General features: G+C 70.4%; 47 protein-coding genes and 2 pseudogenes (2 of these 49 running past the window's edge). 17 read left to right on the forward strand and 32 right to left on the reverse strand.

The features are described from left to right. Positions 1-339 carry the beginning of a Gfo/Idh/MocA family protein gene (locus OM076_RS12020; RefSeq protein WP_270040146.1) on the reverse strand. It extends 672 nt beyond the left edge of the window, so only the first 339 of its 1,011 coding nucleotides appear in the window; the start codon lies at positions 337-339; its stop codon lies beyond the left edge, outside the window. Next, positions 336-1,064: a sugar phosphate isomerase/epimerase family protein gene (locus tag OM076_RS12025; protein WP_270040148.1), complete on the reverse strand. Its 729-nt coding sequence runs from the start codon at positions 1,062-1,064 to the stop codon at positions 336-338. The genes OM076_RS12020 and OM076_RS12025 overlap by 4 nt, the downstream gene beginning before the upstream one ends. 33 nt (positions 1,065-1,097) lie before the next feature. Here OM076_RS12025 and OM076_RS12030 point away from each other — a divergent pair. Next, positions 1,098-1,400 (forward strand): annotated as a pseudogene (locus tag OM076_RS12030) (ferritin family protein); the annotation flags it as partial. A 77-nt stretch (positions 1,401-1,477) separates the two neighbouring features. After that, positions 1,478-2,284 carry a family 1 encapsulin nanocompartment shell protein gene (locus OM076_RS12035; RefSeq protein WP_270040152.1) on the forward strand — a complete coding sequence of 269 codons (807 nt, stop codon included), beginning with the start codon at positions 1,478-1,480 and terminating at the stop codon, positions 2,282-2,284. On the opposite strand, the gene OM076_RS12040 is transcribed toward OM076_RS12035, so the two are convergent. Then, entirely contained in the window at positions 2,212-2,991 is a 780-nt protein-coding gene (locus OM076_RS12040; protein ID WP_270040154.1) for a Rossmann-fold NAD(P)-binding domain-containing protein, read from the reverse strand. The two genes, OM076_RS12035 and OM076_RS12040, sit on opposite strands and share 73 nt — an antisense overlap. Before the next feature lie 70 nt (positions 2,992-3,061). Here OM076_RS12040 and OM076_RS12045 point away from each other — a divergent pair, with 70 nt between their 5' ends. After that, the gene (locus tag OM076_RS12045) at positions 3,062-4,021 is read left to right on the forward strand and encodes an AraC family transcriptional regulator (protein ID WP_270040156.1); all 960 of its coding nucleotides are present in this window, start codon (positions 3,062-3,064) and stop codon (positions 4,019-4,021) included. On the opposite strand, the pseudogene OM076_RS12050 reads toward OM076_RS12045, so the two are convergent. Then, positions 3,981-5,054, reverse strand: a pseudogene (locus tag OM076_RS12050) (SLC13 family permease). The gene OM076_RS12045 and the pseudogene OM076_RS12050 sit on opposite strands and share 41 nt — an antisense overlap. 13 nt (positions 5,055-5,067) lie before the next feature. Continuing rightward, the gene (locus OM076_RS12060) at positions 5,068-7,875 is read right to left on the reverse strand and encodes an FAD-binding and (Fe-S)-binding domain-containing protein (protein WP_270040160.1); all 2,808 of its coding nucleotides are present in this window, start codon (positions 7,873-7,875) and stop codon (positions 5,068-5,070) included. A gap of 36 nt (positions 7,876-7,911) precedes the next feature. Between OM076_RS12060 and OM076_RS12065 the strand changes: the two genes are divergently transcribed. From OM076_RS12065 to OM076_RS12080, 4 genes are all read left to right on the forward strand, one after another. Continuing rightward, positions 7,912-9,048: a pyridoxal-phosphate-dependent aminotransferase family protein gene (locus tag OM076_RS12065; protein WP_372518027.1), complete on the forward strand. Its 1,137-nt coding sequence runs from the start codon at positions 7,912-7,914 to the stop codon at positions 9,046-9,048. Continuing rightward, positions 9,045-10,172: a CaiB/BaiF CoA transferase family protein gene (locus OM076_RS12070; protein ID WP_270040162.1), complete on the forward strand. Its 1,128-nt coding sequence runs from the start codon at positions 9,045-9,047 to the stop codon at positions 10,170-10,172. Before OM076_RS12065 ends, OM076_RS12070 begins: the two co-directional genes overlap by 4 nt. Beyond that, positions 10,165-10,902 (forward strand): enoyl-CoA hydratase/isomerase family protein, encoded by a 738-nt coding sequence (locus OM076_RS12075; protein WP_270040163.1) that lies wholly within the window; start codon positions 10,165-10,167, stop codon positions 10,900-10,902. Before OM076_RS12070 ends, OM076_RS12075 begins: the two co-directional genes overlap by 8 nt. A 73-nt stretch (positions 10,903-10,975) precedes the next feature. Next, a complete protein-coding gene (locus tag OM076_RS12080; RefSeq protein WP_270040164.1) occupies positions 10,976-12,817 on the forward strand; it encodes a hypothetical protein in 1,842 nt (613 codons plus the stop codon). 77 nt (positions 12,818-12,894) lie between these two features. Here the strand turns inward: OM076_RS12080 and OM076_RS12085 are convergent, their stop codons facing one another. After that, the gene (locus OM076_RS12085) at positions 12,895-16,470 is read right to left on the reverse strand and encodes a M14 family metallopeptidase (RefSeq protein ID WP_270040165.1); all 3,576 of its coding nucleotides are present in this window, start codon (positions 16,468-16,470) and stop codon (positions 12,895-12,897) included. Positions 16,471-16,589: 119 nt separating this feature from the next. On the opposite strand from OM076_RS12085, the gene OM076_RS12090 reads away from it, so the two are divergent. The 3 genes from OM076_RS12090 to OM076_RS12100 are packed head-to-tail and all read left to right on the forward strand — an operon-like array spanning position 16,590 to position 19,297. Then, positions 16,590-17,069, forward strand: a complete 480-nt coding sequence (locus tag OM076_RS12090; RefSeq protein ID WP_270040167.1) for a VOC family protein — start codon at positions 16,590-16,592, stop codon at positions 17,067-17,069. A 48-nt stretch (positions 17,070-17,117) separates the two neighbouring features. After that, complete coding sequence (locus OM076_RS12095; RefSeq protein ID WP_270040168.1) at positions 17,118-18,629, forward strand: class I adenylate-forming enzyme family protein; 1,512 nt, start codon at positions 17,118-17,120, stop codon at positions 18,627-18,629. A gap of 23 nt (positions 18,630-18,652) precedes the next feature. Continuing rightward, complete coding sequence (locus tag OM076_RS12100; RefSeq protein WP_270040169.1) at positions 18,653-19,297, forward strand: TetR/AcrR family transcriptional regulator; 645 nt, start codon at positions 18,653-18,655, stop codon at positions 19,295-19,297. On the opposite strand, the gene OM076_RS12105 is transcribed toward OM076_RS12100, so the two are convergent. Next, positions 19,273-21,489, reverse strand: a complete 2,217-nt coding sequence (locus OM076_RS12105; protein WP_270040170.1) for a putative bifunctional diguanylate cyclase/phosphodiesterase — start codon at positions 21,487-21,489, stop codon at positions 19,273-19,275. The two genes, OM076_RS12100 and OM076_RS12105, sit on opposite strands and share 25 nt — an antisense overlap. An 83-nt stretch (positions 21,490-21,572) precedes the next feature. On the opposite strand from OM076_RS12105, the gene OM076_RS12110 reads away from it, so the two are divergent. Then, a complete protein-coding gene (locus OM076_RS12110) occupies positions 21,573-22,106 on the forward strand; it encodes a hypothetical protein (protein ID WP_270040172.1) in 534 nt (177 codons plus the stop codon). A 13-nt stretch (positions 22,107-22,119) separates the two neighbouring features. On the opposite strand, the gene OM076_RS12115 is transcribed toward OM076_RS12110, so the two are convergent. The 13 genes from OM076_RS12115 to OM076_RS12175 form a co-directional block, all read right to left on the reverse strand. Next, positions 22,120-22,959, reverse strand: a complete 840-nt coding sequence (locus OM076_RS12115) for a peptidoglycan-binding protein (protein WP_270040174.1) — start codon at positions 22,957-22,959, stop codon at positions 22,120-22,122. A gap of 202 nt (positions 22,960-23,161) precedes the next feature. Continuing rightward, positions 23,162-24,421, reverse strand: coding sequence for a cytochrome P450 (locus OM076_RS12120; RefSeq protein WP_270040175.1), 1,260 nt, complete (start codon positions 24,419-24,421; stop codon positions 23,162-23,164). Between the two features lie 65 nt (positions 24,422-24,486). Then, a complete protein-coding gene (locus OM076_RS12125) occupies positions 24,487-25,686 on the reverse strand; it encodes an amidase (protein WP_270040176.1) in 1,200 nt (399 codons plus the stop codon). A gap of 25 nt (positions 25,687-25,711) precedes the next feature. After that, positions 25,712-27,358: a chaperonin GroEL gene (groL, locus tag OM076_RS12130; protein ID WP_270040177.1), complete on the reverse strand. Its 1,647-nt coding sequence runs from the start codon at positions 27,356-27,358 to the stop codon at positions 25,712-25,714. Positions 27,359-27,382: 24 nt separating this feature from the next. Beyond that, positions 27,383-28,411 carry an NAD(P)-dependent alcohol dehydrogenase gene (locus tag OM076_RS12135; protein WP_270040178.1) on the reverse strand — a complete coding sequence of 343 codons (1,029 nt, stop codon included), beginning with the start codon at positions 28,409-28,411 and terminating at the stop codon, positions 27,383-27,385. Continuing rightward, positions 28,408-29,070, reverse strand: coding sequence for an iron-sulfur cluster assembly protein (locus tag OM076_RS12140; RefSeq protein ID WP_270040179.1), 663 nt, complete (start codon positions 29,068-29,070; stop codon positions 28,408-28,410). Before OM076_RS12140 ends, OM076_RS12135 begins: the two co-directional genes overlap by 4 nt. Further along, positions 29,067-30,116 carry an amidohydrolase family protein gene (locus tag OM076_RS12145; protein WP_270040180.1) on the reverse strand — a complete coding sequence of 350 codons (1,050 nt, stop codon included), beginning with the start codon at positions 30,114-30,116 and terminating at the stop codon, positions 29,067-29,069. Before OM076_RS12145 ends, OM076_RS12140 begins: the two co-directional genes overlap by 4 nt. A 10-nt stretch (positions 30,117-30,126) precedes the next feature. Further along, positions 30,127-30,471 carry a propane 2-monooxygenase effector subunit MimD gene (mimD, locus tag OM076_RS12150; RefSeq protein WP_270040181.1) on the reverse strand — a complete coding sequence of 115 codons (345 nt, stop codon included), beginning with the start codon at positions 30,469-30,471 and terminating at the stop codon, positions 30,127-30,129. Beyond that, positions 30,468-31,568 (reverse strand): aromatic/alkene monooxygenase hydroxylase subunit beta, encoded by a 1,101-nt coding sequence (locus OM076_RS12155; protein ID WP_270040182.1) that lies wholly within the window; start codon positions 31,566-31,568, stop codon positions 30,468-30,470. Before OM076_RS12155 ends, mimD begins: the two co-directional genes overlap by 4 nt. 8 nt (positions 31,569-31,576) lie before the next feature. Beyond that, the gene (locus tag OM076_RS12160; protein ID WP_270040183.1) at positions 31,577-32,584 is read right to left on the reverse strand and encodes an NADH:ubiquinone reductase (Na(+)-transporting) subunit F; all 1,008 of its coding nucleotides are present in this window, start codon (positions 32,582-32,584) and stop codon (positions 31,577-31,579) included. A 15-nt stretch (positions 32,585-32,599) separates the two neighbouring features. Then, positions 32,600-34,249, reverse strand: a complete 1,650-nt coding sequence (locus tag OM076_RS12165; RefSeq protein ID WP_270040184.1) for a ferritin family protein — start codon at positions 34,247-34,249, stop codon at positions 32,600-32,602. 5 nt (positions 34,250-34,254) lie between these two features. Next, complete coding sequence (locus OM076_RS12170; RefSeq protein WP_270040185.1) at positions 34,255-35,091, reverse strand: IclR family transcriptional regulator; 837 nt, start codon at positions 35,089-35,091, stop codon at positions 34,255-34,257. A 63-nt stretch (positions 35,092-35,154) separates the two neighbouring features. Then, positions 35,155-36,669: a GAF domain-containing protein gene (locus tag OM076_RS12175; RefSeq protein WP_270040186.1), complete on the reverse strand. Its 1,515-nt coding sequence runs from the start codon at positions 36,667-36,669 to the stop codon at positions 35,155-35,157. Between the two features lie 82 nt (positions 36,670-36,751). Between OM076_RS12175 and OM076_RS12180 the strand changes: the two genes are divergently transcribed. Both OM076_RS12180 and OM076_RS12185 read left to right on the forward strand, forming a co-directional pair. Then, entirely contained in the window at positions 36,752-38,197 is a 1,446-nt protein-coding gene (locus OM076_RS12180; protein WP_272597912.1) for an aldehyde dehydrogenase, read from the forward strand. Between the two features lie 60 nt (positions 38,198-38,257). Then, complete coding sequence (locus tag OM076_RS12185) at positions 38,258-39,964, forward strand: FG-GAP-like repeat-containing protein (protein ID WP_270040188.1); 1,707 nt, start codon at positions 38,258-38,260, stop codon at positions 39,962-39,964. On the opposite strand, the gene OM076_RS12190 is transcribed toward OM076_RS12185, so the two are convergent. From OM076_RS12190 to OM076_RS12205, 4 genes are read right to left on the reverse strand one after another with little or no spacing between them, the layout of a single operon-like run. Continuing rightward, on the reverse strand, positions 39,961-40,692 hold the full coding sequence (locus OM076_RS12190) for a hypothetical protein (protein WP_270040189.1): 732 nt from the start codon (positions 40,690-40,692) through the stop codon (positions 39,961-39,963). The two genes, OM076_RS12185 and OM076_RS12190, sit on opposite strands and share 4 nt — an antisense overlap. 34 nt (positions 40,693-40,726) lie before the next feature. Further along, positions 40,727-42,331 carry an MDR family MFS transporter gene (locus OM076_RS12195; RefSeq protein ID WP_270040191.1) on the reverse strand — a complete coding sequence of 535 codons (1,605 nt, stop codon included), beginning with the start codon at positions 42,329-42,331 and terminating at the stop codon, positions 40,727-40,729. Next, positions 42,328-42,909 carry a TetR/AcrR family transcriptional regulator gene (locus OM076_RS12200; RefSeq protein WP_270040192.1) on the reverse strand — a complete coding sequence of 194 codons (582 nt, stop codon included), beginning with the start codon at positions 42,907-42,909 and terminating at the stop codon, positions 42,328-42,330. The genes OM076_RS12195 and OM076_RS12200 overlap by 4 nt, the downstream gene beginning before the upstream one ends. A 46-nt stretch (positions 42,910-42,955) precedes the next feature. After that, a complete protein-coding gene (locus OM076_RS12205; RefSeq protein WP_270040194.1) occupies positions 42,956-43,597 on the reverse strand; it encodes a dihydrofolate reductase family protein in 642 nt (213 codons plus the stop codon). 40 nt (positions 43,598-43,637) lie between these two features. Here OM076_RS12205 and OM076_RS12210 point away from each other — a divergent pair, with 40 nt between their 5' ends. Beyond that, positions 43,638-44,714 carry an AGE family epimerase/isomerase gene (locus tag OM076_RS12210; protein ID WP_270040195.1) on the forward strand — a complete coding sequence of 359 codons (1,077 nt, stop codon included), beginning with the start codon at positions 43,638-43,640 and terminating at the stop codon, positions 44,712-44,714. Here OM076_RS12210 and OM076_RS12215 read toward each other — a convergent pair. Further along, the gene (locus OM076_RS12215; RefSeq protein ID WP_270040196.1) at positions 44,665-45,561 is read right to left on the reverse strand and encodes a DMT family protein; all 897 of its coding nucleotides are present in this window, start codon (positions 45,559-45,561) and stop codon (positions 44,665-44,667) included. The two genes, OM076_RS12210 and OM076_RS12215, sit on opposite strands and share 50 nt — an antisense overlap. An 11-nt stretch (positions 45,562-45,572) precedes the next feature. Continuing rightward, positions 45,573-45,818, reverse strand: coding sequence for a hypothetical protein (locus OM076_RS12220; RefSeq protein WP_270040197.1), 246 nt, complete (start codon positions 45,816-45,818; stop codon positions 45,573-45,575). 18 nt (positions 45,819-45,836) lie between these two features. Here OM076_RS12220 and OM076_RS12225 point away from each other — a divergent pair, with 18 nt between their 5' ends. Beyond that, positions 45,837-48,665 (forward strand): glycoside hydrolase family 2 TIM barrel-domain containing protein, encoded by a 2,829-nt coding sequence (locus tag OM076_RS12225; RefSeq protein ID WP_270040198.1) that lies wholly within the window; start codon positions 45,837-45,839, stop codon positions 48,663-48,665. Here OM076_RS12225 and OM076_RS12230 read toward each other — a convergent pair. Together OM076_RS12230 and OM076_RS12235 are read right to left on the reverse strand one after the other, a co-directional pair. Then, the gene (locus OM076_RS12230; RefSeq protein WP_270040200.1) at positions 48,662-49,297 is read right to left on the reverse strand and encodes a zinc metalloprotease; all 636 of its coding nucleotides are present in this window, start codon (positions 49,295-49,297) and stop codon (positions 48,662-48,664) included. The two genes, OM076_RS12225 and OM076_RS12230, sit on opposite strands and share 4 nt — an antisense overlap. Before the next feature lie 121 nt (positions 49,298-49,418). Continuing rightward, positions 49,419-51,599, reverse strand: coding sequence for an ArnT family glycosyltransferase (locus OM076_RS12235; protein ID WP_270040202.1), 2,181 nt, complete (start codon positions 51,597-51,599; stop codon positions 49,419-49,421). Between the two features lie 303 nt (positions 51,600-51,902). Here OM076_RS12235 and OM076_RS12240 point away from each other — a divergent pair, with 303 nt between their 5' ends. After that, the gene (locus tag OM076_RS12240) at positions 51,903-52,604 is read left to right on the forward strand and encodes a peptidylprolyl isomerase (protein ID WP_270040204.1); all 702 of its coding nucleotides are present in this window, start codon (positions 51,903-51,905) and stop codon (positions 52,602-52,604) included. Here the strand turns inward: OM076_RS12240 and OM076_RS12245 are convergent. The 4 genes from OM076_RS12245 to OM076_RS12260 all read right to left on the reverse strand — a co-directional run bounded on the left by OM076_RS12245 (position 52,601) and on the right by OM076_RS12260 (position 56,939). Next, positions 52,601-53,233 carry a hypothetical protein gene (locus tag OM076_RS12245; protein WP_270040206.1) on the reverse strand — a complete coding sequence of 211 codons (633 nt, stop codon included), beginning with the start codon at positions 53,231-53,233 and terminating at the stop codon, positions 52,601-52,603. The two genes, OM076_RS12240 and OM076_RS12245, sit on opposite strands and share 4 nt — an antisense overlap. A 64-nt stretch (positions 53,234-53,297) precedes the next feature. After that, the gene (locus OM076_RS12250; protein ID WP_270040207.1) at positions 53,298-55,145 is read right to left on the reverse strand and encodes a hypothetical protein; all 1,848 of its coding nucleotides are present in this window, start codon (positions 55,143-55,145) and stop codon (positions 53,298-53,300) included. Positions 55,146-55,309: 164 nt separating this feature from the next. Beyond that, positions 55,310-56,248 carry a WD40/YVTN/BNR-like repeat-containing protein gene (locus OM076_RS12255; RefSeq protein WP_270040209.1) on the reverse strand — a complete coding sequence of 313 codons (939 nt, stop codon included), beginning with the start codon at positions 56,246-56,248 and terminating at the stop codon, positions 55,310-55,312. Beyond that, complete coding sequence (locus OM076_RS12260) at positions 56,238-56,939, reverse strand: ThuA domain-containing protein (protein WP_270040210.1); 702 nt, start codon at positions 56,937-56,939, stop codon at positions 56,238-56,240. The genes OM076_RS12255 and OM076_RS12260 overlap by 11 nt, the downstream gene beginning before the upstream one ends. Positions 56,940-57,079: 140 nt before the next feature. On the opposite strand from OM076_RS12260, the gene OM076_RS12265 reads away from it, so the two are divergent. Then, a protein-coding gene (locus tag OM076_RS12265) for an inositol-3-phosphate synthase (protein WP_270040212.1) crosses the window boundary here: on the forward strand, positions 57,080-57,671 show its 5' portion. The gene runs 572 nt beyond the window's last position; the window shows 592 of its 1,164 coding nt (coding positions 1-592); it begins with the start codon at positions 57,080-57,082; its stop codon lies beyond the right edge, outside the window.

The following is a 57,671-nucleotide window of genomic DNA, read 5'->3' on the forward strand; positions in this document are numbered from 1 at the left end:
GGCGGCCGCCGCGGACTGCAGCACCCAGCGCGCGTCGTCGACGCTCGTCGCCAGCGGCTTCTCGGTGTAGATGTGCTTGCCGGCACCGATCGCCGCCAGCGCCACGTCAGCGTGGAAGTCCGGCGGCGTGAGGCAGAGCACGACCTGCACGTCGCGGTGGGCGAGCAGCTCGTCCATCGTGCACGCGTCGATCGCCCGCTCGTGCGCGGTCTCGCGCGCCCGCTCGGCGTCGACGTCCGTGCAGGCGACGATCCGCACGCCGTCCAGGCGCGGCGCGTTGTCGAGGTAGATCCCGCTGATCTTGCCGCAGCCGACCAGCCCGACGCCGAGGTCGCTCATACGACCGCCTGCAGGGTCGCGAGGGAGCGGCGCGAGTCCTCGACGGGGTCGTCGGAGGGCGTGTCGAGCTCGACGATCAACCGGCTCGCTCCGGCCGCCTCCGCGGCGCGGGCGATCGCCGCGAAGTCGAGCTCGCCGTCGCCGGCGACGACGTCCAGCCAGCCGTCGTCGGTCTGCTTGACGTCCTTGGCGTGCACGAGCAGGATCCTCCCTGTCAGCTGTCTCAGCATGGTCACCGGGTCGTGGCCGGCGATGCGCACCCACCCGACGTCGAGCTCGAGGTCGAGCTCCGTTGCGACCAGCCGGCTCCACAGGTCCACCTCGCCGAACTCGAACGCGTGGTTGTGGTAGCCGAACGGCCAGCCCGCGGCGCGGGTCTTCTCGCCCGCCGCGACGATCCGCGCCACCAGCTCATCAGCAGCGGAATCGCTTTCGGGCGTGGGCACCCACGGCAGGATGATCGTCTCGACGCCGAGCGTGTTCGCCTCGTCGAGCACTTGATCGAACTCGTCCTCGAAACGCTCGAGCCGCTGGTGCATCGAGCAGGCCGACAGGCCCGCGTCGTCAAGCATCCGACGCATGCTTGCCGCGTCGCGTTCGTACAGTCCGGCCAGCTCGACCTCGCGCGCTCCCGCCTGTGCCAGCGCTTCGAGCGTTCCCTCGAGATCCTCCGCCAGCCGCTCGCGCAGCGTGTACAGCTGCACGGCCAACCCTAGACCGCTCATTGCCCGGAGGCTAGCGCGACGTACTGTTTGCGCATGGGGTTCGACCAGTACCACGAGCCGCCGGACGAGTTGCCGGCGCGGACGCGGACATTCGCCAGGCTGTGCGCGTCGCTGACCGAGGAAGCCGAAGCGATCGGCTGGTACGAGCAGCGGATCGCCGTCGAGCAGGATCCGGAGGCGCTTGCGGTCATGCGCAACGCGCAGACCGAGGAGTTCAAGCACTTCGCGATGGACCTCGAGTTCCTGCTGCGCCGGACGCCGGTCTGGCGGTCGGTCGCGGAGGGGATCCTGTTCACTGACGATGACATCGTCCAAGCGGGCGAGGAAGCCGAGGAGGGCGCCGGTCTCGGCGGCTCCGGCGGCGGAGGACAGCCGGGTTCGCTCGGAATCGGAAGCCTGAAGGGGGCGGGACTGTGAACCATCTGCTGCGTGAGAAGGCCCCGATCACCGAGGCCGGGTGGAACGAGCTCGACGAAGAGGCCAAGGAGCGGCTTTCGCCTGGCCTCGCCGCGCGCAAGGTCGTCGACTTCGGCGGGCCGCACGGGTGGGACTACAGCGCCACCAACCTGGGGCGGATCGCTTCGCTGGACGCGTTCGAGGGCGTCGGCGCGGCGCGCCGGCGGGTGTTGCCGGTGGTCGAGTTGCGGGCGCCGTTCGCGGTCAGCCGGTCCGAGCTGGACGACCTCGAGCGCGGCGCCGGTGACATCGATCTCGGCGAGCTCGACGCGGCCGCGCGTCAGATTTCCCACGCCGAGAACGTCGCCGTCTTCCACGGCTGGCTCGACGCGGGCATCCGCGGCATCGCCGAGGCGTGCACGCATCCGGCGGTGGCACTGAGCGAGGACTTCAACGCCTACACGCGCCACACCGCCGAGGCGGTCGAGACGTTGCTGCGCGCCGGTGTGAGCGGTCCGTACGCACTCGCCCTCGGACCCGACCAGTACACCGGCGTGATCCAGAGCACCGAACATGGCGGCTACCCGCTCTTCGACCACCTCAAGAAGATCCTCTCGGGCGGGCCGATCGTGTGGGCGCCGGGCGTGCAGGGCGCCGTCGTCGTATCACTGCGCGGCGGCGACTTCCTGTTCGAGTCGGGCCAGGACCTCTCGATCGGCTACTCGTCCCACGACGCCGACACGGTCCAGCTCTACCTCGAAGAGAGCTTCAGCTTCCGTGTCGCGACGCCGGAAGCGGCCTGCTTCCTCAAGCCCGCCGGCTGAGAGAAGGCACGCGGGGGCCGGCCGAGCGCGTCGTCGACGCCTCGGCTGACCCGCGCGTCGCGCCCCTCGCGGATCGCGTCGAACATCGCCATCCGCCAGGCGACGTACTCGGCGGGGAGGTCGAGGCTCGCCGCGTAGGTCGCGGGGTCGGCGGGGACGAACGTCCCGCCCACGCGCTGGGCCGCTTCGGCGAACGTGATGGCGGTCGGGCCGGAGAGCTCGTACGTCACGCCCTCGTGGCCGGGTTGCGTGAGCGCCGCGACGGCGACGTCCGCGACGTCGTCGAGGTCGACGAACGGCTCGCGCCCCTCGCCCGTGGGGGCGGTGACGACGCCGTCGTCGTCGGGCTGCAGGAACCCCTCGGTGAAGTTCTGCACGAACCAGCTCGGCCGCAGGATCGTGTGCCCGCGCGCGGCTCGTTCGACGGCGGCGAGCGCCCCATCGGGGTGGAACTCCACCGCGCGGGCGGAGAGCAGCACCGCGCGCCCCTCGAAGCGGTTCAGTAGCGCGGCGACCCGCTCCGCGTTGCGCGGGTCCTGCCCGGGGACGGTGAGGAAGACACCGTCGATCCCGGTGAGGTCGTACTCGGGTTCGGCCCAGTCGAAGCCGGTCGCGCGGGTCGCGATCCGGGCGTCGTGGCCGTTGAGGCGTTCAACCACGCGGCGACCGGTCTTGCCGGTGCCGCCGATGACGAGAAACGTGCTCATGCCTGACAGCTTCGCCACGTTGCGCAAGACGAACAATGGGCGAAAGGCCGCGATACCTTTGTGATCGTCCATGGACGTCCTCGCCGACCTCCTGTCCCGCGCCCGCGCTTCGGGCGCGGTCTTCGCCCGCACCGCGATCGCCCCCGACCACGGCATCGAGTTCAGCGGCCGCCGTCTCCTCGCCGTCCACACGATCCTGAGCGGCGACGCCTACTTCGAACGCGACGACGCGCCCGCCGCACCCGTTTCCGCCGGCGACGTCGTCCTCCTCCCCGAAGGCACCCCCTACCGCGCCGTACCCACCCCGGGCGCCCGTGCCACCCCCTTGGATGCCAGTCGTACACCGCAAGTACACCGGGGTCAGACCCCGGTATCCCACTTGCATACAACGCGTATACCGGGGTCAGACCCCAGTATGCATGTCGTATGCAAGGCCGGGTTGCTGTGCGGGGCGTACACGCTCGACGGGTTGCTGTCCGACGCGCTGCTGGAGGGACTGCCGCCGCTGATCGTGGTGCGGGACGCCGGGCTGGACCGGCTCACCGCGCTCGTGGCGGATGAGCTCGCGCAGCCGGGTCCGGGGGAGCAGACGGTGCTCGACCGCGCGCTCGACCTGCTGCTCGTCCTCGGGTTGCGGGCGTACTTCACCCAGCCCGGCGCGCACGTGCCCGGCTGGTACGCGGCGCTTGACGACCCCGGGGCGGGGCCGGCGGTGCGGGCGATCCACGCCGATCCGCGCCATCGCTGGACGGTCGCCGAGCTGGCAGCGCGCGCCGGTCTGTCACGCGCCGCGTTCGCCAAGCGCTTCACCGACGTCGTCGGGGAGCCGCCGCTGGCCTATCTGACGGGCTGGCGGATGGCGCTCGCCGCCCAGGCGCTGCGCGAGCGCGGCGCAACGGTCAAAGCGGCGGCGGCGGAGGTCGGCTACACGAACGAGTTCGCGTTCGCCACTGCCTTCCGCCGCCACTACGGCGAGCCCCCGGGCCGCTTTAGAGCCAGCCGGGAAGGACGAAGATCGCCCACGCCGTGACCGGCGCGATGATGATCATGCTCATGCCCCACTGCAGCAACCGCTTGTAGACGAAGTCGCGGCGGTCGTCAGGGGAGTTGGCCACCACGAGCGCGCCGGAGGTGGAGAACGGGCTCGAGTCCACGACCGAGGAGGAGATCGAGAGGGCGATGATCACGCCCACGGCGCCGATCTGGCCCTGCGCCAGGAACGGCACGGCCAGCGGGATCAGTGCGCCGAGGATGCCGGTGGTGGAGGCGAACGCAGAGACCGCGCCGCCGATGAAGCAGATCACCAGCGCGGCCAGCAGCGGGGTCCCGATGCCCGCGACCTCGGTGCCGAGCCAGTCGATCGTGCCCATCTCCTGCAGCAGGGCGACGTAGGTGACGATGCCACAGATCAGCAGCACGGTCGGCCAGGCGACCTTGTCGGCGGCGCCCGTGGTGGCATCGGGCATCAGCAGCGACAACACCACCGCGATCGACACGGCGACGAAGCCGACGTCCCAGTCGAGCGTCAGCGCGATCAGGACCAGCGCGCCGATACCCGCGAGCGTGAGGATCCGGTCGCGGTCCAGCGGCGGCGCCTCGGCGCTCATCGCCACCGCGAAGCCGCCGATCACCGGCTGCCCGGAGGCGGTCGTCTCGCGCTTGAAGCGCCGCGTCGCCTCGGGCTCGGGATCGACGCGGCGCTGCAGCAGCTCGCGCCCGCCGAACAGGAAGAACACGACCACGCTCAGGATCGTGTTGAAGATCAGCGAGGAGAAGAACTCGGTGAGAAGCCGCCACCCGCCCGCCGACGGCCCGTACCGCGGCGTGCACGAGCCAGTCCACGGTACCTATCTGTTCGCGATCGCGAACAGATAGGTGACACCGACCAGGATGATGAACAGATCACCCGGGAAGCCGGCGAAGATGTCGTCCTCCGACACCCCCACGGCGCTGCCCACGACGAACGCCGCGGTGATGCCGAGCAGCCCCATGTTGATCGGCCGGAGCGTGCCGATGGCGAAGATCGCCACCAGCACGAGGATCGATGTGACTTCCTGGTTCATCCGAGTCTCTCCCTTACTCGATGAGTGCCTCTCTGACGAGTTGCACCGGGTGGCGCGCGGGGCGACCCGTCCCGTGCGCGATCTGCTGGCGGCACGAGACGCCCGTGGCGGCGATCAACGTCGCCGCGGGCTCCTGCCTGACCGCCGGGAACAAGCGCATCCCGCCGATGCGCATGGACAGTTCGTAGTGCTCGGCCTCGAAGCCGAAGGAGCCGGCCATGCCACAGCACCCGGCGTCGAGCTCGACGACGGTCGCGCCTGGGAGCCGCTCCAGAAGGGCGACCGTGGACGCGGTGCCGGCTAGCGCCTTCTGGTGGCAATGGCCGTGGAACAGGATCCGCCGCGGGCCGAGGTCCCGCAGCTTCAGCGCACCGTCGTCGATCGCCTCCACGAGCAGCTCTTCGACGAGCTTGGTCCGCTCCGCGATGCCACGGTCGCCGATCAGCTGCACGTGCTCCTCGCGCAGCGTCAGCAGGCACGAGGGCTCGACGCCGGTGATCACCCCGGCGGCGCTGGCGAGGCGGTCGCTCAGCGCCTCCGCCTTGGCTTTCGCGTCATCGAGCAACCCCTTCGAGATCGACGCCCGCCCGCAGCACCCGCCGCTCTCCAGCCGCACGCCGTAGCCCGCGGCATCCAGAAGCTCGATGGCGGAGCGGCCGACGCCGGGCTCGGTGAAGGTCGTGAAGGAGTCGGCGAGGAACGTCACCGGGCCGCGAGAAGGGGCCGCTGCGGCCGGCCGCGAGCCCGCCCACTTGATCAGCGTCTCGCGCTCGAAGCGCGGCAACGGCCGCCGGCGATCGATGCCCGTGACCCGCTCCATCAACCGGCGCGGGATCGGCGCGTTCGACAGCGGCGCGGTCGCCGCGCCCACCTTGTTCAACGTCCGGATCGCGCCGAACAGCCGCGAGCGCAGCGGCGTCCCGTGGATCGCGTTGTGGTGTGACAGGAACTCCGACTTCAGCGTCGCCATGTCAACCGACAGCGGGCACTCGCTCTTGCACGCCTTGCACTCGAGGCAGAGGTCGAGGATCTCGAAGAGCCGCTCATCGCCCAGTGCCGCTGCGGGATCGGGCTCGCTCAAGGCCTTCACGAGCGCGTTCGCCCGCCCGCGTGTGGCGTGCTCCTCCTCGCGCGTCGCCATGTAGGACGGGCACATCACACCGCTGCCGGTCTTGCGGCACGCGCCGATCCGCTGGCAGCGGTCAGCCGCTGCGTGCATCGATCCCTCGGGGAAGTCGAAGTGGGTGACGAGCGGCTCCGGCCGCGGGTACTCGGCGTCGCGGATGTGAATCGGCAGCGTCTCCGCGTCGACCATCACCCCCGGGTTGAACACCCCGTCGGGATCGAAGAGCCGCTTGACCGAGCGCATCGCCCCATAGAGCTCGTCGCCGAAGATCCGCGGGCTGAACGGCGAGCGGATGCGGCCGTCGCCGTGCTCGGACGAGTTCACGCCGTCGAACTCCGCGACGAGGTCGACGACCTCCGATGCCACTTCGAGCATCGTCTCGACCTGGTCGGGCCGGCTGAGGTCGAGGAACGGGCGGATGTGCAGGCAGCCGACCGAGCAGTGCCCGTAGAAGCCGGCCTTGAGCCCGCGGGCGTCGAAGATCGCCTGGAAGCGCTCGACGTACTCGTGGAGGTGCTCGGGTGGGACGGCGGTGTCCTCGACGAAGGCGGCGGGGCGGGTGCGGCCCTCGCTCGCGGCCATCAACAGGCCCAGGCCCGCCTTGCGGACCTTGGTCAGCGCGTCCTGCTCGGCCGCGGTCTCCGCGCGCAGGAAGAAGTAGCCGTGGCCGTTGCGTTTCCAGGCCGCCTCGAGCTGATCGAGCTTGGAACGCACCTCGTCCTCGGTGTCACCGGCGAAGGACACGAACAGCAGCGCCTCGGGGTCGCCGTCCAGGCGGTCGGCCAGCGCGCGGAACTCGACCTTCGCGCGCGAGAGCCCGAGGATCGTCCGGTCGATCATCTCGACCGCGTGCGGCTGTAGTTCGAGCGCGTCGTGGGTGGCATCGACCGCGCCGAGCAGCGAGTCGAAGTGCCCGACCGCGAACATCTTCGCCTTCGGCAGCTCGACCAGCCGCAGCGTGGCGGCCGTGACGATCGCGAGCGTCCCCTCGGACCCGACGATCAGCTTGGAGAGATCGAACGGATCGAGGCGGTCCAGGCGGTACCCGCCCGACTGGCGCCAGTGGCGTGGGTAGTCCTCGGCGATCGCTCGCGCATGCTCGCGCAGCAGCCGCTGGACGCCGACGTGGATGCGCCGCTCCGGCGCGCTCGCCGGCTCAGCCGCCGCCGAGAACGTCGCCTGCGTGCCGTCGGCCAGCACGACCTCGAGCTCGAGTACGTGGTCGACGGTCGTGCCGTAGACGATCGACTCGCTGCCCGAGGAGTTGTTGCCGATCATGCCGCCGAGCGTCGCGCGGTTGGAGGTCGACGTGTCGGGCCCGAATACGAGCCCGTACCGCTTCACCGCCTGGTTGAGCTGCTCCTGCACGACCCCCGGCTGCACGCGCACGGTACGCGCCTCGGGATCGATCGCCTCGATCGCGTTCAGATGTCGTGAGAGGTCCAGCACGAGGCCGCGCCCGCCCGCCGTCTGCCCGGCGAGGCTCGTTCCGCCCCCGCGGGGGACGATCGGTACGCCGAGCCGCGCGGCGACCCGCACCGCTCGCGCGACATCGTCCGCGTCGCGGGGGAAGGCGACCGCCAGCGGCTCCAGCGCGAACATGCTCGCGTCGGCGGCGTACAGGTGGCGCGTGTACGCATCGGCGCGCACGTCCCCCGCCAGCTCCCGCTCCAGGGCGGTCGCAAGCTCCTCCATGATCACGACAATGCCCTCTCGCTAGTGTGGGAAACGTTGGTGTATCGACCCGGCCGTCATTTGCTGCAGATTCCCGGCCCCACGAACGTGCCCGACCGGGTGCTGCGGGCCATCGACGCGCCCACCATCGATCACCGCGGACCGGACTTCGCGGAACTGGGCCTTGAGGTGCTCGAAGGCCTGCGAACAGTTTGTCGTACCGACGGACAAATTGTCGTCTACCCGGCGTCGGGCACCGGCGCGTGGGAGGCCGCGCTGGTCAATACGCTCTCTCCCGGCGACAAGGTCATCGCGTGTGAGACGGGGCATTTCGCGACGCTCTGGCGAGCGATGGCGGCTCGGCTCGGCCTCGAGGTGGTGTGGCTCGAGGGCGATTGGCGCCACGGCGCCGACCCGGAGCGGATCGCCGACGCGCTCGACGACGACGTGCGCGCGGTGATGGTCGTGCACAACGAGACGTCGACGGGCGTGACCAGCCGGATCGCCGACGTGCGCGCCGCGCTGGGCGATCACGACGCGCTGCTGCTGGTCGACACCATCTCCTCGCTGGCGAGCATCGACTACCGCCACGACGAGTGGGGCGTGGACGTCACGGTGGCCGGCTCGCAGAAGGGCCTGATGCTGCCGGCGGGCCTGAGTTTCAACGCCGTGTCCGAGAAAGCGCTCGAGGCCGCGAAGGCCGCGCGGATGCCGCGCTCCTATTGGGACTGGGCGCCGATCATCGCCGCCAACGCGAACGGCTACTGGCCGTACACGTCCGCCACCAACCTGCTGTACGGGCTGCGCGAGGCGCTGCAGATCCTCCTCCGTGAGGAAGGGCTGGAGCACGTCTTCGCCCGCCACGCGCGTCACGCCGCCGCCACCCGCGCCGCGGTCGCCGGGTGGGGGCTGGAGGTGCTCGCGCTGGACGAGCGGGAGCTGTCGAACTCGCTCACGGCGGTGGTGTGCGGCGGCTCGGACGAGGTGCGGCGGGTGATCCTCGAGCGCTTCGACATGTCACTCGGTGCGGGGCTGGGTCGATTGGCCGACGAGGTGTTCCGGATCGGGCACTTGGGCGACTTCAACGATCTCATGCTCGCCGGCACGCTGTCCGGGGTGCAGATGGGGCTCAAGCTCGCCGGCCACGATGTGGGCGATGGCGTCGGCGCCGCGCTGGAGCTCCTCGCCGCGTGAGTGCGCTTGACGGCCTGCGGGTGATCGAGCTCTGCCAGGTGATGGCGGGCCCGTTCTGCGGGCAGGTCCTGGGCGACATGGGCGCCGACGTGATCAAGGTCGAGCCGCCCGGGACCGGCGACCAGACCCGCGTCGGCATGGGGCAACACGCCTTCCGCGCGGTCAACCGCAACAAGCGCTCGATCACGCTCGATCTCAAGCAACCCGGCGACGTGGCGGTCTTCCATCGCCTGGTCGAGACCGCCGACGTGCTGACGGAGAACTTCCGGCCGGGTGTCGCGGCGCGGTTGAGCGCCGACTACGACACCCTGCGCGCGCGCAACCCGCGGCTGATCTACGCCTCGATCTCCGGCTTCGGGCAGACCGGCCCGTACGCGCAGCGGCCGGGGTTCGACCTGATCGCGCAGGGCGCGGCGGGGGTGATGAGCGTCACCGGCGAGCCGGGCGGCAACCCGGTCAAGGCGGGTGTGCCGGTCAGCGATCTGAGCGCGGGGCTGTTCTGCGCCGTCGGCATCCTCTCCGCGTTGCACGCCCGTGAGCGCACGGGGGAGGGGCAGCGGATCGACACGTCGCTGTGGGAGGGCGCGCTCGCCCTCGGGATCTGGGAGACCGCGGAGCTGTGGCAGACCGGAGTGGCACCGCAGCCGCTCGGCTCAGCCCACCGGCTCACCGCGCCCTACCAGGCGCTGCGCACCCGCGACGGCCATGTCACCGTCGGCGGCAACAACCAGAAGTTGTGGCGGCGGCTGTGCGCGGTCATCGGGCGGCCGGATCTGCCCGAGGACCCGCGCTTCGTCACCAACCCCGACCGGATGGCGCACCGGCCGGAGCTCGTCGCCGAGCTCGAGGCCGCGATGGTGGTGCGCGACACCGCGGAGTGGGTGAAGGCGCTGCTCGAGGCGGGTGTTCCGGCCGGGCCGATCCTCGACTACGCGCAAGTGGTCGACGACCCCCAGACCCGCGCACGTGAGATGGTGGTGGAGATGGAGCACCCAGAAGCCGGCACCGTCCGCGGGCTCGGCATCCCGATCAAGCTCAGCGCCACGCCCGGAACGATTCGCCGCCCCGCCCCGCTGCTCGGCCAGCACACCGACGAGATCCTCGCGGAGCTCGACGGTGGCTGACGTCACGTTGGAGCGCCGCGGCGCCGTCGCCTGGGTCACGTTCGACCGCCCCGAAGCCCACAACGCGATGACGTTCGCGATGTACGACCGGCTCGTCGAGCACTGCGAGGCCGTCGACGCCGACGACGAGCTCAAGGTCATGGTCCTGCGCGGCGCGGGCAGTCGCGCGTTCGTCGCCGGCACCGACATCCGCCAGTTCGCCGAGTTCAAGTCCGCCCAGGACGGGCTGATCTACGAGGCGCGGATCGACGCCGTCCTGGACCGCCTCGAGGCCGTGCGCAAGCCGACGATCGCGCTCGTCGACGGCTTCGCCATGGGGTCCGGCCTCGCGATCTCCGCCGCCTGCGACCTGCGGGTGATCACGCCGAACGCCAAGTTCGGCATGCCGATCGCTCGCACCGTCGGCAACTGCCTCTCGATGGGCAACTACGCCCGCCTCGCCCAGGCCATCGGCGCGCCCCGGCTGAAGGAGGTCATGTTCCTCGCCCGCGCGATCGGCCCCGACGAGGCGGCCGCGATCGGCTTCGCGTCCGCCGTGACCGACGACCCGGAGGCTCATGTCAGCGCGCTGTGCGAGACCCTCGCGTCCCACTCGCCCACGACCCTGTGGGTCACCAAGGAGGCCCTCCGCCGCGCCCGCCACGTCCCTTCGGGCGACGACCTCGTCCTCGAGGCCTACGGCAGCCCGGACTTCCGCACCAACGTGGCCCGCTTCCTAAAGCGCACCTAAGGGGCCAGACCCCTTAGGTGGGGTTTAGGTTGCTTCGCCGTCGGGACGGTGAGAGGATCGCGGCGAGGTTGCCATGTGGCATCACGCCGTCGCCACGCTCGTCGGACTCGTCGTCGCGCTGCCGGCGCCGGCGACGTCGATCACTGTCGGCGACCTCGCGACCGGCCAGGGGCTCGACACCTTGTGGGCGACCCACCCGGGCGGGCTCTCGACGCTCACACCACGGATCGAGGGCGGTGCGACGCTCACCCACACGCTGAGTCTGCCCGGTGCCGACCCGGTCGTGGCGACGACCTACGGCGACCGCACGTTCGTCCTCGACCGCGCGTCCGAGGCCGTGCTCGTGTTCGGCGGCGACGAGGAGCAGGGCTTCACGCAACAGGCCACGGTGCCGGTCGGCAGGCGACCGAGCGCGCTCTACGTGGCCGACTTCAACGGCGACGAGTTCCCCGACATCGCCGTGACCAACGAGGGCTCCGACGACGTCTCGATCGTCCTGGCCGGGCCGATTCCGGCGTATCTCCCGGAGCGCCGGATCGCGGTCGGCTCGCAGCCGCGGGCGCTGGCCGCGGGCGACCACGACCACGTCGGCGGACTCGATCTCGTGGTGGCGAACTTCGGCTCGGGCACCGTGAGCGTCCTGCTCGGCGACCTCAAAGGCGGCTTCGCCGTCGGGAAGACGTTCGCCGTCGGTGCCGGCCCGACCGCGCTGCTGGGAGACGTCGACGTCAACACCGACGGGATCGACGACATCGTGGTGGCGGACTCGCTCGACGGGACGGTCGCCGTGCTCCGCGGGACCGAGGGCCTGCCGGGCCTGGCGAAGTTCGTCGCGCTGCCGGGCGGCGCGGCGAGCCAGCCCGTCGCTCTGACGTACCTCTATCCGCCGGAGCGGTTCTCCGGCATCGACGTCTTCGTGGCCGCGCGGGGCACCGGTGCGCTACTGCGGCTGCACGTGCGATCGAGCGGAACCTTCGAGCCCGCGCGGACCGTGCGCGCGATCGCCCAGCCAGTGGCGGTCGAGGTCGGCAGCTTCGCGGGCGATCGCTACCGCGACTTCGCGGTGGCCGATGCCTTCGGCGGCGTGACGTTCATCCCGACCCCCGGCGCGCGCCTGATCGCGGCGGACCTGCGGGCGGTGAGCGTCGCCGCCCGCGACGGGACGATCGTCTGGTCCCGGCGGCTCGGCCAGAACCGCTACGGCCTGGCGCGGTCCGGCGGCGCGCTCCCCGATCCGGCCGCACGCAAGGACCCGCGCCCGCGGATCGGCCAGTCCAAGCGCGGCGCGCCCGTGCTGACCCGCGTCCGCTGCGGCCGGCGGCGTTGCACCGCCGTGGAGACGACGCTCTCCGGGGCGCGGGGGCGGCCCGTCCTCGTGCCGGTCCCCGCCGGCTGCCGCCTCCGCGATCTCGCGCGCTGGCGCGCAGCGGTCGCGTACGTGCTCGTCCGGGAGCCGAAGCACGGCTGCCCGCACGACGCGATCGGGCTGTGGCTGCGCCGCGGCACCGACCGCCCAAGAAGGGTGAGCCGGTACGCGGACGCACTCGGTGACCTCCGCGGCGACCGCATCACCTGGCACGAGACGCTCTACGGCGGCAGCGGCTGGCGGCTGCGCTACGCGCGCCTCCCCGGCAAGCCGGTCACGGTGGTCAGCGGCAACCTCGACTGCTGCCTGCTCGCCGGGGGCACCATCGATGGTCGCTATGTCTACTGGGACGAGAGCCCCGACACGGACCGCGCGACGCTCAACCGCGTCCCGATCACGGCCGTCGGAGGCAACGCTTGCGAGTACCTCGAGCCGATCAACGGCTTCCCGTGGAGCAGCTTCGCGATCGACCGCGGGAACCCGGTCTACGTCGACAGCTTCGGCGTCTTCGAGCTCGGGGCGGAGCACGCCCGCTGGCATCGCTGCTGACGCGCCGCGAAACATTAAGCCCACCTAAGGGGTCAGACCCCTTAGGTGGGCTTTAGGTTCGGTGCGGGGGGATGTGGCTACTGCAGGCGCACCGTGGCGGTGACGGTCTTCGCGCCCTTGACGCGCACCTTCACCGTCGCGGTCTTGCCGGCCCGGACGGCGTAGGCCTTCGTGCCGACGCTCGTCTTGCCTCGCAGCAGTTGGACCGTGCCGCGGCATACCGCACCCGCGTCACCGCTGCAGTTGACCCGCACGCCCACGGCGCGGCGGCTGCTCACCCGCAGCGTCTTGGCCGACTTGAGCTTCGCGCTCGCGCGCAGCGTCTTGGCCGTGGCGGGGGACACGGGCACGGGCGCGGGCGCCGCGACCGGATCGGGCACGAGTGCCGTCTCCGGTGCCGGCGTCGGCGTCTGGACCGGGTCCTCGACCGTCCCACCGACCTCGACCGGCACGCTCACGGAGCCACCCGGCGCCGCCAGCACACCGAGGTGGGTCAGCGTGCGCTTCATGAACTCGTTGCGCGCCGACTCGTTGATGCCCTCGAAGCCGAACCCGGTGTAGAGCGTGTCATCGGTCGCGACGACGCCGCCCTCCTTGAACTCCTCCGTGCGCCGCTGCCAGCCGTTGGTCGGGACGTCGGTGCCGGCGGGCGGCGGGCCGACCGTCCAGCCGCCGAGCGAGGCCTCGAAGTCGTTGGACTCGATGACCGTCGCGCCGTCGGTGAGCTTGAGGTCGTCGATCCAGACACCCAAGCCCAGCGTGCCCCAGTCGGTGATCACCGAGATGCGCAGGTCGACCTTCTTGCCCGCGTACGCGGACAGATCGACGTTCCAGTCCGTCCACCCACCGGACGAGCCGGTGAACGCGTTCCAGTCGCCGCTCGTGCCGTGTGGCTCGCACGTCGCCGACCAGTAGTGCTGCAGGAACGGATGCGGGGCGTCCGCGTCCGACGCGAGGCCCTCCGGGCAGGAATCGCCCGTCGAGGTCGTGGTCAGGCTGACATCGGCATCGCCCGCGCCGTCGGTGTCGGCCTCGGGCAGCGTCGTCCAGGCGTCGCTGTCCGGATTGGTGGTGACATCGCGCGCCTCGACGGTCACCCAGTCCCAGTTCTCCTCCACGTCCCCGCTGAACTTGAAGTTCAGCTTGGGCGCGGTCCGACCGGTCAGATCCAGCGTCTTGCCGAAGCGCTTGTACGCCTGGCTGTCGGCGCCGGCGGACATGTACATCGTCCCGCTGTATGGGCTGAACGGCGCCGCGCCCGGGCGCAGCCAGTCGGCCACGCTGCGCGACGACGCGAACTGCGGGAACTGCGCCGGCGGGAGCACCGACGATGTCACGACGAACGTCGCCGAGTGATCCTGGTTCCCGGCGCCGGTCTCGTCGAACAGCCACGACATCCCCTCGTAGGGCCCGTGACCGCGCAACGCGAACGGGTGTCCCGCCTCGTCGTCGAACGTGTTGCCGGGCGAGGCGTAGATGTACGCACCGAGGTAGTACTGGAGGAAATCGTCGTTGTGGGCGATGCAGCCGTCGGCCGCCGACGGATCATCCGGGTTGAACTCGACCTGCGCGTTGCTGCACCACTTGCCACCCTCCGGCGGTTCCGGGAACCCGAAGTTGCGGAACTCGTTGCCCTCAGCCCACTGCTGCCCGGCGCTCTTGCCGGTGTAGAACAGCTTGCCGCCCTCGTTGAGGAAGTGGCGGACGTCGACCATCTCCTCGACCGCCAACCGCGCCGTGCCGGTGCCCGCGGGCTGACCCGGCCGGCGAGTCAGGTAGTCGTCGCCGGTGTACCAGACGACGGCGTCGTAGTGGCTCAACACGCCCAGCCAATCCGGCGAGCGGTTGCCGCGCGTGTCGACGTCGTAGATGTCATACGCGACGCCGTTGGCCTCGAGCGCGTCCGTGTAGTAGGTCAGATACGACGGACCGCTCGTGTCCGGGTATGCAGGGACGCCGGCCGTGTAGTTCTCGGCGCTGAGGATCAGGACCTTCGCGCCGGTCTCCGCGCGCGCCGTGTAGGTGAAGTGCGGGGAGGACTTGCGCCCGCCCTCGAACCACACCTCGACCTCGTCGCCCGGCGCGGTGCCGGTCACCACCCCCCGGAGACGGTGGTAGTAGAGCCCCGGCTCCTGGTCGAAGCGCTCGCCGCCCAGGAATCTCGAAGTCGCGACGGTCTTCACCGCGCCGTCGTTGATCCGGTAGCGCAGCTTGACGTCGCCCAGCGACTTGCGGGCCACGACCTGCACGTCCTGCGGATCACCATAGGAGTCGGCGAACGTCTCCACGTAGAAGTTCTCGACCGTGTTGCCGAGGTGCGAGATCGGGTTGGCCGGGTCATCGGCCGAGCGCGCGAGGTCGAGCACGAACTCCTTGTGGCGCAGGAACTCCGCCTGGATGTCGGCCTCGACGTCCTGGAACTCGAAGCCCGAGACGTTCGGGATGTTCGGCTGCGAGCCCTCCGGCGTGTAGGCCAGGATGCCGTGCGCGTAGGCGTCGTCGGTCAGGTCGCCGTTGGTGATGTAGAGCTCGGCCGACAGGTCGGGGTCGAAGCGGTTGCCCGTGATCTCCCACTCGCCGTCGGCGTTGTAGTGGCCGTCGGCGATCGCCGAGCGGTCGTCGTCACCCGCGTAGGCCTCGAAGAGCTCGTGATCCGGGACCGGCGTGTACTGCTGGAACCCGTTCGGCCACAGCAGCAGCTCGGCCGCGGTGTGGTCGTTCTTGTTGAAGACGAAGTCGACCATGTCCCAGAGCTTCTTGATCGCTTTGGTCTCGGGCTCGGAGTCCGGGGCGGGGCCGCGATAGGTCTCCGACAGGAGATCGTTGCTGGAACCTTCGTTGTCGAAGCCCCAGTGCGTCGCGTGGTTGCGGTTGGGGTCGACGCCGTCGACGGGCTCGCCACGCACGCCGTTGCCATTGTTATCGGCCATGTTCTTGCGCCACAGGCGGTTGCCGGGCGTGAACGTGTACTCGTAGCCGTCCGGGTTGTTGACGCAGACGAACCACAGCTCGCGGGTGTTGACCAGTTCGGTGGCGATCGCGCCGTCCGGCGTGGCCTTGCCGTAGTTGGTGGTGAAGTAGTTCAGGGAGCGCTTGCACGTCTCGCCGGCGAGCCACTCGCGCGCGTGCTGCATCGCGTTGTAGAGCACGGCGGGGCGGGTGTTGTCGGTGCGCGCCTTGGCGTTCTGGGTGACCTTCAGGGCGACGATGTCGCGACCCATGTGGGTCTTGCCGAGGATCACCTTCTTGACGATGCTCATACCCTCGAGCCGGTCATAGAGCTCGAGGTACTGCTCCTTGCCGTCACCCGCGACGCGGTCGTAGCGCCGCCACACGTTGTACGTCGCGTCGCTGCCCACCGGGACGTCCGCCGCTTGCGAGGTGACGGTGTTGGCCTTGCCCTGCAGCTTCGGCGCAAGCCCATCCTTCCCCAGCGCCGCCGCCTGCCGGGCGGTGCTGTAGACCTCGAGATAGCTCCCGTGATCGGCCTCGATCATGTCGTAGCCGGCCTTGACCAACCGCTGCTTGTTCTCCTGGGTCGGAGCGACCCGGTACGCGTTCAGCGGCTCGCGAGCCGCCGATGCGGCGGGCGCCGACACGCCCAGCGCGACGAGCACCGTCGCCAAGACGGCGCTGCTAGAGCGCAACTGCATACTTCCCTCCTCAAAATGAACCTTCGCAGAAAGCCCCCTGAGCCTTCCATGAGTGAATCGGGAATCTATCGACCGGGTGTCCATCGCGCGCCGCTTGTCGCGCGGGTATAAACCGAGGCATGCGCACGAGCGGGATCAACCACGTCAGCATCCACGCGGACGACCTCGACGAGTCGGTGCGGTTCTACGTCGCGCTCTTTGAAGCCGAGCTGCTCGACACGCCGAACTTCGGCCTGCAGGTGCAGTGGCTCGGGCTGGGGGACACCCAGCTGCACGTCTTCGTCCGCGACGCCAAACCCCAGAGCCATCACCACTTCGGGCTCACGGTGGAGGACCTGGAACCGGTCTACCGCAAGGCCGAGGAGCTGGGCGCGCTCGACCGCGACTCGCACGCCAACCACATCATCGAGCTGCCCGGCGACGTCGCGCAGACCTACATCCGCGACCCCGCGGGCAACCTGCTCGAGATCGACACGCCGGGCGCGTCGCGGCTCCCGGACTGGCTGCGCGCGCAGATGATCCGGCTCGACAGCGTCTACCCGCAGGACGAGGTCAACCGCCGCGCCCGCCTCTACGTGAAGGACCCGACCGTCCATTAACCGACACCCCTGGCTGTCGCTCTACGACGGGGACGCCCGCCGTCGCTCGTGCTGGACGCGCGCACCGGGCTGGAGTTGCTGCGCGGCGCTCCGGAGGACATCGCGCTGTGGTACTTCGAGACCGCCCTGACGTGGGGCGAGGTCGACCGGCTCTCGGACGCGTTCGCGGCCGGGCTCGCCTCGCTGGGCGTCGTACCGGGAGACCGGATCGCCGTCCAGCTCCAGAACATGCCGCAGTGGCTGCTCGCGCTCGTCGGCGCGTGGAAGGCGGGCGCCGCGGTCGTGCCGGTCAACCCGATGTACACGCCGCGCGAGCGCGCGGTCCTGCTCGACGACTCGGGCGCGCGGGTGCTGCTCGTGCTCGAAGGGCTCGAGGACGGTGCCCAGGTGGAGCACGTCATCACCACCTCGCCGCTGGACTACCTCGACGAGGTCCCGCGGCAGCTCGCCGGGGTGGAGCGAAACACCGGCGAGCTCGACCTGAACGCGCTGCTCGCACGGCACGACGGGCAGCGGCCGGACGCTCCCGCGCCGGCGCCCGCCGACGTCGCCCTTCTCACCTACACCTCGGGCACCACCGGTCCGCCGAAGGGCGCGATGAATACTCACGCCAACGTCGCATTCAACGCGCAGACCTATCGCGACTGGATCGGGCTGACGAGCGACGACATCGCGCTCGCGATCGCACCGCTCTTCCACATCACCGGGCTCGTCGGCCACCTGGCCGTGGGGATGCTCACCCCGATGCCACTGGTGCTGGCCTACCGCTTCGACGCCGCCGAGACGCTCCGGCTGGCCGAGCGCCACGGCGCGACGTTCACGATCGCCGCGATCACGGCGTTCATCGCGCTGCTGCGCGAGGAACAGGGCGAGCTGCCGAAGCTGACGAAGGCGTACTCCGGCGGGGCGCCCATCGCGCCCGCGGTCGTGGAGGCCTTCGAGCGCCGCTTCGGCGCCTATATCCACAACATCTACGGGCTCACCGAGACGACGTCGCCCTCGCACGCCGTGCCCTTCTCGCGGCGGGCGCCGGTGGACCCGTCGACCGGCGCGCTCTCGGTGGGCGTGCCGGTCTTCGACACCGTCTCGCGGATAGTGGGCGAGGACGGCGCGGAGCTGCCGGTGGGGGAGATCGGCGAGATCGTCACCCGCGGACCGCAGGTCGTCCCGGGGTATTGGCGTCTGGACGGCTTCGACGAGCTCGCGACCGGCGACGTCGGCTTCATGGACGCCGACGGCTGGTTCTACCTCGTCGACCGCAAGAAGGACCAGATCAACGCCGCCGGCTACAAGGTCTGGCCGCGCGAGGTCGAGGACGTCCTCTACGAGCACCCGGACGTCGTCGAGGTCGCGGTCGTCGGCGTGCCCGACGAGTACCGCGGCGAGACGGTCAAGGCCTTCGTGTCGCTCGCGAGCGGGTCGACCGTGACCCCGGACGAGCTGATCGAGTTCGCCCGGGGCCGGCTGGCGGCGTTCAAGCGCCCGCGGCAGGTGGAGCTGGTCGACGAGCTGCCCAAGACGGCCACCGGCAAGATCCTCCGCCGCGCCCTGCGGCCCTGACGGGGTTGTCAAACTGCTTCCCGATGGCCACGGCTCCCCACGAACGTCACCGTGACGCCGAGCGCACCCAGGCGGAGATCCTGGACGCGGCGACGCAGGAGTTCGCCGAGCACGGCTACTCAGGCGCGCGGGTGGACGTCATCGCCACCAAGACCCGCACGACCAAGCGGATGCTCTACTACTACTTCGAGAGCAAGGCGGGGCTCTACACCGCGGTTCTGGAGCGCGCGTACGCGGGGATCCGCGAGTCCGAGCAGGAGCTCGACGTGGAGGAGCTGGACCCGGTCGCGGCGATCCGCCGGCTGGCCGAGCTGACCTTCGACCACCACGAGTCGCACCCCGACTACGTCCGGCTCGTGATGATCGAGAACATCCACCGGGCCGAGCACCTGGAGGAGTCGGAGTCGATCGCGAACCTCAACATGCCCGCGATCGAGATCATCGGGCGCATCCTGGAGCGCGGTCGCGCCGAGGGCGTGTTCCATCGCAGCGCCGATGCGATCGACGTCCACATGCTGATCTCGAGCTTCTGCATCTTCCGCGTGGCCAACCGGCACACGTTCGGCGCGCTCTTCGGCCGCGACCTGATGGCGCCCGAGCAGCGCACGCACTACCGCACGATGCTCGGCGACATGATCGTCGACTACCTGCGCGCGAGCGAGGGCTGAAGCAGCGGGGTGACGAGGTCGGCCGGCATCGGCCGGGCGAGATGGAAGCCCTGGACGAGCGCGCAGTCGTGCTTGGCCAGGAAGTCGAGCTGGTCGGCGTGTTCGACGCCTTCGGCGACGGCGACCAGCTCGAGCGCCTGAGCGAGCCGCACGATCGCGGTCACGATCGCCGCCGAGCGCCCGTCGCCGGGGACGTCGCGCAGGAAGGAGCGGTCGATCTTGAGCTCGTGGACCGGCAGGTCGCGCAGGCGGGCGAGCGAGGAGAAGTCCGCGCCGAAGTCGTCGATCGCCAACCGCAGCCCGGCGGCGGCCAGGCGGCCGAGCAGCGGGACCGTGTGCTCGGGATCGGCCATCGCCGCCGACTCGGTGATCTCGGCGATGAACTGGGTCGCGTCGGCGTCGGCCATGCGGGCGAGCAGCCGGTCGGCGAACCCGTCCGAGCGCAGCTGGCGGGGAGAGACGTTGAACGCGATGTCGGGTCGCAGCCCGCGGTCGCGCCAGCGCGCGGCCTGGGCGATCACCGCGTCGACGACCCAGTCGCCGATCGGCTCGATCAGCCCACTGTCCTCGGCGCCGGGGATGAACTCGCCGGGCGGGACCATCCCGCGGTCGGGGTCGTTCCAGCGCAGCAGCGCCTCGACCGCCACGACCTCGCGGGTCGCCACGTTGAATACCGGCTGGTAGTGCAGTTCGAACTCCTCGCGGGCGAGCGCGCGGCGCAGGCGCGCCGTCAACGTCAGCTGGCCGGCGGCGGCCACCTGCTCGGAGGGCGTGGCGAAGCGGACCGTCCCACGGCCGTCGCGCTTGGCGTCATACAGCGCGGCGTCGGCGTGCTTGAGCACGTCGGACATGTCGGCGCCGTCGTCGGGATGGATCGCGATCCCGATGCTGGCCGCGATCTCGAACTCGTGGCCTTGCAGCGTGAACGGCTGCTCGAGCGTCGCCATCAGCTCGTGGGCGACATGGTCGGCGATGGCGCGAGCGTCGCCGTCGAGATCGCTGAGCAGGAGCATGAACTCGTCGCCGCCGTGGCGGGCGAGCAGGTCGCTGCTGCGGGTGCGCGCGCCGAGGCGGGTGGCGACCTGGCGCAACAGCTCGTCCCCCGCGGCGTGGCCGAGGGTGTCGTTGACGAGCTTGAAGCGGTCGAGGTCGATGTACAGCACGGCGACGGAGCGGTCCTGCCGGCGGGCGCGGGCGAGCGCGAGCGCGAGGTGCTCCTCGAGCTTGGCGCGGTTGGCGAGACCGGTCAGCGCGTCGTGGTAGGCCATGTGGCTCACCCGAGCCTGGGCGGCGCGCTTCTCCGTGATGTCCTCGCCCGCGATCAGCATCCCGCGGCCGGACCGGGTCCGCACGAGGCGCCCGCTCCACGTGACGTAGCGGCGCTCGCCTGCGCGGGTGACGAACGGCTTGGCGGGGTCGTCGTCGTGGTTCGGCGTGCCCGCGAGGCCGAGCCGGTAGTTCTCGCGCGCCGTCGCCCGGAAGTCGTCCGGAACGGCGATCTCGAACCAGTCCTGGCCGTGCAGCTCCTCCTCGCTGTAGCCGAGGACCTCGCACGTGCGGTTGTTGACCCGCTCGATCACGCCGTGCGCGTCCATGACGACGATCATCGTGCCGGCGACGTCGAGGTACTGCTGCGCGCGGAAGTGCTCGGCGGCGAGCTGGCTCGCGCGCCGCTCGCGCCCGTAGGCCTGCCAGATCCCCATCACCGCGGCGAAGGCGAGCGCGGCGAGCTGGAACGTCATGTCGGCCGAGGACTGGCCGGTGAGCACCGCCGCGGCGGCGGCGAAGACGAGCACGAGCGAGCCGACGATCGCGGTCGAGACGACCGGGTAGGAGATCGCGGCGAAGATCAGCGGCAGGATGAAGCCGAGCATCAGCGGCGTGTTGGAGCGATCCTCGAGGACGACGCCCGAGGCGAGCGAGAACGCGACCATGAAGCTCCAGCCGAGGAAGAACGGCTCGCGCCAGCGTGAGGCGGCGATCCGCTGGCGCGGGATGGCGAACATGCCACAGCTCGCGACCGACCACGTGATGCAGACCGCGCCGAGCAGGAGCGGGTGGGCGCTGCGTTCCGACTGCAGGAGGTAGGCGACGATCGCGACCGCGGTCGCGATGGCCAGGACCCCGCCGATCACGACGTCGCGGGCCCGCATCGCGATCTCTTCAGGGTCACTGAGTGCTCGCAGCCTCATCAGGTGGTTCATCGGCCTGATGAACCCCGGGTTGCAGCGGGCAGGAGAAACTCTGACCACGAGCGAATCTCGTGAGCGGCGTCATGTTGGACCTCCGCACGCTCGATCCCGCCCGCCAGTCAGCTGACCGGCGTGTCGCGCTGGTCGCGGGGCTCGTGGTCGTCGCGACGTGCACTCTGGCGTCGGTGGCGGCAGGAGGCGGCGGGTGGGCACTGGCGTGGGGAGGTACGGCAGCACTGGGAGGGTTGCCGTGGTTCTTCGCGTTCGGTGCCCGCTGGCGCCTGCTCGACGACGCACTCGCGGGTGTGCCGTTCGCCTGGCGCGGCGACCGCATGGGCGTGTGGGCGACCGCCCCGCCCACCGGCGCCCTCGCGACCCTCGTCCTCGCCGCCACCCTCGGGTTCTCGCCCGCCCTCGCCCTCGTCTGCTGTGTGTGTGGCGCCGTCGCCCACACGGCGCTGATCGCCTGGTCCGAGGCGCGCTACGAGCGCGCGATCTTCCTCGACCTCACCGTGCTCGAGTTGCGCTTCGAACGCATCACCGACACCCGCGCGCTCGTGAGGGGGTCAGACCCCTCAACATTGAGATCGACGGCGCAGAGCCAAAAGAATTGTTGAGGGGTCTGACCCCTCAGTAGAGGCCGAGGGCGAGGCCCGGGTCGGCGTACGCTCCGCGGACCGTGACTTCGAAGTGCAGGTGCGGCCCCGTCGCGAAGCCGGTCTGGCCGACGCGGCCGACCAGCGACCCGACGCCGACTGAGGCGCCGACGGTCACCGCCGCCGCCGAGAGATGGGCGTAGCGGGTGTGGACGCCGTTGCCGTGGTCCAGGACGACGGTGAGGCCCCAGCCGTCGTCGTAGCCGGAGAAGATCACGCGGCCGGAAGCGGCGGCGGTGATCGAGGTACCGGTGGCGGCGGGGAAGTCCAGACCCGCGTGGAACTGGTTGCCGCGCGGGCCGTAGCGGTCGCCGAGGGGCGCGGCGATCGGCTTGCGCAGCGCGGGGGCGCGGACCGGCGGGCGTGAGAGGGCGGCGAGCGTCGCGGGGCCGGCGACGCCGTCGGCCGCTAGACCCGCGAAGGCCTGCAGGCGTTCGACGGCGCTCGTGGTGCGGGCGCCGAAGCCGCCGTCCACCGTCCCGCAGGGGAAGCCGTGGGTCTCGAGCGCGAACTGCAGCGCCGCGACGTCCCACCCGCGTAGGCCGGCGCGCAGCGGGCGCGAGCCGATGGGATGGCGGCCCTGGGCGCCGAGCGCGCGGCGGGTCTGCGGGCCGACGATGCCATCGGCGACGAGGCCCGCGCGGCGCTGGATCTGCCGCACGCCGGCGGTCGTTCCCGGCCCGCTCAGGCCGTCGATCGCCCCGGCATAAGCGCCATGCGCGCGCAACGCGACCTGCAGCGCCGCAACGCGCGAAGAGGCGGCCGAAGCGGTCGCGGGGACGAAAAGGCACGCCGCGACCGTCGCCGCCGACATCCATGTCCGAACCGACAACAACTTCCGGTGTGTTCGTGCCCTGACAGCCGAGTCCTCCCGATTTGGCCGCACCGACAGGTTCGGGCCGCATGCATACCACTGGTATACCGGGGTCTGACCCCTGTATACGTGTTGTATGCATGCGGGATACCGGGGTCTGACCCCGGTATACGCGTTGTATGCAAGGTGGGCGCTGACCCGCTTAGTGGCGGCGGGTGGCGACGACGCGGGTGCCGTGGCGGGGGGAGAAGGTGACGTTGCGGCGGGCGACGTGTTCGGCGCGGCGCGAGGCGGGGCGGAGGTCGAAGCGGCGGAGGATCGTGCCGAGGGCGACGCGCATCTCCATCTCGGCGAAGGCGGCGCCGAGGCAGCGGCGGACGCCGCCGCCGTAGGGGATCCAGGTGTAGGTGGAGGGCGGTTTGTCGAGGAAGCGCTCGGGGCGGAACGCGTAGGGGTCGGGGTAGGCCTGCGGGCGGGTGTGGGCGAGCCAGATCGCCGGAGTCACGTCAGTGCCGGCCGACAAGTGGACGCCGTCGGCGTGCAGATCGGTGACGAGGCGGCGGCCCGCCAGCGGGACGACCGGGCGCAGGCGCAGCGACTCGGTGATGACCGCGCGCAGGTACTCGTCGCCGCCGGCCTGAGCGCGCGCCAAGACGTCCGGGTTGCGGGTCAGCAGGTCCAAGGTCCACGCCAGCCCCGTCGCGGTGGTCTCGTGGCCCGCGAGCAGGAGGGTCATGAGCTGGTCGCGGACCTCGCGGTCGCTCATCTCCGAGCCGTCCTCGAACCGCGTCTGCACCAGCAGCGAGCAGATGTCTGAGCCCGGCGAGGCGCGCCGCGCCGCGATCTCGCGCAGCAGCCGCGCGTCGATCTCCTCCGCCCGCTCGCGCAACTGCTCCAGCGACTTGCTGCGCCCGAAGAGCACCGAGACCTGCAGCTGGCGCGAGATCGTCGCGCTCAGCAGGTCACGCAGGCTGTCGTGCAGCGGCCCGCGCTCGCTGACGCCGAAGACCGCGCGCAGGATCACCTCCAACGTGATCGCCTGCATGCTCGGGTGGACCGGGAACTTGGTGCCGACGGGCCACCCGTCGAGCTCGCGTTCGGTCGCCTCCAGGACCACCGCCTCGTACGCCCGCATCCGATCGCCGTGGAAGGGCGGCAGCATCACCTTGCGGCGCGAGAGGTGGTCGGCGCCCTCCAGCAACAGGAGCGACCGCGGCCCGACCAGCGGCCCGAGCGTCACCGTCCGGCCGGGCGGCAGGTTGTGCCCGCGCTCGGCGTAGAGCGCCCGGATCACCTCCGGCGAGGAGACCATGACCAGCGGCGTCCGGAAGCCCTGGAACATGACGCTGAACGTGTCGCCGTAGCGGCGCCGGCAGGACTCCATGAACGCGATCGGCCGCGCCAGCCAGCGCGCGGTCTGGATCGCGGGCGCCTCGGTGGGTCCGGCGGGAAACGCGGTCATAACCTTCGGTCCGTGGGTCCCTGGGGCATCCGTGTGGACCCTCGCTTGCGGGTTGCCAGGGTCGGTCACGAAGGCACCAAATACCCACCCAGCGCGTCCTCGAGCGCGCCCGCCACCGCCAGCGCCACGTCGTCGCGCCACGGATGCGCGGCGACCTGCACGCCGATCGGCAGCCCGTCCGGCGACGCGCCGCAGCGGACCGTCGCCGCCGGCCACCCGCTCAGGCTGTGCGGCGTCGTGTAGCTCATCGCCGCGGACATCTCGCCGTGCCGCGGCGCTGCGGTCGCGAACACGGGGGAGAGCAGGACGTCGAACCGTTCACCGAAGCGCAGCATCGCCTCACGGTACGCGTCCCACCGGCCCAGCAGGTCGTAGCTGATCGCCCCGGACCCATAGGAGGCCCAGATCTCGGTCGTGATCGCGTGTCCCGACGCCGGCGGCGCGGCCTCCTCGACGTGCGCGCCCACGTCCCGCAACGCGTCACCCGCAGCCGCCACGACCCGCGCGGTCGCCGCATCCGGCGTCGTCACGCCGTCGTCGGGAAGCATCGCGATCCGCAGCTCGCTGAACTCGACCGCGGCGAACTCCCCGCGATCCTGGATGACCGACAGGATCAGCGCGAGATCGGCGACCGAGCGCACGAGCGGCCCCACCTGCGTGCGCGGATCGCGCAGCTCACCCACCGGCCCGAGATCGTCGATCAGCCCACGCACCGGCACCCGCCCCGCCGTCGGCTTCAACGACGCCAACCCGCAGAAGTGCGCCGGCACGCGGATGCTCCCGCCCGAGTCGGTGCCGATCCCGAACCCCGAGCACCCGGCGGCGACCGCGGCCGCCTCGCCGCCACTGGACCCGCCCGGGGTCCGTGCGACGTCATAGGGGTTCGAGGTACGCCCGAACACCTCGTTGACCGTCTCGTCGCCACCGCCCCACGGCGGGCAGTTGGTCTTGCCGACGACCACGGCGCCCGCCACGCGCAACCGCGCGACGACCACCGCGTCGCTCGAGGCGATCACCCCCACCCGCTCCGGCACCCCCGCGACGAGCGGCAAGCCGGCCACGCCAAGCGTGTCCTTGACGGTAAAGGGCACGCCACAGAGCGGCCCGTCCAGCGGGTCGACGAAATCCGCGACCGCGACCAGCGCGTTCAGGTCCGAACGCTCCGCGATCTGCGCCGCGCACGCCGCGAACACCTCGCCCGCCGACACCGCACGCGAGGCGATCAGCGCCGCAAGCTCCACCGCCGGCCTGTGGATCAGCTCCACAGGCCGACGCTACATGAGCTACGCCCTAGATGGGCGAAGAGGGCCGCGCCATGCCCTCGGCGAGGTCGCCGAAGCCCGGAGCGATGATCGCGCCCGGCTGCGCGATGAGCTCCTCGGCCACCAGCGCCTCGGTGGTCAGGAGCAGCGCGGCGACCGAGGCGGCGTGCTCGAGCGACAGGCGCGTGACCCGCACCGGGTCGATCACGCCCTTCTCGAACAGGTCGCCGAACTCGCCGGTCAGGGCATTGAGGCCGTGGCCCGCCGGCATCGCGCGGACCTGGTCGATCGTCGCCTGGCCGTCGTAGCCCGCGTTGGACGCGATCCAGTACAGGGGCTCGGACAAAACGTTGCGGATGATCTCCGCCCCGCGTGCGTAGTCGCCTTCGAGCGAGACGCCGTCCACCGCCGCGGCGGAGCGCAGCAGCGCGGTGCCGCCACCCGGGACGACGCCCTCGGACATCGCCGCCTGCGTCGCCGCCAGCGCGCCCTCGGTGCGCCGGAAGCGCTCCTTCTGGGCGACCTCGGACGGCGCGCCCACCTTGATCACGGCCAGGTTCGCCGAGAGCCGCGCGATGCGCTCCTGGAGGATCTCGACGTCGCGGTCGTGGACCGCGCGCGCCAGCTCCACCTTCAGCTGCGCCAGACGCCCCTCGACGGCTTCTTCGCCGCCGCCACCCTCGATGAACGTGCAGTCGTCGGCGGTGACGATCACGCGCCGCGCCGTGCCGAAGTGCTCGGGGAGGACGTCGGTCAGCGTAAGCCCCGCCTCCTCGGCGATCACGGTGCCGCCGCAGAACGCGGCGAGGTCACCGAGGTGCTGGACGCGCCGGTGGCCGAAACCGGGGGCGCGGACGGCCACAACCTCGATCGTCCCGTGCCGCATGTTGGAAACGAGCATGCCGAGCGCGCTCGCTTGCGCGTCCTCGCACAGGATCACGAGCGGGCGCGGGTTGCGCGCCAAGGCGTCGAGGATCGGCAACAGGTCGTTCGGATGCTTCAGCGCCCGGTTCGTCATGAAGACGAGCGGGTTCTCGAAGACCGTCTCCATCTTGTGCGGATCGCGGACCATGTACTGCGAGAGCCAGCCGTTCTCGACGACCATGCCCTCGACGAAGTCCACCGTGATGCCCGGCGCGTCGGACTCCTCGATCGTGACGACGCCCTCGGAGCCGACGTGCGTCAGCGCCTGGGCGACGATGCCGCCGACGACCTCGTCCTCCTTGGCGGCGATCGTCGCGACCTTGATGAGCTCATCGCCCTCGACCTTGCGCGCGACCCGCTGCAGCTCGGCCACAACGGCCGCGGTGCCCTCCTCGATGCCGCGCTTGAGCAGCATCGGGTTGGCGCCCTCGTCGAGCGCCTTCATGCCTTCGCGCACGATCGCCTGAGCAAGCAGCGTCGCCGTCGTGGTGCCGTCGCCCGTCTGGTCGGACGTCTTGTTGGCGACCTCGCGGACGAGCTGCGCGCCCATGTTCTTGTACTGGTTGGTGAGCTCGATCTCGCGTGCGATCGTCACACCGTCGTTGGTGATCGTCGGAGCGCCCGCGAGGCGTTCCAATACGACATTGCGCCCCTTCGGGCCCAAGGTCACCTTGACCGTGTTGGCCAGTTCGTCCACGCCCGCCTGCAGCAGCAGTCGAGCCTCGTGGTTGAAATAGAGGCGCTTGCCCATGTTTTCTCCTCGCTGAGTAAGCGGTTATGCGGGAACGAGGATGCCTCGGCCCTGCAGGCGTCCGTTGTCCAGGTCGGCCATCGCGTCATTGATGGCGTCGAGCGGGTATTGCGATGTGTGCAGCGTGACCTTGCCCTGCGCGGTCAGCGTCATCAGGTCCTGCAGGTCGATGTAGGTCCCGACGAGGTTGCCGATGAACGAGATCTCGCGCGAGATGATGTCGATGGTCGGCACGTTGATGTTCTCGCCGTAGCCGATGACGTAGTAGAAGCCGCCGTCCTGCACCATGGCGACGCCGTCCTCGATCGCGCCCTTCTCACCGACGAAGTCGATGATCGCGTCGGCGCCCATCCCGTCGGTCAGTTCCTGGATCATCTCGCGCTGCTTGCCGTCGACCTTGACCGTGTGGTCGGCGCCGGTCTGGCGCGCCAGCTCGAGCGCTTTCTCGGACGGGTCGATGACGATGATCTCGGTCGGCGTGTAGGCCTTCAGGCACTGGATGCCGATGTGGCCCAGCCCGCCGGCGCCGATCACGACCGTCTTGGTGCCGGCGCCCAGGATCGGGATCGCCTTCTTGACCGCGTGGATGGCGGTCAGGCCGGCGTCGGCCAGCGCGGCGATGTCAGTGGGGTGCAGCGACGGGTCGAGCTTGATCACCGAGCGCGCGGACGTGTGCAGGAACTCCGCGAACCCGCCGTCACGCCCGATCCCCGGGAACTCGCCGTTGATGCAGTGCATGTCGTCGCCCTTGCGGCACGGGCGGCAGAGCCCGCACGAGATGAAGGGGTGGACGATCACGGTGTCGCCGACCTCGACGTTTGACACGTCGGAGCCGATCTCGTGCACCCAGCCGGCGTTCTCGTGGCCGGGTACGTAGGGGAGCACGACGCCGGACTTCTCGGCCCACTGGCCTTCCTGGATGTGCAGGTCGGTCCGGCAGAGCCCCGCCGCGCCGATCTTCACGATCACGTCGTGCGGACCGAGGATCTTCGGCTCGTCGATCTCCTCGACCTTCAAAGCCTCGTGGTACTTGTGCAACCGAGCGGCCTTCATGCAGCGACTCCCTCCTCCGCGTAGCGGACCCGCAACAGATCGCGGCACATGCCGCCGTTCGTCTCCAGTGAGAGCGACGTCAGCGAGGCCATGCGCTTGAACCGAGGGATCTCGTCCGCGGTGACCGGCGTCCCGTCGCCCTTCACGAACGCGGGCGAAGCGTCGCCCGCGTCATAGCCGAGCTCGCGGCGCAACGCGCGGCAGCGCTCGGCGTCCGGCCCGGTCAAGTCGCCCAGCCGCGCCGCGGCGGGATCGGCGACCGAGTCCAGCAGCCGCCCCTGGCGCGCGACCAATGCCTTGCGCTGGAACAGCGCCCGCAGCGCGTCCAGCTCACCCCGGGTCTCGCCCGGGAAGGCCGAGGAGAAGCCGTCGCCGCGATCGATCGCGGCGTTGATCTCCTCGCCCGTGTAGTGATCCTCGAGCTCGATCAGGACCTTCCCCAACCCGGGCAGGCGGTCGACCGCGGCCCGGGCGTCGGCGGCCATCAGGAACGCGAAGTTCGGCGCGCACTGCGGCGTCGGAAGCCGCAGGCGCACCGACACATCTCCCGCATTGGTCACGACCAGGGAGCCGACGAAGCCGAGCGTGGTGATCGGCTCGTCGAGCTCCGGGTCGTACACCGTCCCGAGCTGCTCGAGAACTCGGGAACGGAGCGTCATGCGACGCCCACTGCGCTTTCCTCGGTGGCCGGCTCCTCGGCCGGAACGTTGCCGCGCAGCTCCGCGGGGACCTCGACGTCGTATAGCTTGGCGCCGTTGAGCCCGAGGATCTTGCGCTTGCCGTCCTCATTGAGGCGCGGGAAGTCCGCGAAGGCCGGCTGGTCGGGCATCTCCCAGTCCAGGAGACCCTCGATCTGCCACTTCGGCTCCCAGATGCCGTAGTCGGAGCCGAACAGCATCTTGTCCTCGCCGACCCAGAACAGCAGCTCGCCCATGACCTTCGCGAAGAACTGCGGGCGGGCGTGCATCAGGCCGCCGACGACGACCGACAGGCCGGCGTAGACGTTGGGCTCCTGCGTCGCCATGAAGCAGAAGTCCTCGATCCGCGGGAGACCGACATGCTCGACGATGAAGTTGAGCTTGCCCTTGTAGTCGGTCGCCACGTGGTCGACGTCTGAGACGTCGAACGCGTCCTTGTCCAGCGGCCAGATCGTCGGCCCCTTGTGGACGTGGATGTTCTTGATGCCGAGCTCGACGCACTTGTCGAAGAACGGCCGCGCGATGTCGTCGGAGAGCTTGTAGCCGCGCGAGCCCTGGTACCACTCGGCGGTATAGAGCTTGACGCCCTTGAGGTCGTACTTGGCGTTGTCGGCCTCGAGCTGGTCGAGCCCGGCCTGGCCTTCGCGCGGATCCCAGCGGCCGTTGACGATCAGCTTGTCCGGCCAGCGCTCCAGGAGCGCGGCGTTCTGCTCGATGTCATTGAAGCCGTTGGTGTACCACTCCTTCAGGTACGTCGACTGGAAGACGGCCTTGTCGATGCCACCGTCGACGATGACGTCCTTCTCGAAGTCCTCGACCGTGTACTTCTGGAACTTCTCGAGCGACCAGTGCGTCTCCGGCGGCCCGAGGCCCTGATACGCGTGGAAGCACTCGATCCAGCCCTTGGCGTACTGCTCGTGGCCTTTGACCCAGTTCGCCGGGGACGCGTCCCAGAAGTGCAGGTGGCTGTCGAAGATGAAGTACTTCTTGCCGTCCTTCTCGTACATTCAGCTCCTCCTACTCGACGACTTGGAGGTCGAAGTCGATGTACTCGGCAGCGTCCTCCGGATTGGCGAACATCACGACGCGATCGTCGAGGACAACCATACGCCCGTAGTGGGTGGACATGATCTCTTCGAAGTCGTTGTTGCCGAAGTCCTCCCAGCCGAGCGCCTCCGCGATCTCCTCGTAGTCGAAGTCGATGCGGTTGACGCCGTCGACGCGGATCATCGAGGGGAGCTCGGTGATCGTGACGTTCTCCTTGTCACGCATCACCTCGGCCACGACGTAGCCGACCTGATTGTTCATCAGCGTCACGCCCGCCTTGTTGGAGGACGTGGGATCGGAAGTGAAGTGGGTCATGCCGTGGCTCCCTTCGGGGCCTTGAGGCCGATGTCCGCTGTCAGTTCCTCGAAGCGCTGGGCGGAGCGCTCGACAGAGTCCTCGAAGCGCACGACCTTCTCGGAGATCTGCGACCAGATCGGCTGCAGGTGGCGGCCGGCGTTGAGCGCCTTCGGCGTCCACTCGTCCAGCCAACCCTGCATCGTGGCCTTGTTGGCCGCGCCGTGCTCGGGGTCGTCGGCGAGCATCCGGAACAGCGCGCGCGAGCCGCGCTGCTCACGGGCGGCGTCGGACTCGCCGGCGCCCATGATCGTCGGCGTGACGAAGTCGCCCTGGAGGGCGGCGACCTGCATCACGAAGCCGGAGCGGAAGAGCTCGCCGACCAGCTGCTCGAACACGACGGTCGTGACGAAGAACGCCTCGGACCAGTCGCGGATGGCGGTCAGCTGCTCGACCAGTTCGCGCGTCGGCTGCCAGATCGGGTCCGACTGCCAGACCTCCTTGTGCACCGAGCCCTCGAAGCCGTCGATCTCCTCGGAGAGCGCCAGGTTGTAGAGGATCAGGTCCTGCGCGAAGCGCAGCTTGTGCACGGCGCCGACGCAGATCGCGTTGTTGATCATGTTCGTCGGAGCATCACGCTGCGCCGGCGTGTAGACGTGCATGCCGATGCCCTGCTCCAGGTGCGCCCACGCGAACACGTGGCGCGCGAGGACCTTGACCCACGCGGGGTTCATGGCCTGGAACACGTGCGCCGTGCGCCCGTGCTCGATGTTCTGGGAGATCTGGCGGACGACGTTCGCGTTGTTGCGATAGATCGTCTGCTCCCATTCCTCGTTGGGGTCGAGGAACGCGTGCCAGTTGGTCGACTTCAGCGCCGACCATTCCTGCGGGTACCCCGCGTCGCCGTTGGCGAAGGAGTAGACCCAACCCTGCGTCAGGTGGCGCGCGGGATCGGGCTGGACGTCGATCGTGACGTCCTCGTAGACCGTCGCGCGGCGCTTGCGCGGCTCGAAGTAGTTGTAGCTGCGGCTCTGCCAGGAGGGGAACTCCTGCGCCCCTGCCTCGGCGTCCGTGAACACAGGCTTGGGGACGCTGCGTTCCTTGACCTCTGTCGCCATGGGTCTCCTCACTCGTCCGCTGTGGTGGTGAATTTGTCGTAGTAGATGTGCGCCTCGGGCACGCCCTTGCGCTCCAGCAGCGCGATGGTCGCCTCGACCATCGGCGGCGGGCCGCAGACGTACGCGTCCACTTCCGTGACGTCGCCCTCGAGGCGCTCGACGACGTCGGTGATCAGGCCGCTCTCGCCCGCCCAGCCGTTGCTGTCCTCAGACAGCGCGGGGACGAAGCCACATGGGAGCGTCCCGAGTTCCTCGACCTGAAAGAGGTCGGCCTCGGTGCGCGCGCCGTAGTAGTACGCCGCCTCCCGCGGGCTCTCGATCTCCTGCATGTGCCGCAGGAGCGAGAGGATCGGCGCCATGCCGGCGCCGCCGCCGATGAACAACAGCCGCCGCGGCGAGCTGGGCCGCAGCGTGAAGACCCCGTAGGGCCCGGTCACGTCGATCTTGTCGCCCGGCTTGATCTCGCCGCTCTTGAGCTTCCCTGAGAACAGGCCGCCCTCGTAGTGCTTGATCATGAACTCGAGCGTGTCCGGGTTCGTGTTGGCCATCGAGAAGGAGCGATGGTGCTCCGTGCCCGGCACGTTGATGTCGACGTACTGCCCGGGCTTGAACTCGAGCGGCTCCTCGGGCTTGAGCTTCAGACCGAAGATGTCCGACGTGAGCGCCTCGACCGACTCGACGACGGTGGAGACCGTCCGTGGCGGCGTGCCGCCGTGGATGATCTCCTCGTCGTAGTTGATCAGCTCGATCTCCATGTCGGAGTAGGGGTGGGCGCGGCAGAGCAGCGTCCACCCCTCAGCTTCCTCGAAGTCGGGCAGCGCGAACGTCGAATAGCGGTCGAGGTCGACCTCGCCGTCGAGGATGAAGGACTTGCACGCCGAGCATTGCCCCTCCTTGCAGCCGTGCATGAGCATGATGCCCTGGCGGAAGGCCGCATTGAGGATCGTCTCGGACTCGTCGACCTCGATCTCGATGCCGACAGGCTCGAAGCGAACGGTGTGTGTCTTGTCACCCACGACGGCGCAGGCTCCTTACGCGCTCGCCGGCCGGCCGGCCGGGCCGCCGCGCTTGTACGCCGCCATGTGCGTCTCGCGCTCTTCGGGCGACATCTGGTTCAGCAGCACGTTCGGGCTGTTGAGCGTGATGCCCTTGACCTCGTCGAGCGTCCACATCTTCTTCGGGTCCAGATTCAGATGCGGCTGCGGGATCAGCGTGTGGCCGTCGTCGCGGACGTAGCCGAGGTCGTCGCGCATGATCTCGGCGAGGTCATGGCCGTGATGCAGGGTCTCCCACTCGCGGACACCGGAGAGCTTGCCCATCGACGGGGTCGGGCGACCCTCGTACTCGGGCCGGAACGCGACCGCGTCCGTCCAGTGGCAGGTCTCCGAGCAGTACGTGCGGACCTGGCCGTCGACCTCGTCCATGACCGTGTCCTCACGGATCAGGCACGGGACCATGCAGGTCCAGCAGCGGTGCGGATACTCGTAGTTGGCCTCGGCCTCGAACGCGATCGGCTTGTGGCCGTTCTTGACGGAGAGGTCGGAGTACTTCTCCCACCACTTGCCGTACTTGTCGTACCAGCCCGGGTACTTGTACTCGAACCACTCGAAGTCCTTGTCGTCCATCGCGTCGATCCGCCAGTAGTTGGCGAACCAGCCGGTGGCGAAGAACTGGGCGACCTCGTGGATGTAGCCCTTGTTCCAGATCCGGTTCCAGGACTCCTCGACCAGATCGTGCGGGATGGTCAGGCCGTACTTCTCCAGCGGGACCAGGTACGACCGGTAGTAGTCGTCATAGATCCAGCGGCGCCAGGCCTCGGCGTAGGACTCGCGATCCTTGCGACGGTCCTTGGTGCCGTACTCGATGAACGTGCCGATGGCGGCGTCCACGACGGCGTGGTTGTTCCACCAGGCGTAGCGCAGGTCGCGCTCGAGGAGCTGGCGGTTGCGCTCGTCGGCGAGCGCCATGAGGATGATCGAGTAGCCGTTTGAGATGTGGCGGCTCTCGTCGGACTGCACCGAGTGGAAGACCGTCGGCAGCAGGTAGTCGCCGTTGGCCGCGGCCTCGCCGGGCATGGCGACGAACAGGACGTTGGTGAACGCCGTCTCGGCCACGATCGTCAGGTAGACGTTGGCGGCGGTGATGGCGTCACCGGTGATGAAGCCCTCGCCGAACTGGCGGCCGATCGTGCCGGCGTAGCAGTTCGCGAACCCCTTCTCGGTCAGGTCGAAGCCGGCCGGATCGATGTAGTGGTTCATGTACAGGCGCTTCAGGTTCATCTGGATCGTCGAGTGGCGGACCTCGTCGATCATCTGAATCGCGAGGCCGTTGTGGACCTCGGGATTCGGAACCGCGTTGATCGCCAGCGGCATGGCGCGGGCAGCGGAGATCTCCGGGAACGGGATGATGCTCAGGAAGAGCTTCTGCCATTCCATCCAGCGCTGCTGGACCTGGCGGAACATGTTGCCGCGAATGGCGCCGTCCATCGCGCCGAACACGCGATTGTCCTTCTCCTCTTCCATCGGGAAGTAGGAGCGAAGGACCTGCTTCAGCGGGTCCTTCTTGGGCGCCTTCTCGAACGTGTAGTCGGTCGGATACTTGTCGACCGGCTCTACGAACGTGGGGTCCCAGGAGAGCTCTTGGATCTTCTGGTGTGCCTTCGTGATGCTCGCTCTACTCACGGCATCTACCTCCTTTGGCGCATGCGACGTTTCACCGCAAGGTGCTCGGAACCGGACGCTAGGCCCGCGGTGCGAGTTGGATCAAGAACTTCGCGACGATCCGCACATGATTGGAAACCCACGATGTCGCGAAGGGTCTCGGTCAGGGCTTCGCGTTCAGCGTCGAACGCACGGACGGACATCGAGATGCCCACCGCGCCCAAGAACCGGCGCTGCTCGTCGAGCAGCGGAGCGGCAATGCAGCAGAAGTCGGGCGCGATCTCCTCGCGATCGACGGCGATCCCGTCCCTTCGCGCGCGGCGCAATTCGGTGCGCAGCACGTCCGGGTCGGTGATCGTGTCTTCGGTGAAGCGTTTGAGGCCCGCGCTCAGGTAGCGCTCCAGCGCGTCGGCCGGCGCACGCGCCAGGACGACCTTGCCGAGCGCGAGCGCGTGGGCGTTGTCGCGGATCTCCGGGCTCATGTTGGGGAGCTTCGGCATGCCCTGGAGCCCCCGCTCGAGGATGACCTTCAGCTGGTTGCCGCGCAGCACGGCCAGGTAGGCGCGCTTGTGGGTGCGGGCCAGCAGGTCGTCGACCACGCCCGAGAGGTTGTGGCGGTCAGACTCCTCGGCGACCGTCTCGCGGAAGCCGGGCGCCAGGTGGTACAGGCCGCCGGGCAGGCGCTCCGCGACGCCTTCGTCGCACAGGGACGCGAGGAGGTTGTACGCGGTCGACACGCTCTTGCCGAGCTTCACGGCCACCTCGTCGGCGCGCACGCCGTCGGGTGCCCGGGCCAGTAGCCACGTGACACTCAGTGCGGCGCGTGCCGTACTTAGGCCACGGTGTGACCTCGTCGCCTGCATCCTCGCGGTTCTCCTCCCACCGAGTTACTGGATCGAACTGACATCCAGTACACCGCCTCGGCGTTACATCAGCGCTGCACGGCGCAGCTCGCCCACCCGCGCGGCGCAAAGGGAGCGCCTCGGGTCTCGAAACTCGAGCTGCGTAAGGAGCCGTTTCCAGGCTCCAAGGTCGTCCTCGCCGGTCGACGTGTGGACCCACGCCCACAGCGCCTCGGCATCATCGGCAGTCATCACGGCCTGGCGCAGCCAGGTGTCCAGCCGCTCGCGCTCGCGCTGCACGCCCGGGGCTTCGGACGCGGGGAGCAGCGGGCCGGGGTAGGCCTCGGCGGCCTCGCGGACGCGGCCGCCCGCGAGCAGCCCTTCGATCTGGCGGACGTCGGTGTCGACGTCGCAGGTGAGGCGGTAGCGGTCGGTGTCGATCCAGGGGCCGAGAAGCTTTCTCAGCCGGCTGACCTCGACGCGCACGCTCGAGACGCTGCCCCCGTCGCCGTGCAGGTCGGCGCACAGCGTGTCGGCGCTCATCCCGTTGGGGTGGGCGCACAGCAGCGCGAGGATCTCGGCCAGGCGGGGGCGCAGCTCGACCTTGCGGTCGTCGATCTCGAGCGTCGCGCGGTCGCGGCCGAGGAAGCCGAGCTTCGCCAGCGGGCGCGAGATGCTCGTGACGCGGCGCGACTCGACGGCGTGGACGACGAAGGCCTCCAGCGTGGGGGAGACCGGCTCGGCCACCGCCGACACACCGGACGGGAGGACGAGCGCGCCGCCGCCGGGCGGGATCGCGAGCCGGCCGAGGACGCCCCAGCCGGGCGGGACGGCGCCGATCGCGCGGCCGGACGGCGTCATCAGCGCGGAGCGGTCGGGCGCGACGCGGTTCCCGTAGCGGGCCTGCAGTCGCGCGTCGCGCTCCTGCAGGGCGAGCTGGAGGCTGGCCTCGACGGCGCGCGCGGTGGCGGTGGCGACGGCGAGGCTGTGCGGGTGCACGGTCCGCAGGTCGCCCGTGAGGTCGATCACGCCGATCACCGCGCCGGTGTCCGGGTCGTGGATCGGCGCGGCGGAGCAGGTCCAGCGCTGCACCGGGTCGCTGTAGTGCTCGGGGCCGAAGACCTGGACCGCGTGGTCGAGCGCGATCGCGGTGCCGATCGCGTTGGTGCCGGCGCCGCCCTCGCTCCACAGCGTGCCCTCGGCGAAGTTCATGTCGCCCGCCGCGCGCAGGCGCACCTGCGAGGAGCCCTCGATCGTCATCAGCATGCCGTTGGCATCCGAGACGACGATCAGATACCCGGCCTCGTCGGCGATCGCGGACAGGCACTCGCGGATCAGCGAGGAGGCCTGGCCGAGCGGGTGCTCCTGGAAGCGCTCGTGCGTCTCCGTCTCGTCGGCGACGATCGGCGCCTTGCGACTGCCCGTGGGATCGACCCCGGCGGACTGCGAACGGCGCCAGGAGTCCGTGATCGCCTCACGGACGAGCTCAGAAGCCTCCTCGTCGTCGGCCTGGAAGCGTTCCCAAGCGAAGCGCAATTCCTGCGCTCGCAGCGTGGGCGTCGTCTCTCCGTCGACGGCGAGCCACGAATTCGGACTCACGACCCCAACCCTACTCGTAATTCGCAGCATCGTGGAGGTTGTTGACGCAGTCCTTACGGTTGTCGGAGTGAAGGCTTACAAGATGCTCATCGGCGGCGAATGGGTGGACGCGCGCTCAGGAGCCATTTTTGAGAGCATCAACCCGTACACCGCCGAGCCGTGGGCCACGATTCCCCGTGCCGGCGCGGAAGACGTGGACGCGGCGGTCCGCGCCGCACGTGGCGCGTTCGAGTCATGGTCGCGCACCACAGCGGTCACTCGCGCGCGGCTCATGCGACGGCTCGCGGAGCTGATCGCGGAGAACGCGGAGCGCATCGCGGTCGTCGAAACGACCGACAACGGGAAGCTGATCCGCGAGATGGAGGGCCAGCTGCGCGGGCTCGCGGACTACTACCAGTACTACGCGGGCGCGGCGGACAAGGTGGGCGGCGAGACGCTGCCGGCCGACCGCGACAACTTCTTCGTCTACACGCTGCGCGAGCCGCTCGGCGTCGTCGCGGCGATCACGCCGTGGAACTCACCCGTGCTGCTGATGAGCTGGAAGGCGGCGCCCGCGCTGGCGGCCGGCTGCACGCTGGTGGTCAAGCCCGCCGAACAGGCGCCGGCCTCCACCCTGGAGTTCGCGGCGCTGGTCGAAGAGGCGGGGTTCCCGCCCGGCGTCTTCAACGTCGTCACCGGCTACGGCGCCGAGGTGGGTGCGCCGCTGGTCGAGCATCCCGGCGTCGACAAGGTCGCCTTCACCGGCGGGACCGAGACCGGCAAGGCCGTGATGAAGGGCGCCGCGACGCACCTCGCGCGGGTGACGCTGGAGCTGGGCGGCAAGTCGCCGAACATCGTCTTCGAGGACGCCGATCTGGAGGCCGCTGCCAACGGTGTCGTCGCGGGGATCTTCGCCGCGACCGGCCAGACGTGCATGGCGGGCTCGCGGCTCTTCGTCCAGGAGTCGGTGCACGATGAGTTCGTCGAGCGACTCGCCGCGCGGGCGCGCGAGATCCGGCTCGGCGATCCGCTGGACCCGGCCACCGAGATGGGCCCGGTCGCGTTCGAGGGGCACCTCGAGAAGGTCTTAGGGGCGATCGGGTCGGCGAAGGCGGAGGGCGCCACGTTGGTCACCGGCGGCGGCCGGCTCGATTCGCCGGGGTACTTCGTCGAGCCCACGATCTTCGGCGACGTCACCAACGGCATGGACATCGCGCAAAACGAGATCTTCGGTCCCGTCCTGGCAGCGCTGAAGTTCGGGGGCGAGGAGGAGGTGATCCGGTTGGCCAACGCCACGGAATTCGGCCTGGCCGCCGGCGTTTGGACGCGAGACGTGCAGCGCGCGCACCGGATGGCGCGCGCGCTGCGCGCCGGCACCGTCTGGATCAACGCCTACCGCGCGGTCGGCCCGATGGCGCCGTTCGGCGGCTTCAAGTCGAGCGGGATGGGGCGCGAGAACGGCATCCAGGCGATCTCGGAGTACACCGAGCTCAAGACCGTCTGGATCGAGCTCACCGGCGCGACGCGGGATCCGTTCCAGCTGGGGTGAGAATCGGTGTAGTGTCGCGCCATCGACTCTCGAGCCCGCCGCCTGCGCTGGGCGCTGGCGGTGCTCGTAGGGGCGACGCTGGGTGGAGCGTCATCGGCTCGAGCCGATGTTCGCTTCGAGCGCCAGGACATCTCGCTCCCTGGCCGTCCGGGCAACGTCGAGCTCGGCGACCTCGACGGCGTGCACGGCAAGGACATCGTTGTCGCCCTGCCGTTGCGGGGCGGTGTGGGCGTGCTGCTCAACCGCGGCGACGGCACGTTCGACGCGCCGCAGGAATACAGCGGCGGCGGGGTGTGCGCCGGCGTCGCGATCGACGTCGCGCTGGGCGACCTGACCTTCGACGGCAAGCTCGACGCGTACCTCGCGTGCCCGCCGTATGTCGTGCGGCTCACCGGTGACGGCAAGGGCGCGCTGGGCAACCCGCAGCCGTTCGGCGTCGGCCTCCCGGCGCCGTGGCCGGACATGATCGCGCTGGTCCGGCACCAGAACGGCAGCCCGGCGCCGCTGCTCGCCCTGATGCACCAGACGGCGACCGGCGCGCAGCTGTGCATCGACTACGACGTCACCGAGCCGGGGCTCGCGTGCAACGACACGCCGTCGGGTGCCCCGCTGGCCGTGGGCGACCTCAACGGGACCTCGGCCGGTGTGCCGCCGGACGAGATCGTGACCAGCGAGGGCGGCGACAAGCTCGGCATCTTCGGCTTCTCACCTCCGCCGCTCGTGCTGTCGGAGAGCACGCGCACGTTTTCCGGCGGCGTCGAGTCGGCGGCGATCGGCGACCTCGACGACGACGGCGACCTCGACGTGCTCGCCGCGCAGTACGTGAGCGCCTTGGGGGAGCGGGTGCCGTCGCTGAACGTGTTCACGTGGGGCGCCACCGGGCTCGCGGTGATCCCGCGGCCGCTGCCGTCGATCGCCGGCCTCGACTCCGTTGCGATCGCCGACGTCGACGGTGATGGCTGCAACGACGTGGTGGGCGCGGGCGGGTTCGGGCGGGGCATCATCCATCTCGCCGACGGCGCCGGCTGGTTCGACGGCGGCCGCGACCTGCCCCAGCTGGGATATCAGAGCCCCGCGACGGGCACGCGGGTGAGCCTGGCCGTCAGCGACCTGAGCGGGGACGGCCTGCCCGAGCTCGCGGTCGCCGACGTCCTGAACAACACCGTCATGGTCTTCGCCAACCGGTCCACGCCGGCCGGGGGCGCCTGCTTCGTTGCACCGACACCGACTCCGACACCGACACCGACACCGACGGTCGTGCCGGTCGACCAGGTCGTCCCGGTCGTGACGAACACCGGCGCGGGTGTCGTGCCTCCCGCTCCCGCGCCGACGCCCGTACCGGTGGTCCCGCGCACCTGCGATGCGCCTGGGACGACGGCGTTCACCCACGGGACGTCCGGGGCCGACGTGCTCGTCGGCAGCGCCAGGCGCGACACCCTCAGCGGCAACGCCGGCGACGACTGCGTGTTCGGGCTCGGGGACGATGACCGGCTCAACGGCGGGAGCGGGAAGGACGTCCTCGTCGGTGGAAGCGGCGACGACCGGATGAACGGCGGCATCGGCGACGACAAGCTCAACGCCGGCAACGGCAACGACACGCTCACACCCGCGGCCGGCAAGGACATCGCCAACGGCCAGGGCGGCAACGACCAGATCTACGCGGTCGACCGGACCAAGGACACGATCGACTGCGGTGCCGGCCGCGACAAGGTCACGGCCGACCGCGTCGACGTCCTCAAGAGCTGCGAGTTCGTCAAGCGCCGCTAGTTCGGGAACACCGTCAGGGCGCGGCCGAAGAGCTCCGGGAGGTTCGTGGTGATCACGTCGCCCTCACGGCGCAGGAAGACGCGGGTGCCGTCGCGTAGGAGCGCGGCGACGGTGTGGTTGGCGCCGTCGCCATAGAGGCCGATGGTGCCGGCCGGCGGGGAGGCATCCGGGCCGTCGAGCGCGACGACCTTCGCCTCGACGGCGCCTTGGAGCAACTCGACCGGCGTCGGCGCCCAATCGGGCGGGAGGCTCGAGATCTGGTCGTCGGCCCCGACGAGCTCGACCGCACGGTGGAGCCGGTCGACGTAGGCGCGCCCGCGTGGCGTGACCGCCACGATCACCCGCGCGCACCAATCCTCCAGCTCGGACCGCATCGAGCGGCAGAAGCTGTCGTCGAGGTTGATCCGCCGCGTGGCGATGGCACAGACGTCGGGGTAGCCGCCGGTGTCGACGCGGATCGTGCCGCGCTTGCGAGGAAGGGTGCCGAGTTGGTTGCCCGCCGTGTAGTCGGGGGCGAGCCGGTCGGTGAATGCCCCGCACAGGGCGAGCGCGCGGTGACCCCCGAGCGTGCGATAGAGCTTGTCCGCCTTCGGGCCGAAGGCGATGCCCTTCTGGGTCAGGCGAATCCCGTCGTTCGCGCCGTAGACCGGCAGGTAATCAGGCCAGTCGGCGTGCGCCGCGGGCGCGGCGAACGCGAGGGCGAGCAGGGCAAGAGTGAGGGCGCGCATTTGCGCGCCATTGAAGCAGTGGGCGAACCCTCAGCTAAGAGGACGTTCGTCCAGTCGGTTCGCCCTCGAATTCGATCTCGAGGTTCGGGTCGGTGACCGGATCCGGCGGCGGCGCGTGCGTCGCGCCGCGCAGCGGGACCTCCTTGAGGAACCACGTCAGGACGAACGCGACGAGGGTCACGGCGGCGCCGACGAGGAAGACCGGCTGCAGCGCGTTCACGAACGCGAGCAGGAAGTCGTGGCGGATCTCCTCCGGCAGCGCGTGGACCTGCTCGGGGCTGACGTTGACGCCGCCGCTGAACTGCGCGCCGGCGCCGCCGGGGAGCGTCGCGAGCTCGCTCGTCAGCCGGGAGGCGAAGATCGCGCCGAACAGGGCGACGCCGAGCGAGCCGCCCATGCTGCGGAAGAAGGTCGCGGTGGAGGTGGCGACGCCGATGTCGCGCGGGGGCGCGTCGTTCTGGACGACGAGCACGATCACCTGCATGACGAGGCCGATGCCGACGCCGAGCACGAGCATGAAGACCGACGCCAGCCAGGGTGGCGTGTCGACCTCCAGCCGGCTCAGCAGGAACAGGCCGATGGTCGTGATCGCGGTGCCGAAGACCGGGAAGATCTTGTAGCGGCCCATCCGGCTGATCGCGCGGCCGGAGAGGATGCTCGCGGTCAGCAGGCCGCCCATCAGGGGCAGCATCCGCAGGCCGGAGCTGGTCGGGCTGACGCCGTAGACGAGCTGCAGGAAGAGCGGGATGAAGATGATCGCGCCGAACATGGCCAGGCCGATCACGAAGCCGATCGAGGAGGCGATGCTGAACACCCGCGAGCGGAAGAGCTTGAGCGGGATGATCGGCTCGGCGGCGCGCGTCTCCTGCCTGATGAAGAAGCCGAGCAGGAGCACGCCCACGATCGCGAGCACGACGATCGTCAGCGAGCCCCAGGCGTACTCGTTGCCGCCCCACGTGGTGACCAGGATCAGGGCGCTGACCCCCGCGGTGAGCAGCGTCGCGCCGAGGTAGTCGATCTGGTGGCGGTGCTTGGGGACGTGCAGGTGCAGCTTGAAGACCACGACGAGCACCGCGAGCACGCCGATCGGCATGTTCACGTAGAAGACCCAGCGCCAGGAGAGCGTCTCGACGAAGAAGCCGCCGAGCAGCGGCCCGGCGACGCTCGCCACCGCGAAGACCGAGCCGATCAGGCCCATGTAGCGGCCGCGTTCGCGCGGCGGGACGATCTCGGCGATGATCGCCTGCGCGCCGACCATCAGACCGCCGGCGCCGAGGCCCTGCAGCGCCCGGAAGGCGATCAGCTCGCCCATCGACTGGCTGAGCCCGCTCAGCAGCGAGCCGGCGAGGAAGATCAGGATGGCCGCGAGGAACACCGGCTTGCGGCCGCACATGTCGCCGAGCTTGCCGTACAGCGGCGTCGACGCCGTCGTCGCGAGCAGGTAGCTCGTGACCACCCAGCTCAGGTGGTCCAGTCCGCCGAGGTCGCCGACGATCGTCGGCAGCGCGGTCGAGACGATCGTCTGGTCCAGCGCGGCGAGGAACATGCCGAGCATCAGGGCGCCGAACACCGGCACGAGCGCCCGGCCGGTCAGTACGTCTGATTGGCCGTTGGCGTTGCCGTTGTCGATGTCGGTCATGCGCGAAGTCCTTCGAGTAGGGAGCGGAAGACGGCATCCGGGGCGTCTTCGTGAGTCAAGGTGCCGTCGGCCACGGCGCGGGCGCCGGCGAGCAGCAGCGCGCCGAACGCTCGGACGCACCACTCGGTCGAGAGCGTGGGGGAGAACTCGCCCGCCGCCTTGCCGCGCTCGTACAGCGCGCGCAGCGGCGCGCCGAGGATCTGGCGGCTGCGCTCGCGCGTCGGCTCGTCAAAGCCCGTGCCGGGCTGGGTGGTCAGCTGCGCGAACGCGTAGCGTTCGGCCACGTCCAGCCAGGCGGTGCACAGCCGGCGCAGCGCTTCGGTCGCGCTGTCCTCCTCCAGTCGGCACGCCTGCAGCGCCGCCTCGCCCTGCTCGACGGCCTGCATGTGGATCGCGGCGACCAGCGCCTCACGGGTCGGGAAATGGCGATAGACCGTCGCGCGGCTCACACCCGCGGCGATGCCGACGTCGGCCATCGCGAGGTTGGGGTTCTCGCCCAACAACCGTGCCGCGACCTCCACGATGCGGTGGACGTTGCGGGCGGCGTCGGCGCGCAGGTACTCGACCGGGCGGCCCATTCGAGACAGCAGCGTAGCGCTTAAGTGCGACGGTGCTGTCTCACTCTCATCTGAGGACGCGGTAGGTGATGTGGGTGACGCCGGCCGGGGACTCGACCACGCCGCGCTGCTCGAGCTTGCCGGGCGGCACGTCCTGGAGCAGGCGGGTGCCGGAACCCAACAGGACCGGGGCGACGTGGACCGCGAGCTCGTCGAGCAGCCCGGCGCGAAGGTACTGCGAGACGGCGCTGCCGCCGCCGTGGACCTGGACGTCCTTGCCGCCGGCGGCCGCCATGGCCTGCTCGTAGGCGGATTCGATGCCGTCGGTGACGAAGGTGAACGTCGTGCCGGTCAGCTCCAGCGGCTCGCGGGCGTGGCTCGTGAGCACGAACACCGGCGTGTGGAAGGGCGGCTCGTCGCCCCACCAGCCGCGGCCGTTGCCGTCGTCCTCCCACGGCCCGGAGCCGCCGCTGTACATCTTGCGGCCCATGATCCCCGCGCCCACGCGGGCGCGCAGGGCATCGAAGTGATCGGAGTCGCTGTTCTTCTCGCCGCCGCTCTGGCCGTGCTCCTCGCGCCAGGACATCGCGGCGAACGCCCACTCATGCAGCTGCATCCCGCCGATGCCGAGCGGGTCGTTCATGCTCGGGTTCGGGCCCGCGACGAAGCCGTCGAGGGAGATGGAAAGATCCGCAATCAGTGTGCTCATGCCTCTTCGACCGGGGTAGCGGGCAGGATTCATCGCAAGCATGATCGATCTGGCTGCAGAGACCGAGCGACTCCTCGCCTTCGCCGAGGGCTCACGGCACCCCGAGGGCGGCTTCGCGTGGCTGCGCTCGGACGGGACGCCGGACCTCGACCGCCCGCGCGAGCTGTGGATCACGACGCGGATGACGCACGTCTTCGCGCTCGGGGAGCTGCTGGGCTGGCCGGGCGCCGCCGAGCTCGTCGCGCACGGGCTCGACTCGCTGCGCCACGACTTCCGCGACCCGGTGCACGGCGGGTGGTTCGCGCAGGTGGGCGGGTCGACCGACAAGCGCGCCTACGAGCACGTCTTCGTGGTGCTCGCGGCGGCCTCGGCGGGCGACGACGCGCTGCTCGGCGAGGCGCTCGAGGTGCTCGACACCCGCTTCTGGGACCAGTCCGCCGGCGCGCTGGTCGACGTGTGGAATCGCGACTGGACCGACCTGGAGGCCTACCGCGGCGCCAACGCGAACATGCACGGCGTCGAGGCGATGCTCGCGACCGGCGACCCGCTGTGGCGCGAGCGGGCGGTGCGGGTGACGCAGCGGCTGGTCGTCGACAACCACCCACGGCTGAACGAGCACTTCGACGAGCAGTGGCGCCCGCTGCCGGATTACAACGTGACCGAGCCCGCGCACCCGTTCCGGCCCTACGGCGCGACGATCGGGCACTGGTTCGAGTGGGCGCGGCTCGCGTTCACGCTCGACCGCTCCCTCTTCGAGGCCGACGCACGCAGGCTGTTCATGGCCGGCGTCCAGGACGGGTGGGACGGCAGCGGGTTCGTCTACACCGTCGACTGGGACGGCCGCCCCGTCGTGGCCGACCGGCTGCACTGGGTGCTGTGCGAGGCGATCGGCGCCGCCGCGGTGCTGGGCGAGGATGCGCTGCAGGCCGAGTGGTGGGACCTCGCGCAGGAGCGCTTCATCGATCCCGCCGACGGCTCATGGCAGCACGAGCTCGATCCCTCCAATCGCCCGTCGAGCACCGTCTGGGACGGCAAGCCGGACGTCTACCACGCGCTGCAGGCGACGCTCATCCCGCGTGTTCCGTTGCGGGACTCGCTCGCAGCAAGTCTGCGGTAGGCGCGGGCTCCTCCATCGGCGGCGGCGTCAGCGCCGCCGCGGTGATCACCAGGGCGAACGCGGCGAGGCGGACGAGCAGCGCGAACGGGTCGTCGGGCAGCGGCTCCTTGAAGACGAACGGCCCGGCGGCGATCGTCAGCACGTTGGCGGTCGCGCTCGTGAGGGCGATCACGGCAACGGCGGGGCCGATCTGCAGGGAGCGGGCGGAGACCAGCAGGCCGATCAGGCTCAGCGCGACGATCACGAACGCGAACGGGTGCCAGATGACGGCGACGCCGAGGTCCTCCGCCTTGCCGCTGAGCGCTTTGATCGTGATGTCGCTGGCGGCCCAGAAGAGGCCCGCCGACACGGCGAGCGCGGGGCCGCTGTGGGCGCGGCGGGCGAGGACGAACGCGGCGATCGTGGCGCCCGCGACGGTGATGGCGAACGTCAGGTCCTGGTAGTCGCCGTGGGCGGCGTCCGTCGTCCCCTCGAGCGTGGCGGCGAGGAACGCCAGGCCGGCGGCGGTGAGGCCGACGCCGATCCACTCCCTGCGCGTCACCGACTGGCCGAAGACGCGGTCGGCGACGACGGTCACCAGCACGAGCCCGCCGGCGATCACCGACTGCACCACCGAGATCGGCGCCAGGCCGAGCGCGACGACGTGAAAGCCCCACGAGGTCGTCGCCACGACGCAGCCGATCGTGTAGATCGGCGAGCGGAACAGCGCGATCGTGCTGTGCAGCGGCCGTCGCCACTGGACAGGCGGGGCCTGAACGGCGCCCTTGAACTTCAGGAAGAAGCCGAGCACCGAGCCCAGGGCCGTCAGAAAAGCGAAGAACAGCCCGAGCTGAACGGAAAATGGCACTCGGCTACAGGCTAGTCGTCGTCCGGCCAGCGGCCGTGTTCGCCGAAGTACTCCCGAGCGGAGTCCTCGGCGTCGCGCTCCTTGTCGCCCGTGGCGCCGTAGCGGTAGAGCGCGTTGAGCAGCAGGATGGCCAGGCCGGCGCCGACGCACATCGCCCAACCCTCCCAGCGCAGCGACTCGCCGGCCGTGAACAGGATCACGAAACCGATGACGACGAGCACCGCGGGAACGATGTAGCGGATCGTGTTCAGGCCCACGCTGTCAGGCTATCCGGCGTGCGCTACTACGAAGAACGGTCTCCGGGCGAGGGGGTCCGTCCGGCGCGCGCCTTTCTGCGCTCCGATGCCCCCACGCTGTCACTGAACGGCACGTGGGCGTTCCGCCTGAGCGAGCGCGCCGACGTCCCCGCGGACTTCGTCGACCGCGATTACGACGACAGCGGCTGGGATCGGCTCCCGGTTCCCTCGCACTGGCAGCTGCACGGCTACGGCGCTCCCGCCTACACGAACGTGAACTACCCGTTCCCGGTCGATCCGCCGTTCGTCCCCGACGAGAACCCGACCGGCGACTACCGGCTGCGCTTCGAGGTTCCCGACGCGTTCGCCGGTGACGCGGTGCTGCGCTTCGAGGGCGTCGACTCGTGCCTGCGGGTGTGGGTCAACGGCGACTACGTGGGCGTCTCGCTGGGGAGCCGGCTGCCGGCCGAGTTCGACGTCGGCCCGCTGCTGCGCCCCGGCTCCGACAACGTGCTCGCGGTGCGCGTGCACCAGTGGTCCTCTGGCTCCTACCTCGAGGACCAGGACATGTGGTGGCTGTCGGGGATCTTCCGCGATGTGACGCTGGTGGCGCGGCCGCCGGTGGGCGCGATCGACGACGTCTTCGTCCACGCCGACTACGACAGCGTGACCGGCGCCGGGCGGCTGCGGGTCGACGTGCCGGGGACGGACGCGCGGGTGACGGTGCCCGAGCTGGGGATCGTCGCGCTGGGCGGGGAGACGGTGACGATCGAGCGGGTGGAGGCGTGGAGCGCCGAGATCCCGCGGCTCTATGACTGCGTCGTGGCGAGCGCGTCCGAGCACGTCACGCTGCGGATCGGGTTCCGCCGCGTCGTCGTCGAGGACGGGCTGCTGCAGGTCAACGGGCACCGCGTCCAGCTGCACGGCGTCAACCGGCACGAGTTCGATCCCGACACGGGCCGGACGGTGTCCGAAGCGGTGATGCGGCGTGACATCGAGCTGATGAAGGCGCACAACGTCAACGCCGTGCGCACCTCGCATTACCCGCCGCACCCGCGGTTCCTCGAGCTCTGCGACGAGCTGGGGTTGTATGTGATCGACGAGTGCGACCTCGAGACGCACGGCTTCTTCCCGCTGGAGTGGCGGCGGAACCCGTCGGATGACCCGGACTGGGAGCACGCGCTGGTCGACCGGATGCGGCGGATGGTCGAGCGCGACAAGAACCACCCGTCGGTGATCCTGTGGTCGCTCGGCAACGAGAGCGGCTCCGGGCGCAACCTGGGCGCGATGGCGGCGTGGGCGCGCGAGCGCGACCCGTCGCGGCCGCTGCACTACGAGCACGACTGGACATGCCGCGACGTCGACGTCTATTCGCGGATGTACGCCTCCCACGAGGAGGTCGACGCGATCGGGCGCGGGGAGGAGGCGCCGCTGGACGACCCCGAGCTGGACGCGCGGCGGCGCCGGATGCCGTTCCTGCTGTGCGAGTACGCGCACGCGATGGGCAACGGGCCGGGCGGGCTCGCGGACTATCAGGCGCTGTTCGAACGCCATCCGCGCTGCCAGGGCGGGTTCGTCTGGGAGTGGATCGACCACGGCATCCGGGACACGGCGCGCGGGTTCTTCGCCTACGGCGGGGACTTCGGCGAGCCGTTGCACGACGGCAATTTCGTCGCCGACGGCCTGCTGTTCCCGGATCGCACGCCCTCGCCCGGCCTGGTCGAGCTCAAGAAGGTCTTCGAGCCGGTGCGGATCGGCGCCGGGACCGACGGCGGCCTGCGGATCGAGAACCGCTTCATGTTCCGCGACCTCTCGCACTTGACGTTTGTGTGGTTTGTCGAGGAGGAGGGCGCGCCGGTGGTGGCCGGCGAGCTGCGCGTCGGGGCCTTGCCCGCTGGCGCGGTGGCCGAGTTGCCGCTGCCGGATGAGCTGCCGCCCGTGTCGCGGGAGACGTGGCTGACGGTGCGGGCGGTGCTGGCCGTGGATGCGCCGTGGGCGCCGGCGGGTCACGAGGTCGCCTGGGGGCAACTGCCCGTGGCGGCGGCGCCTGCGCGCGCTGTGCGTCGGGCGTCGGATCCCTTCGCTCTGGCCGAGTTCGATCCGCGCACGGGGGTGCTGACGCGGCTCGGGTCTCTGCCGCTGATCGGGCCGCGGTTGGACGTCTGGCGCGCGCCGACCGACAACGACGAGGGCTACCACGGGCCGGAGCAGCTCGCGCCGTTGTGGCGGGCGGCCGGGTTGGATCGCATGCGCCATCGCACGATCTCGATGGCCCGCGTCGGTGACGCCCTGGTCGTCCGCACCCGTGTCGCGCCTGCGGCGTCCGACATCGGCCTGCTCGCGACCTACACGTGGACCGCCGAGGACGGCGCGCTGGTGCTCGCGCTCGCGGTGGTGCCCGACCGCTCGTGGGATTTCCCGCTGCCGCGGCTAGGCGTGCGGTTCGCCGTGCCTTCCGCGCTGGAGGGCGTCGAGTGGTTCGGGCGCGGCCCGGGGGAGGCGTACCCGGACTCGCGGCTCGCGGCCCGCGTCGGCCGGTTCTCGTCGGCGGTGGCGGATCTGCAGACGCCGTATCTGCTGCCGCAGGAGAACGGGTCGCGCACCGAGGTGCGGTGGGCGACGCTGGGCGGGCGGCTGCGGATCGAGGGTCGCGCGCACTTCGAGCTGACCGTCCGGCCGTGGACTTCGGAGGCTCTGGCCGCCGCTCGTCACCCGCCCGATCTCGTGCCCGATCCCGACTGGCTGTGGGTGAACGCCGACGTGGCGCAGCAGGGTCTCGGCTCGGCCTCCTGCGGGCCCGGCGTCCTCCCGCGGTATCGACTCGACCTGGCCGCGTCGGGGCTGGCTCTGGCGTTCTCTTTGATCTAACCGCAGCGCACGTCGTGGCGGGCGGGAGCGCCGCCGTAGAGCTGCGCGGCGACCAGCGTGTCCCGGCGGCCGGGGATGCACACGAGGTCGTCCTTCGAGGGGCGGGTGGAGGCCCAGGTGGGGGCGCAGCGGGTGTCGAACGCGTTGCTCGACATCAGCGAGCAGCCCTTGCCGGGCCGGTGCCGCAGGCCGAGGACGTGACCGAGCTCGTGGGCCGCGACCCAGACGGAGAGCGGACGGATCTGCCCGTCGAGCTCGGACTTGATCAGCACCTCCGTGCGGCCGGTCTCAGGGCGCCCGATCGACCCGCTGTGGCCGAGGCACTTCCCACACGCCTGCGCGAGACGCCGGTCGTCGGTGCGGACGATCACGTCCGCGTCCTTGGGCCGGAGCACCACGCGCAGGTCCACGTGGGCGCCAGAGGTCGTCCACTGCCGCGCGGCGATGACCAGCGTGTCGGTCATCGTGGGCGGCCCGTAGACGTTGACGACGCCGCCGGGCCACTTGGTATCCGGCTTCCCGCCGGGGATCAGCCAGACCACCAGGGAGGCGAGAAGCGCGGCGACGGCGACGAGCACCAGGACGCGGTGCGCGCGACGTGCCGGCCAGGGTGTGAGACCGAGGGTGCGCACGCGTTGAGACCCCGACCAGCCTACCGGCGGCGCCTTGCGCATCGCCGTTTCTAAAGAGGGTCTGACCCCATTTATGTAAAGGGGGTCAGACCCTCTTTAGGTTGGCGCTCACGGCTGCGCGTCAGCCCGCGGCCGCCAGCGCCGCGGACTGCCCCGCGCAGTCGTAGAGCGTCACGCCGTCGGCGTTGACGGACTTGCAGGCGGACTGCACGGCGGCCATCGCGGTGGTCGAGCCCGTCCGGCCGTCGTTGCGGAGCCCGCCGCCACCGGAGTCGTCGGCGAGCACCCAGCGGATCTTGCCCAGCTGGACCTCGGACGCGAGCCAAGCGGGAGTGACCGCGCTCTCGCGCCCGGAGAACCCGCCGATGCCGGCGACATCCGCGTCGGAGGCGATGATCGCGGCCGCCGCGGTGGACTGGCTCGAGACGGCGAGCGTGCCGCCGCCGTTGGCCTTGATGTACGCGAGCGCCGAAGTAAGCGACGCGGAATTGCCGCCGAACGCGCCACCGCCACCGCCGGGCCCACCGAATCCGCCACGGCCGCCGAACCCGTTGGCGCCGGGAGTGGTCCCGCCGGCGCCGGGGGCGATGCCGTTGGTGCCGGTGCCGCCCGGGGCCGTTCCGTTCGCGCCGGGCGCCGAGCCCGCGCCGCCTGGGGCCGTTCCGCTCGCGCCGGGGGCCGTGCCGGTCATGCCCGGGTCGATGCCGCCTGCGCCCGGGGGCGTGTTGGCGCCCGCCGGCGGCGTGAAGTTGCCCCCGCCGAAGCCGCCGCGGCCGCGGAAACCGCCGCCGCCCCCTCCCGGACCGCCGAAGCCGACGCCCGCCGTTGCCGGGCCACCCGCCGGGAAGGTTCCGTTGGTGGCGTGGCCGAGGGTCTGGATCGACCAGGTCGCCGGCGCGATCAGGAGCGCCGCGAGCGCGCCCGCGATGCCCGCGTTGCGCGTCCGGGCGTCGGGGCCGAACGCGACCGCGCCCGCCCCCAGCACACCCACCACGACGAGGACCGGCGGGACCCACGAAAGCGAGCCCGAATTGTCGCCGAGCACCTTCAGCTCCGTCAACACGGCGCCGGCGATCGCGAGCGGGCCCGCGATCCGCGCGAGCCGATCGCCCTGCGTGAAGCGCACGGCGCCCGCACCGACCAGCGCCGCCGCGAACGGGGCGAGCTCACTCACGTAATAGGGGTGGAAGATGCCCTTGGCGCTGCTGAACGCGACCGCGGCGGTCAGCGCCACGCCGCCGACGGCCAGCACCCAGCCGGTGACCGGGTCACGGCGCGACAGGCGCGAGGAGACCACGAGCGCGACGCCCGCCACCAGCGCGAAGCCCAGGAGCCAGCCCGCCTGCCCGCCCAGCGCGCTGTTCAAAAGCCGCAACACACCGGGATCGCCCCCGAAGAGGCCGTTGCCGCCGCCGAACCCGCCGCCACCGCCACCCGGCCCGCCGCCACCGGCCATGCCCTGCGGCCCACCCGCCTGGCCGTCGAGCCGGCCGAGGCCGTTGTAATTGACGATCAGCGACCAGATCGAGTTGTCCGACGTGCCCGAGATCCAGGGCCGCGACGACGCCGGCGTCAGCGCGACCAGCAGCGGCCACGCCCCACCCGCCACGATCAGCGCGAGCCCGCCGCCGAGCAGCCCGCGCACCCGGTTGCGCGGCGCCGCCCACAGCCACGCGACCGCTAGCGCGGGCACGACCAGCAGCGCCGCGGCCATCTTCGTCTCAAAGCCGAACCCGACGAGCGCACCCGCGAGCACCATCCAGCGCACCCGGCCGTCCTCCAACGCCCGCACGACCGCCCACAGCGCGCCGACGACGCACAGGATCAGCAGCGCATCCGGGTTGTTGTGGCGCGAGACGGCGACCGCGATCGGCGTCAGCGCCAGCACCGCGCCCGCGATGAACCCACCCGCCCGGCCGAACCGCCGCGCGACGAGGTCGTAGACGAGCCACACCGACGCGACGCCCATCAGCGCCTGCGGCACGAGCATCGCCCACGAGTTGAACCCGAACACGCGCACGGACAGCGCCTGCACCCACAGCGCCATCGGCGGCTTGTCCACCGTCATCACGCCGCCGGCGTCCAAGGATCCGTACAGGAACGCGTGCCACGACCCGGCCATCGAGCGCACCGCGCCCGCGTAGTAGTCGTTCGCCCACCCGTTGCGCGACAGCGCCCACAGGTTCAAGGCACCCGCCAGCACCAGCAGCGCGGCGACTTCGGGGCGGGGGAGAGCTACGGCACGCCCGCGCACCCGCGGGCGGGCGGGGACGCGCAGGCCGTCATGGGTCGTGGCAGACATGCCTCAACCCTCGGCACGGCCCGTAAGAGAAGCCTCGGACTTCCCTGAGAACTCCCTGGGAACCTAAAGGGGACAGTCCCCTTTATTTTCAGTCCTCGTCGGAGAAGGTCCGGTCGCGCAACACGCCCAGGTGGGGGACGACGAACGCGGCGAGGGCGATGAGCAGCAGGATCACGGTCAGCGGGCGGCCGAAGAAGATGCCGCGACAAAGAACCCGGCGCCGATCGCGGCGCGCGAACCGAGCCTCCCTCTCATCTTCAGACCACGTACCCAGGAACGGGGTCGCATCTATCCTTGCCCGCCGTGTCCAGGTCCCTCACCGTCGCTGCCGCCTGCCTTGCCCTGCTTCTCACCGCGTGCGGTGGATCGGACAAACCGAAGGCCGCCCAGTCCACCGCCACGCCCGCGGAGGCCACCGCCACGGCGGCCGCCGCGCTCGACGAGAACCACTGCACGCCCGCGAAGAACCCGGGCGAGCAGAAGCGAGCCAAGCTCAAGAAGCCGACCGAGACCCTCGACGCCGCACATACCTACGTCGCCACGGTCGACACCAACTGCGGCGCGTTCGAGATCACCCTGGACGCCAAGCGCGCGCCCAAGACGGGCGGCTCCTTCAAGTATCTGGCCGACCAGGGCTTCTACGACGGCCTGCTGATCCACCGGATCGTCCCCGGGTTCGTCTTCCAGGGCGGTGACCCGCTGGGCACCGGCAACGGCGGCCCCGGCTACCAGGTCGTCGAAGCGCCGCCGAAGACGCTCAAGTACGTCAAGTACGTCGTCGCGATGGCCAAGGCCGCCAACGACCCGGTCGGCGCGTCCGGTTCCCAGTTCTTCGTGGTGACCGGCAAGGACGGCGAGCAGCTCACGCCCGACTACGCGCTCCTGGGCGAGGTCACCTCAGGCCAGGACGTGGCCGACAAGATCGGGGCGATCATCACGGACCCGCGCTCGGACTTCCCGGACGCGCCCGTGCTGATCAACTCGATCAAGGTCGACGAGAGCTAGCCGCCGAGGTTCCAGATCCCGCCGGCGGTGGTCGGCACGATCTCCAGCGCGAGCTGGAAGCGCGTCGGCGCCTCACCACCGCGCGGCGCCGGGAAGAGCAGGCAGCCGGACGTCTTGCGCCCGACGTCGAGGCGCAGCGTCTCGGCCTCGAAGCCGTTCGAGCACGCGGCGCGGGCACCGGCGTCGATCCCTACCGGCTTACCGTCGCCGTAGCTCAGCGCGGCCTGGCGCAGCGGCGCCTCGTAGACGGTGATGCCCGTGTTCTCGAGCTTCAGCTGCACGGCGACGTGGTCGCCGACGGTCTCGACCTTGGTCGGCGTGACCTGCAGGCGGATGCCGATGTTGGTGCCGGTCAGGGTGATCGGCTCACCCAGCCGGGCCTCCGCCGGGCGCGGCGGCTGGTGGTACTCGGTCTCGATGTCGGTCTCCGCGTCGCCCGTGGGCTCGTTGTGGATCTCGACGTAATAGTCCTTGACGCCCTGCGAGTAGCCCGCGAGATCGGGGTCCTCGTGCCGGGCCGGCGCCGTGGGCGTCGGGGTCGCGGTGGGCGTCGTGTCCGCGGCCTTCTTGTCGCCGCCACAGCCCGCGAGCAGCACGGCGAGCGCGGCGACTACGAACAACGTCTTCATGTGACCTCGGAAATACCACGAGGGCGCCGGCCGCGAACGGCCGGCGCCCTCGGGATTGGAGCGCTTACGGAGTGGTGGTGCTCAGCGTGAAGGTGAGCGTCTTGCTGTAGCTGCCGGAGCGCAGCGTGTCCGTCGCGCCGATCGCCTGGCGGAAACCGACGGTGACGGTGTCCGCACCCGCGGTCGGACCGGCGTAGCTGAGGATGTTCAGCGGCGTGTTGGCCACTTCGCTCAGCGACGCGTAGGCCGGGTTCGGGTTGGCGGTGTTGGCGGCGCGCACCTGCAGCGCCGACGGCAGCGCGAACGTGCCGTTGACGAGGTGGCCCGTGGCGGTGCTGCTTGCGTCCGTGACCGAGAGGGTCGCGTCACCGGCGGTGCTGACGACCGACGCGGCGACGGCCGTGTCGTACGTCCGGGCGACGGCGGGCGTGAACGCGCCGAAGCTGGGCGAGCCGCCGAGCGTCAGGGAGAGCGAGGTCGGCACGGTGCCGCCCACGCCGCCCACGGCGTTGGCGTTGCTTGAGCCCGTGAGCAGGATCGACTCCGTCGCGTCATCGGCGTTGGAGGTGATCCGCAGCAGGGCGACGGAGCGGTAGTTGGTCTTCGTCGGCTTGAAGCCGACCTTCACGGTGCAGGTGCCGCGCGGGACGGCCGGGGTCGCGTTCGGGTTACCGGCGGCGACCGTGGAGTTGGCGCAGGTGCTGCTGACGATCGCGAAGTCGCCGGCGTCGGAGCCGCCGGTCTGGTTGGCGATCGTGTTCGTGGTGATGACGAGCGGCGCCTGGCCCGTGTTGGTGATCTTCACGTCGACGGCGTTCTCGGCGGCCGGGGTGCCGGCCGCGACCGTCGGGAAGTTCGTCGGAAGGCCGAGCACCGCCGGAGCGATGGACGGGCCGATCGGCGAGAGGTTGGTGAAGCTCGTGTCCGCGTCGGTCACGGTGCCACCGTCATGCTCGTGGTGGTAGTACTGGACCTTGCCCAGCGCGGCGGCGAAGATCGGGCGGAAGTCGAGCTCGCCGGTGCCCGTCGGACGCGGCGAACCGGTGCGCGTGTCCGTGGGGCTGTTCTGGGCGGCGATGTTGATGCCGTCCTTGATGTGCATCATCTTCACGCGCGTCGGGTTGGCGTTGACCAGCGCCGCGGTCGCCTCGCCGGTGACGTCGCCGAACGCGTCCGAGGACCAGAAGACGTCGACCTCGGCCTGCACGTAGCGGGACTCGGTGCGGTCCATGAGGATCTGCCAGGCCGACTTCAGGACGCCGTTGTCGACGTACTTGGCGTCGAACTCGCCCGTGTGGTTATGGATGTAGACGGGGCCGACACCCGCCTCGACGGCCTCCTTGCCCAGGCGGTTGAGCGCCTGCGCGGTGAGCAGCGTGTTGGAGTACGTGTTGATGCCCGGGGAGGCGACGCCGCCCGAGCCGATGTAGTCCATGCCGAGGATCTTCGACGCGGCGAGGCGCTCGGTCCACGCCGGGCCCACGTCGGTCACGGTGCCGTGCCAGCCGGCCGCGTGCAGGCCGTACTTGTCGAGCAGCGCGCGGTAGGCGACCAGGCCTGGAATGTCGTTCTGCGCCGGGAAACCGGAGTGCGCGAAGAGCTCGATGTTGGTCCAGCCCTTGCGCTGGAAGAAGGCGAACAGGCCTTCGAGGCGCTCGAGGCGGCAGGTGGTGCTGGTGGACGTCAGGCACGCGGCAGAAACGCCGGTGACCGGGTTGGCGGCGCCAGTGTTGCCGCCGTTGTTCAAGTACGTCCCGTAGTTGAACATCTGCGTGCTCGCCTGACCGGCCGGAATGCCGTTGCCGGTCTTCGCGGGCCGCTGCGCCTGCGCAGACGCCGAGCTAGCGAGGACCGCAACACCAGTCGCGGCAACCACGGCGCACGTGCGAGCGCGCCGAGAGATTCCCTTCAATTCGCCTTCTCCTCTTTCTGACCTCGAACCGGAGTGTGAGGTCGATGACAACCCGATGAGAAGACTAGTCGAGCTTTAGATCAGAAGTCAATGGTCTTTTGCGGCGCGACCCAGCAAAACGTCTAGGACGCTTTTGTCGAGCCTCGCAACCATTTGCTGCGGCGTCAGTGCAAAGTGGTCAGAGTCGACCACGTGCGCCCGCCGTCCTTGGACCGGCGGATCTTGCCGCCGACCACGGCGGCGAGGATCTCGCCCTGCCGGCCGGCCGTGACTTCGCTGGGCAGGCCGCCGATGTCGCCGCGGTCCTGCCAGGTGCGCCCGCCGTCGGTGCTGGCGCGGACCTTGCCGTTGCGGTCGACGCTGTAGAGCGCGTCCTTGCTCGGCCAGATCAGCCGCGCGCCGAAGGTCGTGTCGCGCGGGCGCCAGGACTGCCCGGCGTTCGTGGAGACGAAGGTGCCCTGCTCGGTCGAGACCGCCCACTGCTGCGGATCGCCGGGATTGACGACGACGTCGATGGGCGCCGCGGGCGGTGTCCGCTTCTCCCAGGTCGCGCCGCCGTCGCTGGAGACCTGGATGTCGGGCGACTCGGCGTTGACGCCGAGGATCAGCTTCCCGGCCATCTCGAGCTCGTGGTAGTCGGCCTCCGGCCCCTGGACGCGCTCCCAGGTGGCGCCGTGGTCCTTGGAGCGGATCAGCCCCAGGTTCTCCGGGAGCTCACCGTCCTGGGGATGGCCGGAGGCGAGCAGGTCGTCGGGGCCTGCGAAGCGCACGACGAGGTTGCCGGAGACTCTGCCGCCCGGGAGCTGGCCGGTGAGGCGCTCGGCCTCCTTCGCGCCGGGAGCGAGGCGGAACAGCGCCGGCCCGGAGCCGACCATGATCGTCCCGTCGCCGGGGTCGACCGTGACCGAGTTGATCGCCGGGCTGGACCCGTCGCCGGCCGGCGGCGGCGCGGTGGCGGCGGGATCGGCGGTCGTGGGCGCTTCGGTCGGCGCCTCGGTGGGCGCGCTGGTCGGGCTCGCGGGCGGCGCCGGGTCACCGCCGCAGGCGGCGAAGGCCAACGTTGCCGCGAGCACGCACGCGCGCGCGAGGGGCTCAATCCGCACAGTCGAACCTCGCGCGGCCGGCGGCCATCTCGAGCGCGCCGAGCAGGTGCGCCAAGAAGCGAGGCTCGGCGTAGGACTCCTTCGTATGACCCATCGCGGTGTACACCGAGCGGCCGCCATCGTAGCGGTGACACCACGCGAGCGGACGCGTTTGGTCGAGCGCGGCGAGCACATGCGCGGCCGGCGCCGAGCGGAACTCGTACCACTCGTCCGTGCGCACCCACGGGTTCGGAAGCGTCCGGGTGGCGGCCGTTCCGGGGTCGAGGATCTCCACGCCGCGCGACGACAGGCCGGGGTCATGGCGCTTGAAGCGCGCACCCACGAGCCGCTCGTACCACGGCCAGTCCCCGCGCGTGTCGGAGGCCGCGTGGATCCCGAGATAGCCACCGCCTCGGCGGATGTATGACACAAAAGCGGACCGCTGTTTGCCACTCTTTATCGGGGTCCCGGTCGTCGAGAGGAACACCACCGCGTCGTAGCGCTCGAGGGAGCGGGTGGTGAACCTCCCCGCGTCGGCGGTCGTATCCACGGAGAAGGAGTGGCGGGCGGCGAGGCGCTTGATCGCGGCCACGCCGGAGGGGATGGAGTCGTGGCGGTAGCCCGTCGTCTTGGTGAACACGAGCACGCGGAAGGGCTTCGGCCCCGTCTGCGCCACGGGCTCGCTCCCGCACGCCGTGCAGATTGCAAGCACTACCAGAAACAAAAGCGGTCTAGCGATTCGTTTTGCCTTCCAACAAACAGACTTGGTCTTGACACAGAGCATAAAGTGCAAGCGATGAGGCGAGAAGAAGCACGACGCTACGCTCGTTCAGTGTCTAAGGGTCTGGTGGGATGAACGAAGATCGCCGCGTTGGAGTGTGGCTCGTCGGCGGCCGCGGGTCGGTCGCGACGACTGCGATGACGGGCGCCGCGGCGGTTGCCGCCGGCCTGGCCGAGCCGACCGGGCTCGTCACGATGCGCCCGCCGTTCACCGACGCGGGTCTCGTCGGACTGGGCGATCTGATCTTCGGCGGGCACGACGTCGTGGAGACGCCGCTGGCGATCCGCGCCGCCCGCCTGGTTGACGACGGCGTGCTGCCCGTCGGCCTCCCGGGCGCGCTCGCCGGCGCGCTGGAGGCGGCGGAATCCGAGCAGCGCCCCGGCATCACCGGCCGCGAGGCGCGGATCGAGCCGCAGGCCTCGCTCGCCCGCATGGTCAGCGACCTCAACGCGTTCCGCACCCGCCACGATCTCGGGCGCGTCGTCGTCCTCAACGTGTCCTCGACCGAGGCGCCGGTGGAGCCGCACCCGGCCCACGAGAACCCGGCCGCGCTGATGGACGCGCTCGACCAGAACCTGGCCGTGCTCCCGCCCAGCGCGCTCTACGCGCTCGCGGCGATCGAGACCGGCTGCGCGTACGTCGACTTCACGCCGTCGGTCGGCG

The sequence above is a fragment of the Solirubrobacter ginsenosidimutans genome (genome assembly GCF_027587205.1).

What these genes read in the sequence shown, in the direction of transcription:
- OM076_RS12025 (WP_270040148.1), bottom strand. Translation starts at nt 1,064, where the DNA reads ATGAGCGGTCTAGGGTTGGCCGTGCAGCTGTACACGCTGCGCGAGCGG.
- OM076_RS12040 (WP_270040154.1), bottom strand. Translation starts at nt 2,991, where the DNA reads ATGAGCACGTTTCTCGTCATCGGCGGCACCGGCAAGACCGGTCGCCGC.
- OM076_RS12045 (WP_270040156.1), top strand. Translation starts at nt 3,062, where the DNA reads ATGGACGTCCTCGCCGACCTCCTGTCCCGCGCCCGCGCTTCGGGCGCG.
- OM076_RS12060 (WP_270040160.1), bottom strand. Translation starts at nt 7,875, where the DNA reads ATGGAGGAGCTTGCGACCGCCCTGGAGCGGGAGCTGGCGGGGGACGTG.
- OM076_RS12080 (WP_270040164.1), top strand. Translation starts at nt 10,976, where the DNA reads ATGTGGCATCACGCCGTCGCCACGCTCGTCGGACTCGTCGTCGCGCTG.
- OM076_RS12085 (WP_270040165.1), bottom strand. Translation starts at nt 16,470, where the DNA reads ATGCAGTTGCGCTCTAGCAGCGCCGTCTTGGCGACGGTGCTCGTCGCG.
- OM076_RS12090 (WP_270040167.1), top strand. Translation starts at nt 16,590, where the DNA reads ATGCGCACGAGCGGGATCAACCACGTCAGCATCCACGCGGACGACCTC.
- OM076_RS12100 (WP_270040169.1), top strand. Translation starts at nt 18,653, where the DNA reads ATGGCCACGGCTCCCCACGAACGTCACCGTGACGCCGAGCGCACCCAG.
- OM076_RS12105 (WP_270040170.1), bottom strand. Translation starts at nt 21,489, where the DNA reads ATGAGGCTGCGAGCACTCAGTGACCCTGAAGAGATCGCGATGCGGGCC.
- OM076_RS12110 (WP_270040172.1), top strand. Translation starts at nt 21,573, where the DNA reads ATGTTGGACCTCCGCACGCTCGATCCCGCCCGCCAGTCAGCTGACCGG.
- OM076_RS12115 (WP_270040174.1), bottom strand. Translation starts at nt 22,959, where the DNA reads ATGTCGGCGGCGACGGTCGCGGCGTGCCTTTTCGTCCCCGCGACCGCT.
- OM076_RS12120 (WP_270040175.1), bottom strand. Translation starts at nt 24,421, where the DNA reads ATGACCGCGTTTCCCGCCGGACCCACCGAGGCGCCCGCGATCCAGACC.
- groL (WP_270040177.1), bottom strand. Translation starts at nt 27,358, where the DNA reads ATGGGCAAGCGCCTCTATTTCAACCACGAGGCTCGACTGCTGCTGCAG.
- OM076_RS12135 (WP_270040178.1), bottom strand. Translation starts at nt 28,411, where the DNA reads ATGAAGGCCGCTCGGTTGCACAAGTACCACGAGGCTTTGAAGGTCGAG.
- OM076_RS12140 (WP_270040179.1), bottom strand. Translation starts at nt 29,070, where the DNA reads ATGACGCTCCGTTCCCGAGTTCTCGAGCAGCTCGGGACGGTGTACGAC.
- OM076_RS12145 (WP_270040180.1), bottom strand. Translation starts at nt 30,116, where the DNA reads ATGTACGAGAAGGACGGCAAGAAGTACTTCATCTTCGACAGCCACCTG.
- mimD (WP_270040181.1), bottom strand. Translation starts at nt 30,471, where the DNA reads ATGACCCACTTCACTTCCGATCCCACGTCCTCCAACAAGGCGGGCGTG.
- OM076_RS12155 (WP_270040182.1), bottom strand. Translation starts at nt 31,568, where the DNA reads ATGGCGACAGAGGTCAAGGAACGCAGCGTCCCCAAGCCTGTGTTCACG.
- OM076_RS12170 (WP_270040185.1), bottom strand. Translation starts at nt 35,091, where the DNA reads ATGCAGGCGACGAGGTCACACCGTGGCCTAAGTACGGCACGCGCCGCA.
- OM076_RS12180 (WP_272597912.1), top strand. Translation starts at nt 36,752, where the DNA reads ATGCTCATCGGCGGCGAATGGGTGGACGCGCGCTCAGGAGCCATTTTT.
- OM076_RS12190 (WP_270040189.1), bottom strand. Translation starts at nt 40,692, where the DNA reads ATGCGCGCCCTCACTCTTGCCCTGCTCGCCCTCGCGTTCGCCGCGCCC.
- OM076_RS12195 (WP_270040191.1), bottom strand. Translation starts at nt 42,331, where the DNA reads ATGACCGACATCGACAACGGCAACGCCAACGGCCAATCAGACGTACTG.
- OM076_RS12200 (WP_270040192.1), bottom strand. Translation starts at nt 42,909, where the DNA reads ATGGGCCGCCCGGTCGAGTACCTGCGCGCCGACGCCGCCCGCAACGTC.
- OM076_RS12205 (WP_270040194.1), bottom strand. Translation starts at nt 43,597, where the DNA reads ATGAGCACACTGATTGCGGATCTTTCCATCTCCCTCGACGGCTTCGTC.
- OM076_RS12210 (WP_270040195.1), top strand. Translation starts at nt 43,638, where the DNA reads ATGATCGATCTGGCTGCAGAGACCGAGCGACTCCTCGCCTTCGCCGAG.
- OM076_RS12235 (WP_270040202.1), bottom strand. Translation starts at nt 51,599, where the DNA reads ATGTCTGCCACGACCCATGACGGCCTGCGCGTCCCCGCCCGCCCGCGG.
- OM076_RS12245 (WP_270040206.1), bottom strand. Translation starts at nt 53,233, where the DNA reads ATGAAGACGTTGTTCGTAGTCGCCGCGCTCGCCGTGCTGCTCGCGGGC.